The following is a 54,555-nucleotide window of genomic DNA, read 5'->3' as shown; positions in this document are numbered from 1 at the left end:
CGGCTCGGCGTCGACGCCCGGTTCGCCGACGAAAAGCGGCCCGCGATCCACCAGCCGGCGTGCTACCTCCGGGAGCTCCACCCGGCCCACGACGTCGTCGCGGGCGGTTCGCCGGACGACGCGTCGACCGGCGACGGCGAGGGGCCGCGGAAGATCTCGGGCAACGCCCAGTACCGCCGGAAGGACGCGGTCATCCAGCACGGCTCGCTCAAGTTCGACCTCGACGCCGAGCGCCACCTCGCGACGTTCGCTGACCCCGAGACGACCCCCGCGGAGTTCCGCGAGCGCGTCACGACGATAACCGAGCAGGGCCGCGGCGCCGACGGGCGGGCCGACGTGAGCCGCGAGGAAGCGGTCGAGGCCGTCGAGGAGGCGCTGCGCGAGTGGGCCGACGCCGACGAGGGCGGATGGACCGACGACGAACTGGCGCGGGCCGAGGAGCGGGCCGCGGCCAAGTACGAGCGCGACGCCTGGGTCCGGGACCGCGAGGACCCGACCGAGTAGAGCGTCGGAGTCCGACCCGGACCCAGACGACCCGGCCCGTCCGCGCTGGCCGGTCCCGGGGGCTCAGAGGCCGAACGTCTCGGGGCCGTCGCCGTCGAACTCCTCGGCGATGGCCTGGTGGATCTCGGCGATCGGGGGCTGGTCGCGGGTCGGGTCGAGCGGGTGCTCGCCGACCCACCTGTACCGGACGACGCCGTCCTCGTCGAGCAGGAAGCACGACCGGCGCGCCCGCGGCACGAGCTTGAACACCCGGTAGCGCACGCCGAACGCCGCCGCCAGGTCGAGGTCGGTGTCGGCGTACAGCGGGAACTGGAGGTCGAGGTGGTCGATGAACTTCCGGTGGGTGAACGGCCGGGACTTGCTCGCGCCCACGACCCGCACCGCGTCGCTGCTGGCGAACCAGTCGTAGTCGCGGAACGAGCACCACTCCTCGACGCAGTCGGGGCTGAAGTCGTTGGTGTAGAAGGTGAGCAGCACGGGCCCCTCGGCCAGCAGCGCCGACAGCGCGGTCTCGGACGCGGTCCCGTCCGGCCGGACCAGCGTCCCGGTGACGTCGCCGACCGTCTCGCCGACCTCGATTCCCGTCGAATCGCCCATGGCCGAACCTGGCGCGCACCCCACTTAAACTCTCCCGAGTGCGTATCGCGGCGACCCGCCCCGCGGCGCTACTCCGCCCGCGTGCGGTAGTAGCTCCGCTCGCCGTCCCCGGTGTCGACGATCCTGCGTTCGAGCGCGCCGTTGTCGACGAGCCTGTCCACGATGGCGCTCACGGTCGCGACGTCGACGATGCAGCCGATCAGGTCCTCGTCGACCGGGTAGTCGACGTTGGCCTCCGACCACCCGGTGTCCATCACCGCCTCGGCGATCTCCCGGACGTTGTACGCCTGGTGGTCGTTCTCGCGCAGGAACGTCAGGATCCGCCGCTCGATGGAGTAGCGCTCGCCGCCCCGCTCGAACGTGTCGAGGTCGATGGGCACACACCCCGTAGGTCGCCGACTCCATTAAGGGTGTGGCCCGCGAGACCACTCCACGTACGGCCGGACCGCGGTCTCCAATCGGCGGACGAGCGCGGGCGACTCCGGCCGGTCCGGTCCCGCGATACCCGCGACCGGCCCCGGTTCCGAAGCGCCTTTGACCCCTCCATCCCTGCCCGGACACATGAGAGTCGGCGCACACGAGTCCATCGCCGGCGGCGTCTACAACGCCGTCGACGAGCAGATCGAGGACGGCGGCAACTGCGGTCAGATCTTCACCCACTCCCCGCAGGTGTGGCAGGACCCGGACATCGGCGACGACGAGGCCGAGCGGTTCCGGACCCTGTCCGAGGAGAACGACGTCGGGCCGTGGGTCATCCACTCGTCGTACCTGGTGAACCTCTGCACGCCCAAGGACGACCTCCGCGAGAAGTCCATCGACAGCATGCAGAAGGAGGTCGACGCCGCGGCCAAGCTCGACGTCCCGTACGTCAACGTCCACCTCGGCGCCCACACCGGCGCGGGCGTCGACGGCGGCCTCGACAACGCCGCCAGCGCGCTGGACGAGCTCGACATCCCCGACGGCGTGACCGTGCTCGTCGAGAGCGACGCCGGGTCGGGCACCAAGCTGGGCGGCGACTTCGAGCACCTCGCGGAGGTCCTCGACCGCTCCGAGCAGGACCTCGACGTCTGCCTGGACACCGCCCACATGTTCGCGGCGGGCTACGACCTCTCCAGCGAGGAGGCGGTCCACGACACCATCGCGGAGTTCGACGACGTGGTGGGCCTGGAGCACCTGCAGTGCGTCCACCTCAACGACTCGAAGCACGAGTGCGGCACGAACAAGGACGAGCACGCCCACATCGGCGAGGGCCTCATCGGCGAGGAGGGGATGCGGGCGTTCATCAACCACCCGGAGCTCGCGGACGTTCCGCTGGTCCTGGAGACGCCCCACGAGGACGGCAAGGGCTTCGCGTGGAACATCGAGCGCGTGAAGGAACTCCGGGAGAACTGACGCGACCGGGCTTCGGATCGCGGAGTACGCTTTCTATCCGAGCGCGAACGTCACCAGCCACAGCGCGGCCATCCCGGCGACCAGCGTCGCGAGGATGTCCTCGGTCCGCCAGGCCACCGCGGCCGCGACCGCGCCGGCCAGCAGCTTGGGGTTGCCCGGCGAGAGCGCCAGCCCGCCGTCGGCGAAGGCGAGTTCCGGCACCAGCAGCGCCGAGAGCACCGCGGCCGGGACGAACCGGAGCGCGCGCTCGATCCGGGGTGGGACGTCGTCGAGCCGGCCGAACAGCGCCACGAACGACGCCCGGAGCGCGAACGTCCCGACGCCGCCCGCGAGGATGACGAGCCAGAGGGCGGTCGACCCGAGGTCGGTGCCGGCGGCCCGGGCCGCCTCCTCGGCCAGTCGCGCGGCGTCTCCGCTCATCTACGCCACCTCCTCGTCTCCGCCGGCGCCCCAGACGGACTCCGCGACCATCCCGGCCGCGATGCCGACGACCGCGGCGGTCACCAGCCCGAGGTTGTACGGCAGGCCGTTGGCCGCGATGGCCGCGGCCCCGCCGACGAGCGCCGCCGCGGCGGTCGCGCGGTCGGTGACCGCCGGCACCAGCACCGCGAGGAAGACCAGCGGGACTGCGAACTCCAGGTGCCAGCCCTCGGGGACCCGCGCGCCGAGCACGACGCCGACCACGGTGGCGGCCTGCCAGACCAGCCACAACGGGAGCGCGACCCCGAGGTAGTACCACCGCCGGCTGGTCTCGGGGTCGCGCTCGAACCGAAGTACCGAGACCGCGTACGCCTGGTCGGTGAGCAGGTACGAGAGGCCGGCCTTCCACCGGGCCGACAGCCGGGCGAAGTGGGGCGCGATGGAGGCGCTGTACATCACGTGCCGGAGGTTGACCACGAGGACGGTCGCGACGACCACCAGCGCCGGCGCGCCCCGGCCGACCAGCTCGATGGCCGCGAGCTGCGAGGCCCCGGCGAAGATGACGACCGACATGGCGACCGCCTGCGCCGCGGGGATGCCGACGCCGACCGCGGCGGCGCCCGCGACCATCCCGAACGGGACCACCCCCAGGAGGATGGGTGCGACCACGCGGACGCCGGCCGTGAAATCGCTGCGCGGTGAGCTCATAGGAACTATCGTAGAACTTCAGCGGTCTCCACTCGTCCCACGGGTCCTGTCGCTCGATTCGCCCGGACGCGCAGTGAAAATCGACGGCTTGCTACGGGAGTTCCTCTCACTGTCTCCCGGTGGTCGGTCCAGCCGTATCACGCTTGGCGTTCCGGCGAACCGGTCGCACTCGAGGGGTGGGTCTCGGCCGCCCAGACCGCCCCGCTTTTGACCCTCGCGTCCTAACGCCGACCCAGAACCAGCCGTGCGACAGTTCTCTGCCGACTACCTCCGGGACACCCGACGCGGGATGTGGGACGACCGCGAGGCGCTGACCGACCTCGACCTCGGCTCCAGGGAGCGCGTGCTCGACGTCGGCTGCGGCACGGGCGAGCTCTCGCGGGTGCTCGCCGAGGAGACGCCCGGCGAGGTCGTGGGCGTCGACGCCGACCCGGAACTGCTCGCGGTGGCCCGCGAGCAGACCGGCGTCGAGACCGTCGCGGGCGACGCGCTCCGGCTGCCCTTCCCGGACGACAGCTTCGACCTGGTGGTCTGCCAGGCGCTGCTCATCAACCTCCCGGACCCCGCCGCCGCGGTCCGGGAGTTCCGGCGGGTCTCGACCGACCTCGTGGCCGCGGTCGAACCCGACAACGCCGCCGTGGCGGTCGAGTCGACCGTCGACGCCGAGAGCGACCTCGCGGCCCGGGCGCGCCGGGCCTACCTCGACGGGGTCGAGACCGACGTGACCCTGGGCGGCGAGGGCACCCGCGAGGCGTTCGAGGAGGCCGGCCTGTCGGGCGTGTCCACCCGCCGGCACGTCCACGCCCGGACGGTCGAACCGCCGTACGGCGACCGCGACCTGCGCTCGGCCCGCCGGAAGGCCAGCGGCGAGGGGCTGGCCGACGACCGGGCGACGCTGCTGGCCGGCGGCCTCTCGGCCGCGGAGTACGACGACCTCCGGAGCGACTGGCGCGAAATGGGCCGCGACGTCGTCGAGCAGATGGGCGACGGCGAGTACCGCCGGGCCGAGGTCGTCCCCTTCTACGTGACGGTCGGGTCGGTGTGAGACTGGACTGGGTTCTTCTGTCGTTGCTGGGCTCGGACCACGCTTGCTGTGACGACATCCCCGGAAGCCCCGCCCGGTCGCGGTCGCTGCGGGACATATTCGGCACTCTCCGCACGGCCCGCGCCGAATAGTGGTCCCGGAGGCGACTGAACTGCACGCGACCGGCCGGCCCCTTCCAGTCCACCCAGTCCGTCTCTCTGCTGGGGAGCCGAAACCGGTGGAAGGGGCAATCTGCCATCGCCCGACGGAGAGCGGCGATTCCTCCGGGCTAACCTCTTTAGCGCCTGCGACCTTTCACAAGGGTATGTTCGAGAACATCCTGGTTCCGGTGGACGGCAGCGAGGGAGCCGACGCCGCCGTCGGACACGCCGCCGACATCGCCGAGCGGTTCGACGCCGCGGTCCGGGTCCTGTTCGTCGCCAACACGAAGCGCGACAGCGTGACGACCGTCGGCACCGAGGTCGTCGACGCGCTCGAGCAGAAGGGCGAGCAGATCGTCGAGCCCGTCGCGGCCGACCTCCGCGAGCGGGGCGTCGACTGCGAGACCGAGGTGGTCCAGGGCGCACCGGCGACCGCCATCGCCGACTACGCCGAATCCGAGGGGATGGACCTCGTGGTGATGCCGACCCGCGGCCGCGAGGGGCTCTCGCGGCTCCTGCTCGGCAGCGTCACCGAGAAGACCCTGCGGCTCTCGGAGGTGCCCGTGCTGACGATCCGGACCCACGAGGACGCCCGCACGTCGTTCCCCTACGAGGACGTCCTGGTGCCGACAGACGGGAGCGAGGCCGCGAGGGCGGCGGTCGACCAGGCGGTCGACCTCGCGGCCGCCCTCGACGCGACGGTGCACGCCGTCTCGGTCGTCGACGACACGTCGCTGGGCCTCGACGTGCGGTCGGTCTCGGCCAGCGAGGACCTCGAAGACCGGGCCGAGGAGGCGGTGGCCGACGTGGCCGCCCGCGCCGAGGAGGCCGGGGTCGAGTCGGTAACGGAGGAGGTCCTTCGCGGCCGGGTCCACCGCCGGATTCTGGGGTACGTCGACGACAACGACGTCGACCTGGTCGCGGTGGGGACGACCGGGCGCGGCGGCACCGACCGAGTGCTACTGGGTAGCGTCGCCGAGCGCCTCGTCCGGTCGTCGCCGGTGCCGGTGCTGACGGTGCGCCGGCAGACCTAACGGTCCGGTCGCCGTTCCGGACCGTATGGACCCGCGCATCCGAACCCACGCCGAGATTCTCGTCGACCACTGCACCGACATCGACCCGAGCGACGACGTGCTGATCCGCGCCCCGCCGGTCGCCGAGGACCTGGCGGTGGCCGTCGCCGAGGAGATCGGCGAGGTGGGAGCGAGCCCCTCCATCTCGCTCACCAGCGACCGGGCGACCCGGGCGTACCTCCGGGCCAGCGACCCCGCGGACTTCGAGACCCCCGAGCACCTGCAGGCGCTGATGGAGGCGACCGACGCGTTCGTGCTCGTCAAGGGGTCGCGCAACACCGCGGAGATGGGCGACGTCCCCTCCGAGACGCTCGCGGCCTACCAGCAGTCCCGCCAGCCCCTCCAGGAGGCCAGGATGGGCAAGCGCTGGGTCGGCACCCAGTTCCCCGCGCCGGGCGAGGCCCAGAAGGCCGAGATGTCGACCGAGGAGTACGAGGAGTTCGTCTACGACGCGGTCAACAGGGACTGGGACGCCCAGCGCGACCACCAACAGCAGATGGTCGAGATTTTCGACCCCGCCGACGAGGTCCGCGTCGTCTCGGGCGACACCACCGACCTCACGATGAGCGTCGAGGGGATGAAGACGGTCAACGACTACGGCGAGAAGAACCTCCCCGGCGGCGAGGTGTTCACCGCGCCGGTCCCCGACTCCGTGGAGGGCGAGGTGCTGTTCGACAAACCCCTCCTCCGGCACGGTCGGGAGATCCAGGACGCCTCCCTCCGGTTCGAGGAGGGCGAGGTCGTCGACCACGACGCCTCGAAGAACGCCGACCTGCTCGCGAGCATCCTCGACACCGACGAGGGAGCCCGCCGGCTCGGCGAGCTCGGCATCGGGATGAACCGCGACATCGACCGGTTCACCTACAACATGCTGTTCGACGAGAAGATGGGCGACACCGTCCACATGGCCATCGGGAAGGCCATCGAGGAGACGGTGCCGGAGGGACGGCCGCTCAACGAGAGCGCGGTCCACCTCGACATGATCGTCGACATGAGCGAGGACTCGTACATCGAAGTGGACGGTGAAGTGGTCCAGCGCGACGGGACGTTCCGGTTCGAAGACGGCTTCGAGGGCTAGTCGGGGACCAGGGTTTAAATCAGAAGCCGCGAGGAAACCCGGCCGTGACCTGAGACCCGCCGCACGGGCGGCCGAGGAGGGAGCGCCGCGAGCCCCTGTGCGAAGCTGAACGCGGCCTGTTCGCGATCTTCCCGACCTCGAGCGCCGCGACTACACCACGTCGCCGCGGACCGTGGCGCCCTCCTGGCGCTTCCGGTAGGACTCGACTGCCTGGGCCGCCTCGTCGGTCTTCGACTCGTCCATGCCGAGCATCTCCAGCGCGTCGGGCAGCGTGGGGAACGCGAGCTCGCTCTCCCGGAGCTTGCGGAGGGCCTCGTCGCTGCGCTGCCCCTCTGCCCAGAGGCAGACGCCCCGGGGGTCCAGGATCTGCTCGTAGGTCTCCCGCTCGATGGCGCCCTTGAGCCGCTGGGTCACGTTGTCCTCGAAGCTGGAGTTGCAGACCTCCAGGTGGACGGGCTCGTCCTCGGGCAGGAGGTGGGCGGCCAGGCACTTCTCGGGCGCGGCGTGGCCGCTGTCGTTGGCCCGGATGTACTCGGGGTACTGCTCGGCCCACTCCGCCCGAACGGTCCTGCCGACCCCCTCGACCCCGTGGGACTTCCGGAACCGCTCGGCGGCGTCGCCGTCGTCGCCCCGCAGCAGGATGTCCTTGGTGACGTACACGTCGAGCCGCTCGACCGGGTCGAGGCCGAGCGCGACGTCGCCGTACACCCAGACCTCGCGGACCGGGACCGGCATGGTCTCGTCCTCGACGGCGGCGAGGATGTCCTCGACGCGTTCGATCGCCTCGTCTCGGTTCATGGATTCCGGGTTGGCGTTCGGGCGGGTTAACGGTGCCGTGTTCCGAACTCGGCCGGTCGGTCCACCGCGAACCGCGTCGGCTCGAAATCACGCAGGTTGCCCGGACGCCGCAACTCCGGCGCTGGCCGTCAGTTCTCGGCCGCGACCGGCTGCTGGTCGTACTTGTCGCGGAACTCCTGGACGAGCTGGCCCATCTTGGCGTACCAGTCGTTGAGCATCCGCTGCATGTCGTCGGCCACCTCGTCGGGGTCGGTCGGCCGGTAGACGTGGTAGTAGCCGCCCTGCTCGTAGTTGACCTGCTCCTTCTGGACGAACCCCGCCTGGAGCAGCCGCTGGATGGCGCGGTACGCCGTCGAGCGCTCGCGGTCCACCCGGTCGGCCACCTCGTCGATCGTCAGCGGTTCCTCGGTCTCGACCAGGACCTGGAAGCACTCGCGGTCGAGCTCCTTCAGGCCGTGGATGCACTCCAGCAGCCCCTCGCACTCCATGTCCTTCTGGAGGTATTCAGCCATCGAGTCAGCCATTTTCTTGGCCGCGACTAGGCACTACGGCCCTAAAAGGATTTGCATAGTGTGTACAACACTGCGCCGCGGAGCCGGCTCCGCCGCCGGTCCGACGGGAGCTCAGTCGCCGGTCGCGGTCGCGGCGGTCCGGTCCGCGGTCCGGGCGCGCCAGACGCCCTGGGCGTACGCGCCGACGAACATCCCGGCGATTGCCAGCAGGATGGGGTAGTTGCCGACGCCGACGCTGGCGTAGGCCGCGCCCGGGCAGATGCCCGAGATCCCCCAGCCGACGCCGAAGACGACTCCGCCGGTGAGGACGTTGCGGTCGAACGACTTGAGCCGCCGGGCGTACGCCCGGCCGGTGAGGGGCGCCCGGTCGAGCAACCGGGTACCGACCGCGAACGCGGAGCCCGCGACGACGGAGCCGACGCCCATCACGAACAGCAGGCCGAAGTCCTCGAACTGGAGGAAGTCCAGCACGACCTCCGGCCGGGCCATGCGGCTGTAGCCGAGGCCGAAGCCGAACAGCAGCCCGCCGACCACGACGAGGGGCAGGAACAGGGGATGGCGGTCCCGCCCGTCGCCCGCTCCGTCGCTCGGATTCGCGGCGTCGGTCCGGCTCCCGGCGTCGCCCGCGGGGCCGCTCACGGCGTCACCCCCAGCGCCTGCATGATCTGGGCCGTCGCGATTGCGACCGCGAGGAACGTGGCCACGTTGACCAGCGAGGTCGGCGCGACCGACCCGACGCCGCAGATGCCGTGGCCGGAGGTGCACCCCTTGCCGACCCTGGTGCCGATGCCGACGAGGACGCCTCCGGCGAGCAGCCGCCACCACGAGACCTCGGTCGTCCACCCGAAGTCGCCGAACGCGACGGCGTAGATCGCCGCGCCGGCGACGATGCTCAGGGTGAACGCGACCCGCCAGTCGCGGGAGGCGACGTACTTCGCGCGGTTGAACCGCGGCACGTCCGAGACGTACGACAGCGTGGACTCGAGGAAGGTGCTGGCCCCCGCCGGGATCGCGGTACCGAGGTAGATGGCGGCGACGCCCAGCCCGATGAGCGCCCCGCCCGCGGCGTACCGCCAGATTCCGTGGGGGAACAGCTCCCCGAACGTCACGAGTGGTTCCATAGTGAACTCTCGGTCCTCGGGGGTTTAGTCGCTGGTCATCGCGTCGGAACTCGCCGCGCAGTTGTTCGGGCCGAGCTCCAGCTCGAACGCCTCCTGGTCGGTCCGGTCCGCCCGGCCGAGGTTGGTCGCGATGACTTCCTCGTAGTTGGCGGGCCGGGGCGGCACGTCCGAGAGCACGAGGTCGACGAACTCGTCCTCGTCCATCGTCAGCGCGTCCATCCTCTCGGTCAGGTTGCCGATGGTCTCGGTGTAAGTGCCGTCCTCGCGGGTGTCGGCGGCGTCACTGAAGTGCGCGCCGCCCACGACGATGTCGTCGTCGAGGGGCAGGACGCGCTCCTGGAGCGACTCGTAGAGCTGCCGGGCCGCGTCGGGCGCGCCCTCGTCGCCGTCTTCGAGGTCGGGCCGCGCGACGCTCTCGGCGAACAGCCCGTCGCCCGTCAGGAGGACGGCGTCGTCGACGAGGTACGAGGTCATCCCTGAGGTGTGGCCGGGCGTGAACACCGCTTCGATCTCGACGTCGCCGACCGCGAACGCGTCGCCGTCCTCGGCGGCGGTGACCGCGTCGTCGTAGGTGACCCCGCGGTCGATAGCCGCCGCCGGGAGGACGCCCTCCACACCCTCGTCGATCAGTTCGCGGACGCCGGAGACGTGGTCGGCGTGGACGTGGGTGTCGATGGCGTACGTCAGGTCCGCGCCCAGCGCCTCCGCGTCCTGCAGGTAGGTGTCGGTGAACGCCCGCAGGGGATCGACGACCGCGGCCTCGCCGTCGGAGACCACGAGGTAGCTCATGCACCCGCTGGAGGGGCGCTGGTACTGCGCGACGGTGGCGTCGGTGGCGGCGTCGATCTCCCTGTACTCGAAGACGCGGGCCCAGCCCCGCATGCCGTCTTCGAGGTGGGCGGCGTCGTAGCCGCGCTCGATCAGTTCGCCGGCGACGTACTCGCTGGACTCGCCCTTGGCGCAGACGACCGCGATCTCCCGATCGTTCGGCAACTGCTCGAAGACCTCCTCGCCCGGTTCGCCCGCGAGGAACTCGAAGTACGGGACGTTGAGCGATTCGACGCTCTCCCCGTCGATGGCCCACTCCTCGACGTCGTCGGGGACGCGCGTGTCGAGGACGAACACGTCCGCGCCGGCGTCGATGCGCTCTCTCAGCGTCTCGGGTTCGATGCTGTCGACCTCCGCGTCGGGGGTCGGGAACTCTGGTTCGCTCATCACGGGTAAACCTATCCTGACGCTCTCCCATAAGGGTTTGCATAGTATTGCGCAATACCAACAACATATAGTCGCGGCGGCTCTGACGGACTTACTTCGGGACTAGGTCAATAACCTCCAGATATCGTCCTTAAGCCGCTGTTCAGCTTGATTTCGTATGCCTGTGGCGGGCCTCGTGTCGAAAGGACTTGCTTGCTACGCCCAAGAACCAACACACTTTTCTCCTCGCACCCAATATTGCTCGATGTGCACAAGATAATCCACTGGTGTAACTATGAGTGACGCACACGACATCACCGAGACGCTCGACGTGAAGGGACAGTCCTGCCCGATGCCGGTCGTCCGGTCCAAGCAGGCGACCGACGGCCTCTCCGGGGGTGACGTGCTGGAAGTGATCGCCACCGACCCCGGGAGCGTGAGCGACATCGCAGGGTGGGCGAACACGACCGACGGTGTCGAACTTCTCGACCAGGAAGAAGCCGAGGACGGCGACGGGGCGGTCTTCAAGCACTACGTCCGCAAGACCGAGTGAGATGAGCACGGACACGCCCCGGAGTCCCGACTCGGCCGCGAGCGCGGAGGACGTCGCGGCCCTGCGGGACCGCGTCGAGGAACTGGAGGCGGAGCTGTCGGCGGTGAAGTCCGACGGTCAGAAGAAGATGACCATCATCGCCACGAAGGGCACCTTCGACATGGCGTACCCGCCGCTCATCCTCGCCAGCACCGCGGCGGCGTTCGGCTGGGACGTCGTGGTCTTCCACACGTTCTGGGGGCTCGACATCCTCCACGAGGAGAAGTCGACGGACCTCAAGCTGAGCGCGGTCGGCAACCCGAGCATACCGCTTCCCAACGCGGTCGCCGCGCTCCCCTTCATGGACGCGATGGCGACCAGGATGATGGAGCGGAAGGTCGACGAGCAGGGCACCGCGACCATCGAGGAGCTCGTCGAGCTGTCGCTGGACACCGGCGTCGACCTCCAGGCCTGCCAGATGACGACGGAGCTGATGGACTACGACGAGGACGAGATGTACGACGGCGTGACGACCGGCGTCGGCGCGGCCACCGCGCTCGAACACATGGCCGACGCCGACATCCAACTGCTCATCTAGCTCTGGTCGGGCTCTTCCTCGTCCGAACGACTCACACCGACCGCGACCAACTGCAACCGACCCCGACCGACCGCCGCGCCGCGGTATTGTACTGTTTTCACAGCGGCAATCAGGATTAAGGCCGGGGACGTCGAGAATCCCCGACGAGATGCCAGCGAAAGTGACCCCTCGACGGTTGGCCGACATGCTCGACGCCGGCGAGGAGTTCGTCCTCCTCGACACCCGCGGCGACGAGAGCTACGACTCGTGGCACGTCCGGGGCGCCGAGCAGTTCCCCTTCGGCGCCGACGAGGAGCTGACCGACGACCGGAAGGCCGAGCTCGACGCCCTGCTCGACGGCCGGGACCGGATCGTGACCATCTGCGCGAAGGGCGTCACCTCCGACCACTTCGCCGAGGAGCTGAGCGAGGCTGGGTACGACGTCGCGGTCGTCACCGGCGGAATGGAGGCCTGGAGCCAGGTGTACGACGCGGTGCCCGTGGAAACCGACGGTCCGGCCGAGATCGTGCAGGTCCAGCGCCGCGCGAAGGGGTGTCTGGGATACGTGGTCGCGGACCCCGAGACGGGCGAAGCCGGGGTCGTGGACGCCACTCGCCACGCCGCGGAGTTCCGCGCGGTGGCCGACGAGCGCGACTGGGAGATCACCCGGGTGTTCGACACCCACGTCCACGCCGACCACGTCTCGGGCGGGCGAGAGCTCGCGGCCGAACTCGGGGTTCCGTACCACCTGAGCGAGGCCGCCCGCGAGCGCGACGTGACGTACGACTTCGCGCCCCTGGGTCGCAACGAGGCGGTCGAGGTCGGCGACGTCCAGCTCAAGGCGCTGCGCGTGCCCGGCCACACGACCGAGTCGGTCAACCTGCTGGTGAACCGCGAGGCGGTCCTGACCGCAGACACCCTCCACGTGGGGTCGGTCGGCCGTACCGAGCTGGAGAGCGAGGCGCAGCGCGCCTCGGACAGTCGAGCGGCGGAGCCGCGAGACGGCGGCGACGAGGACGCCGCCGCGGGCGCCCGGATGCAGTACGAGTCGCTGCATCGAACCGTCCTCGCGGAACCCGACGACCTCGCAGTCCTGCCGGGCCACGTCGAGGTCACCAGCGACGGCGAGTTCGCTCACGGCGCGCCGGGCGAACCGGTCCGCGCGACGGTCGGCGAGGCCAGGACCACGTTCGACCTGCTCCAGCTGGCCGAGGACGAGTTCGTCGAGCGTCTGACCGCGGGCGACCAGGAGAAGCCGCCGAGCTTCGAGCGAATCATCGCGGTCAACCGCGGCGCCGAGTCGGTCGAGCAGAGCGAGGCGACCGAGATGGAGATGGGTCCGAACAACTGCTCTGCGTAACGCCGTCAAACACCCGTTCGAGTAGCTGATTCGCTGTTTCCGACGCGTCCGCTCGGCCGTCCCGTTTCCCGCCGCCAGCCCTCAATGAATTTTATGACGCTATATCGAATATGCCTCTCTGTAGATGATAATGCCCCCTTGATTGTGCATAGGAATCCCAGTTTTTCCGGGGTCATCGATGCCTCTCAACGTTCAAGACCAGGAAGATAACCCTCAATATCCAAGGTATTGTTCAATTCTGTGTGGAAAAGAGAGAAAGCAGATATAGCAGTAGTGATTCCTCTATCCAGTCGCTAACCCGACAGAAGTTGCCTAACCGCGAAGAATTCGGTTAATTTCCCGCTCGAATGCTTTCCGGAATCGATCAGCTGTTATCCGCGGCTTCGCTCGAAATTCGAGATCGATTGCACTCTGCACCATTAAATCCACTAACAACCACATGTTGTAGAGCAAGGTCGCAAACCCGAAGTGGAATAGTCGAACCACGTACTCACGCGATGTTGTCCAGGCTGCAAAATCCTTGATTTTCTCGTACGAGGTTTCAATGCCTCCTCGATCCGTGTATCGTTTAATTTTCCGTCTCGTCTCTCTCCGGTCAAGACTGATCTCATCACTCACTTCGGAATTAGTCGCAAAGGGTTGTTTAGAATCATAATCGTCGTCTGGTGGCAATACCACGATGTTTGTCTCCACCCTTGTGTTCGTCACACCCCCTTTCACTGGGCCAGACACTCCGTAGTTTTCTCTCACATATACCTGATCACCAGCTTTTTCCACAACAGATGCAGCTCTTTCCCCTTCTGGAACAGGAATCGTATACTTGATGTTGTGTTCTTCGCACGCAGCAAACACATCTGCAGCGTAGAAAGCACGGTCAGCAACGAGCTTCCTCACACTTACTGCCTCAGTAGCTTGGTCTAACAGTTCACGCATGATATGGCCTTGGCGGTAGCTTCGGTCCTTCCCAGGATACGCATCTGGCTCATGGTGATCCGGGTCCCCCACAGGGTACATCGCAACAAGGAAACTCACGTTGTCTCCAACAATACTGGCAGTCGCGAACTCATGGCAATCCTCGTACTTTTTATCGTCTGGAGCCTTCGTCAGACGCTCCATTCCCTCTAACTCACCATAAAAGCCGACGTACGTGTGGTCACATGCTATTTTAACTGGACGTTCAAACTCTATGTACGGTTTCGCACGACTTAAGCACCGCAACGCCGCTCGGTTCACCATCTTCGTGATTAACACCGGGACAAGCTCTTTGATGGCTGTAAGCAGCGTCTCACCGGTGGGTCCATCAAGATGGAACGGATCTTCTTCACTGAGTTTTGCTTCAGGGTCACATTTGTCACTGAAGATGTCTGCCCCGTCATTGGCGGCAGAATGCAGGAGACTCGTCAGTGTTTCCACCATCAGTAACTCATCCTCTTCGTAAATTGGTTCGTCAGGCCGTGGGATGTTCAGTGCTGGAAATACGACATCCCTCATCTCATCGATAACCTCTCGTGTCTTTCGACGGAGAAGACGGCGTAGTGTCCGTTCTGACGACCCCTCTGAATCCTCTGGCACTAGGTTTGCGCCTATTGGACTCCCCCGTTCAGCTGCAATGGTTTCAATCTGCCTAACACTGGTTTTCAGGACAGTATCAAGTTCTTCAAAACGATGCTTGTCAGCTCTATAGAAAGTGCTTCGATCGGGAATATCGTCCGGGTTGAATCCGAGTTCCGCTGCGATACTATCGTCACTTGTGAGCCTCTCACGAAGTTCTCGATCACCCCAATCTTCGAGTCGTTTAGCCAATATCGCCCTGAATGTCGGGACAAACGGCTTAGAAGGAGTATCCTTGTGTCGGTCATCGTGACGGTAGATATCGACGTCTAACTTCGAAACCAAGTCTAGCGCAGTTGTCTCACTCTCTATTATCTCGCTTGCCTGCTTTGCAAGGAGAGTTTTCCCTCCAGAGACGCCTGTGTCACTCATCTCCGACCCCTGACCCCGGCGCGCCCTTGGAAGCTCTCTAACTCTGAATTGGAATTTGCATTCATGGTTGGCATCAGCTTGGTTTGAATAGGTGCAATTTGCACCTATAGACTGGCGTGTGGCTTCCGGAACTTCCGCTAGTAGATAGCGTGCCTGCGGGATATTATGGACCAGGAACCAACTGAAATTGGAACTGCACTCTACTACTATTCGTAGTAAGATACAGATTCAAGGAGCATACGGTCCTGGGTAGATGTGTAGCGACCATCAGGACCCCTCCCTCAAATAGAACTACGTATCCCATGCGCGATGAACACCCGCCAGAACCCCCAGTGGAAGATGATAACGACGAAAAGAATCACCAATATGGGACAGTCGAGGAAGTACTCGCCTTCCTAACGAAGGAAAACGGTGAAATACGAACGGGAGTCATACCGATGTTCCGAGATATAGACCCCGAAGACGGCGCTAGGTACAATGAGATCGCCAAAGGTTCTCGCCCAAGCCAGAATACTATCAATACCCGTCTGAGTGAAGCAAAGGAATTGAATTTAGTTGAAAAGAGGGTGGTAGAGATGGATGATTCTTCCCACCCTCGTTACTTGTTCACTCCTCTCGGGAAGAGCATACGACGGTATATGGACGCAAATAACATGTTCTGGTTGTACCGGAAAATCGGGGATTTGCAGGAGGACCTGATTGAAAAAATGGAGAAGGTTGAACGGGATATCATCATCGCGTATGAGAAAATTGACCCACCAGAGGGTGCCCCGGAATTCAAAGACGATGAACCACCGCGTTTTTGAACCAGTACATAACTATCCTTCCAGGACTCAAATCGGAACGGAAAATGACGTAGACTTTCGGTTTTCCAATCAAAGTTTCTTGTCTGTGATGTCTTTTGAGGACACGAATGCTCGAATCACTTCCCCTAGTTCCCAAGTCCGATGAACATCACTGAGATTATGCTACAAGACCGGTAAAAAGTCGCCCCGTCGGTAACAAGCAGATGCACTCCCTGATGTCACAAACGGGTCGTACGGTTGTTTCCGATACCACGGATGCTCAGTGTTGTCGTTGGTTGTTTCAGTCGGCACTTCTTCAACCTCGGTAAAGAGAATTGCATGAGCGCCAGTCAATGAGTTGATGTCTGTTCCTTTGCCATAGAACGTCTGAGTGGTGTTAAGTCTCTTTTTCGTCGGGTCAAACAAATCGGCGAACTCCAGGTTACCGAATACCCATTTCGTATTGTGATGGACGCATCTCGTTCGTAGGAAGGGGAGATCAAACCCGCCCTTCCAGTTATCTGCATTGTAGGCCACCAGCCGATTGTACTCTTCGTCGATACGATTGAACCGGAGCTGCTGCATTGCATCCAACAACCCTTGTTCGTCATCCCTGGCTGTCACCGTAATTGAAACGCCGTTACTGATGTCCTGGAGGTGGTTTTCGAACGAATCTGTGTCAAGTGACTGCTCGTCGGTATTAACGATGAGTTCTGCATGTGCATTTGGAAACCAGAATCCCGAGACTGTGATTTCGTCGTCCCAGCCAAAGCCCGTTGTTTCTATGTCCCATGCAATATGAGTGCGATCTGAATCCCGATGCAGCATAGAAGATTGTGCGAGAGAAGACCAAATAGAGAACTGGGTGGTGTTTCCGGTAACTAAGGTTGGTCCGGCGTTCAGCATCGGCATGTCCCGTCTACCGAAACTATGCCAGAACTCCAGCGTACTATGGAGAGTGTAACTAGCAACCGTGGTGAGGTTCAGCGTTCAGACTTCCTCAAGTTTCTCTTTCCACATCTGAGCTTCCGCAACAATTTCACTAGCCAACTCGTCTGCTCGCGGAATACCGAGTTTCTCGAAGCCCACACTCAGAGGTTTAACGCTATCCTCGTCAGATATTTCCCGTAGTCCGCCATCGGTCAACTCTGACTTCACAACATCGCTTTGGTCTCGAATCTTATCCACCGTGTCCTCATCTAGACTATCAGGAAGGAAGAACACCAATCGGCCAGATTTGACCTCTTCTAACATGTTTACACGTTCCTCGGCTAAGGCTTCGTAGAGGTCTTTTTCCGTGAATTCGTCGTCATATTCGATGAGATTTTCGGCGAACTTCCCGAGTTTTGTCTCCTCTTTCGTGATTGAGAAGATGGAACTCACGTCCATCAAACCCATTAGGAGAACATTTGCTTCGAACTGTTCATCGCCGTAGTAGTCGTATATATTCTCACGGAACCATTGCTTCAACTCGTCACGGGTCGCGTTTTCGAGTCCCTCTTCGGCGACAACACTCGGTGGTAGCATCCATGTAAATGAGGAGATTGTCTCCCCACCATACGCTTGCTTCGTACGGTATCGGATGAACTTGTTCTTGTTATCCTCATTATCAGGTTGGTAGTAATCGTGGTCTTCTGGAGCTTCTTGGTCGCGGAATACGAGTAGTGCAATCTGGCTTGATGCAGTCTGGTTGTCAATGAGCTTCGCCAAGTCTACATCACGATCTTTAAGGATGCGCGTCATCCTCTGATACTCACGTAGATTCTCCTTTGCTTGATTCCGTTCCTTGTGTGCTTTACGCTCCCGATCAACCTCTTTCGACACCTCCCCGTATTTTTTATTATCGCGTTCCAGTTGCTGGGTTCGATGGTTCAAATATAGACCAGCAGTTCCAGTTACTAGAGAGAATCCACCTGCAACAACCGAAATTGTGCTAACAAATGGGACTGGGAGAAAATACGCAGCCGCGAACAGGGCTGTGGTGAAAGCTACACTGACAAGCGCAGCTTCAACCCCATGTGATCTAAGCGTATCTTCAATAGTCGCCCGAGACGGAACCATCTGTTATCATTCATTGGGTCAATCCACTTAGTCATTGTCAGTATCACTTCATTCCATGTCCCACAAGGGGAGTTGGCCAGCACTCTGAGGTTCTTATTTGAAGCTATGACTCAATATTGGAGTCACAGTGTCGATTCTTCATGGCCTGGATTATTGCCATGCTTGCCGTCCGGCGCATGTATCTTAAGGTAGGTACCTTGAGGTCTGTCTGTTGGTATAAACTCGGAACATCACCTTTGTCAGGGTGTTTCAACCGAAGAACTGCTTTCTTCCAATTTTTTGCTTCCTCCTCACTCATCTCCGTCACCTCTGTGATTCGAGGGACTGGCTTAGCCGGTCGCCCCGAACAGAGGACATTCTCACACACGAAGAAGAAGTTAGACATAGCGGTCCAGAGAGAAGCCGTCAAGGCATCATCGTACATATGTAGCCCAACCCGAATATCCATATCTTCATCCGATTCGACTGACGTTGATCTGAAATCTCGAACCATCTCATAGATGTTTTCAGGAGATTCGGATAACCTGACCTGTGAGGGGATTTCATTCATTGTGAGTATTGCGAGCGGCATACTCCCCAGGGACAAATCATCTCGAGATTCTAGCGCATTCTCTCGAACCTGGAATGTTCCCCCGATTGTTTGTCCAGGACTCTGGGAAAACGCAACTGGCTCCTCAATGCACAGGTTTACAGCCAGAATCAGGTCGAAAATGTCTGCATGATCCCTCAACGGTGGATCAAGGTTTTCCAGCAGACCATCGGTGACAATCCACCAATGGCGTTCGGGATGATTCACTTCTTTTGATACCTTCACTTTCTTCCCGTGTTCAATCACGGGCTTTCCCTGGAGCGCTTCCTTGTACTGCCACACAGGAACTTCTTCCGACTGTTTAAAATATAGTTTATCAGAGCTTGACGTAATCGTTTCAACATCCTTCGCTTTGTCTTCAACGTACGACTCAAGACCAGTGTTCATCTGACTCACTGGACGAAGAAATACCGGTATGTAATCCATAGCGAATAATTAGAATTAAAATGGTAAAAACGTACAGGTGAAGAACCTCCGTATTATGCCACCCATCGTAGAATAGGTCCGTGATGACCTTTGGACCCTATTTAATCTGTTATACTTTGGTTCGATAGGTCCGACCTCGATTTTCACCATTAGCAACGATGAGGTTGTACTGACACATCTTGCTCAAGTAATTACGAACCATCCGGTTGGTCTTTGGCTCATCTACTCGGTTTTGGTATGCATCGTAGAGGTCGCTAGGCGCGATGTCACCGTTTTCAGAAACAATCTCAAAGAGAACGCGCTGATCCTCAGTTAAGCGATCGAGCGTTTGGCGCTTAATTTCTGCTTTTGCGTGCGAGACTGTATCTTGAATCAACTCATCAGTGATTTCGGTTCCTCCATCTTGCATAGCCTGACGGGCCGCGCCTCGCAAGATTCCAATTGCTACTCGAGCATCTCCAGCGGCAGTTTCCGCTATTGTTTCCAATTGTGATGTGGTAATGGCACCCTCCTCAAGTCCCCATTGGACGCGGTCTTGTAGAATAGCGACGAGAGCGGTCGTTGAGTACGGGTCAAAGTCGATGCATGTGGCAGTCTTCAGGCGGCTGCTAACGCGGTCATCGAGTCGGGCAAATAGTTCTTCTTCGCGATTCGCTATCAATATCATCGTCAATTCGCGCATGCGGCTCAGGTCATAGAGAGTCCGGGTATCGTGGAGCTGATCTACTTCGTCAAGGATGACGATGTAAGGTGGACCGTCATAGTCGTGGAGTCTGTCAGTGAGAACATCCGTTGGAGTTGATTGGCGATGAATATCCACTGTCTTATGAACACCGTCAAGAACCTGATGGAGAATTTTAAACTTGGTCGGGGCTTCCCAGCAGTTGATGTAATTGGTGTTGAGGTCAATGACGCGTTCTCTGAGGCGTTCAAAGATGTATTTCGCAGTACAGGTCTTACCAACACCTGTTGGCCCGAAAAGGCATGTTGTTTCTCCTGATTCTCCGCGAGTGATGGGATTCAACGCGCGTGTAATGGCGTTGAGTTCGGCATCCCGGCGGACAATGTCTCCTGGAACAAATTCCGATTGTAGCACCCGGGCATCTTGAATCATGTGCGGCTATAACACGGATGGCAGTATAAGAGGAAGTGTGGCGTTTCCACTTTTCCACTTTTGGCCCAGAACAAGCAATTGTTTCGCAACTATATATTGAAATTTTGGTGTGTATTTATCTTAATCACCGTCTTTGCCATATACTTATTGACTCAGTTTATCGTACTTTTCTTTCACCATCTCGAAGTAGGCATCGTCCATTAGGCGAGGGTCCTGTACCTGATTGAAGTCGTCAAGTACGAATTCGGTTTGGTCGTGGTTGAGACCATACACGTGGAAAGCTGCGGCGTCAAGTTCAGCCTGCATTTGCCGTCGTTCGTTCAAGTCCGTCACCGGTTCAATGCCACCAAGTCGGTCGCGCATTTCCTCAAATTCTTTACCGTAGCAGTTGAGTTTGGCAGCCCGTGTCCAGATGTAGTCGAACCACTCGTCCCCTTCGGTGAGACGAGGAACCTGAGATTCGGTGAACTTGTATTCCACAATCGTAGTATCAGTTTTCGTCCGGATTAGGTAATCAAATGGAAGGCTGTTCAACAGCCCGGTGGCTACGAACAACTCCTCGGGGCTAAACAGTGGTTTATAGATCTCGCGTAATGGGTACTCTGTCAGTTCTTCCTTCGATTCTGGAGAAACAACATGTGGGCGTAAGGTGCGCAATTTACTATGACAGACAACACCAGGAGGAATTACCGCCGCGATTAATGTCCGTTCGTCAGTTGAACGGGCTATGTCACGGAAAACAATCCTGTAGTCAGTACAATCTAGTTTCACGTCCTGTTCACATAGTGGTTTTCCCCGATGTTCCTCAAGTAGATCGTTAACGAACTGCTTCTGTGAACCTGATCCGTCGAACGATTCGTAGAGATCGGTCTTGAGGTTGCGAATCTCTTTGTCTCGTATTCTCTGTTTTGCACTTTGGTCGGGGTTACCATCCTCTTCTATACTCCAAAACTCCGGCTGTTGTACACCATAGAAGCTACTGTCAAAAGTGAATTGGTAGATATTCTTGCCACCATAGACTGGATAATCCCCTGCGGATTCACTTTCCACAAACCTATCAGAATCATATGTACGGTCTAATTCACGGTGAACTTCAGCATGCCAACGTCCAGATACACTTTTACTCAACGGTGGATGTTGAAGAATACTATCTAACACATCAACCTCAGACACGTCATCGTTGGCTGTCTTAGCCGAAACCTGAGGAAAGATCTTCGCCTCCGGCGAGTACCGAGCAAGCACGTTACGCGGAATATCCACGGTGCGTTCCTCAAAATCATCAAGTATATCAAGTGATTTCTCTGCAAACGCTCCTTGGACGGACTCTGTAGTCCCTGAGTTCTTGAAAGTTAGAACACCGAATCTGTATCGAGTATCAATACCATCAAAGATACCGTTGTTCTCAAAGTGAAGGATAGACTGAATCGTGGCGTTGTTCAGTAGGTACGAGCGAATATCCTTACTCGAAGCGCCGGTGAAGATGATGTTCGGGACAACGAAGGAGACATACCCATCGCTATCAACAAGGTCGGTAACACGTTCTAGAAATAGCATTGATAATTCGTTTTCTGAGGTCGTTTTCTTTCCGTCCACGGTCGGGGTTTGAAGGACGTACTCTTCGGAGTTGTTAAAGTAGTCTGCCCGTGCCTGCATTTCACGGTTGTACTCTTCCCATCCTTTTTCAACCACAGGGTCTTCTAGTAATTCCTCCATTTTCTCATCCTTATCCTGGGGCATACGAGAGCGGAAAACCGGGTCAAAGCGAGAGAAATAGTCGTCTCTATTAGTCCGGAGAACGTCCCATGGGGGGTTTCCAACTACTGCGTCAAACCCTCCATCTGCGTAAACTTCAGCGAACTCCAGTACCCAGTTAAACGGTTCAATCGCTTTTACTTGTCCAGGAGTGATGTCATCAACGCCAGCTTCAACGAAATCTCCGTGAATGTCGTCAATCAGTTCCTCCCGGGCATTACGGAGTTTTTCAAAGGCCCGGCGTCGGTGTCTCTCGGCGGTTTCACTGTCGATGGCCTGTTCGTGTTTCTCGATCTCGTCAATAATGTCCTGATAGCGGTCGCGGACGCTATCCTCGCTGAAACTCCCAAGTGTGTATTCACCGTTGTCAGTGGTCTCAGGGAAACCCGTGTATCCAATGAGGCTGTTGCCTTCCCGCAGGTTAAAGGCGATGTTCGGAAGAGCGAGAGCATCGTCGTCGGCAAGGTCGTCTACGTTTTCTGTTTCAAGTTCCGAGATGACTGAGAGCCAACACCGGAGTTTGGCAATCTCAACCGCTGGACCCATTACGTCCACTCCGTAGATATTCTTCAAGACTGTCGTCTTCTTCAGGCGGTACTCATCAGGGTAGGATTCATTCTGAGCGTAGAGGGCTTTTCGGATGTTGACGATTTCTTCGAGAACAGAAGTAAGGAAGTGACCGCTTCCACAGGCCGGGTCCACGACTCGAAACTCGTCTACCTCGTCCAATAGTGGGCCAATTGTTCCCATGTGGCCGGGAAGCCCCTCGATGAGTTCGTAGATAGAGTCGAATCGTTCGACCTCGTGTTCTGGCCAGTCGCACTCTTCAGCCAATACGGTCTGGAAACGGTCAAGGAGGGCCGGACGGACAGTCTCTTCGGCACAGAATCGAGTAATCTCGCTCGGTGTGTAGTATGCTCCGAGTTCCTTGTTTTTGTCCGCATTGTCGCTGGTAACGTAGTTAATGGTCTTCTCGAAGACGTTGCCGAGGATACTCGGATCAAGGTCGGTCGGTGCGCCCCCAGCCGAAAAACTGTACCGCTCTAGTAGGTCGATGATAGAGAAGAGAACAGAATTCCGAACATTGAAATCTTCTTCCTCGAAGTTATCGCCGTTGATGGTCGGGCGGAACAGGCCACCGTTGAGATAGGGGATGTTCTGGAACAGGTCAATTTCCTTTACCTGTGATGGACGGTCGTCCGGCTTGTTGTTCATTACGTCATAGAAGAGCGATTGGAGGAATTCTTCGTAGAATGACCCGGTGTAAAATCCACCTTCGTAGGTTTCCTTAAGAGTCTTCAGAAGGTCAGGGTGGACGAGGGACTTGTCTTCGAGGAACTTGATGAAGACGAGGCGGTTCATCAATTCGACTGAGAAGAGCCTGGCGTTTTGCTCGGAGGCCCCATCCGGTACGACAACGCCATCCCCGACAAGAGAGCGAGCTGTTTCTTTGTCTTCGCTCACAATACCGAAGACGTATCGGATATAATCATCATAGAAGTCATCCGTAATTTCCTCCTGTTTGCGCTTGATGACTTGCCGAGCGTCACCGGCAATTGAAAGGAAATTATCGAAATGGAATGTGCGAATGAGACGAGTAACCTGCTCGTTGTCGGTTTCGATAACTTCTTCGAGTGATTCTTGATTCCCGACTTGATTCAGGAAGAGTTCAAGAAAGAGCGGCTGAAGGTCTATCTCTTCAATGACGTTGTGAGTATACGAATCGGGATCATACCGGATCAACATCCAACGAAGTCCGTCAGTAGCGATGCCGAAGTCTGATTCGAACTCTCGCCTACCGAGCCAATCTTTTACCTGTCCAGCACCGTGTTCTCTCGAATGCAGGTTCTTGTTAACCGGTTCGGCTTCAATGAGAAGTCGAGTAGAGTCGATGTTAGAATGGTTTCGGAGCGAAACGGTGTAGTCGGCGACCATAGTCTGTCCTCCTGAAAGACCGCCCGCTTCAGTCGAATACTCGTACCCCAAAGCATCAAGAATCGGTTCGATAATCGCTTGTTGTGTGAAGGGTTCCGGCTGAAGGCCATCCCGTGTCATGCTCCCCCTGAGTTTGTAAGACCCCGAATCTGATCGGAGCATCTTTTCGAGCGTATCGTCCCCCATCTGTACACGGAGGTTCGAGATAGTGGATTCTATGACGCTCAGAAGACGATGCTTTGTTTCGTCTTCGACTGTCGTTTCGAAGGCAGTTTCAACAAACTCTGGCGCAGTGCTGGATCTTGCTTCAGAAGTCATAGCAAACCACGTATAGTTCCTAACGTGAACTCAAATCACTCTGTGTTAAAATTACTGGAAAAGAATAGTTGCTTTCTGATTGAAACGGTGAAGGGAAAGATAGAATTAGAAGGAGAGTGACGTTCACTTCCAGAGAAATCTATGGAGGAAAGCGAACCTCTTATTGGAACTTTGCTGTATGAATTATGTTTCCGATAATTACAACCGGGGTCCCACAGATATCGTAACAGCCTCAACTCCCCTCATACAGAGAACAATAAAATCAGAGAATTATATTCATCCATTCTCCCATACAATATCTTATGCATCTATCCGTTCTGCCTTATTCGCAACATTCTGGATGAGTATTCACAGGTGCCGCCCCACCAGATCGAGCCCTCATGCACAAATTCTGTCCTTCGCAACTACACTGCCTCTCCGTTCGTCTCCGTCTCCTCTCACGACCCCCCTCCATCGGCCCGGAGGAGTACTGAGAGGCCTCGTATCGACGATCTCGTCGAGTCACCGAAACAGCAGGTCGAGCTGATGGGCGACGTACACCAGCTCCGCACGGTCGATCTGGTCGCGTCGCCGGTCGGCCCATTCGGTCAGCCGCCGGTCTGGCACCGCGGCCTCGGCGCGAACCGCGCGCTCGATCAGCTCGACGATGCAGCGCAGGAAGTAGCGCTCGTCGGCGGGATACGCCCCGCCGCGCGGCCGGACCACCCAGTCGGAGCCGCCGGCCGCGAGGATGCCCGTCTCCGCGCTCTCCCCCGCGGACTCAGCGTCTTCGGAGGCGAGCGCGAGCAGGCGCCGGCCGGCCTCGCTGTCGCCCGCGGCGTCGAGGTGGCGGTGGAACGCGTCGAACAGTTCCTCCTCGAACTCGGCGTCGGCGGACGGCTCGAACGCGGTCTCGCCGTCGTAGGTGATGGGACAGTACGCCAGTCCGTCGGGCGCCAGCGCGTCCCGGAACGCCGCGAGCGCGTCGGCGGGGTCCACCAGGTCGACGAAGGCGTGAGCGACCGCGAGGTCGACCGGTTCGTCGACCCCCTCGAGGAACTCGAAGGCGTCGCCGGTCCGGAACTCGACCTCGACTCGGCGACGCCCCCGCGAGCAGACGAACCGGTCGCCGGCCCGCCCGACCGCGTAGCCGAGCGCGGCGCCGCGCGCGGGCAGGCGCTCGCGCGCGGCCGCGACGTTTCGTTCCTCGACGTCGACCGCGGTGTAGCGCACGCGGTCGGGGAGCCACGGCCGGTCGAGCAGCCGGGCGACCGCCGACCCGGTGCCCGCGCCCACCTCCACCGCTCGCAGTCGGTCGCGGTCCCGGAGCTCGTCGGCGAGCCGGGCCTCGACGCGCCGGTTCAGCGCCCGGTCGTCGACGCTCCGCTTCGCCGAGAGGTACCGCGGGAAGTTCACCGTCGGGCCTCCTCCCGGGGCCGGTCGGTCTGCGGCTTCGACTCCCGTTTCTCGGCGACTGCTTCGAGGAAGCGCCGGGCCGATGCCATCGACTCGTCCCAGCCCGGGTGGCGCTCGAAGCGGCGGCGCGCGGCCAGGCTCATCTCGCGCAGGCGGTCGCGGTCCGACAGGACGGTCTCGACCGCCTCTGTCACCGCCGCGGCGTCGTCCGGCGCGACGAGGAACCCGTCCTCGCCGTGGGTGACGAGTTCGGGCGCGCCGCCGGCGGTCGGCGCGAGCGCGGGGAGGCCGAACCCCATCCCCTCCAGGTAGACGACGCCGTAGCCCTCGAACCGCGAGGGGACCGCGAGCAGGTGACTCTCCGCGAGTCGGTCGGCGAGGGCGTCGTCGGGCAGTCGTCCCTCGAATCGGACGCTGTCGGCGATGCCCAGGTTGCGGGCCTGCTGTCGGGTCTCTCGGGCGTATCCGGGGTCCGCGGACTCGCTGCCGATCACGGAGAGTCGCCAGTCGCCCGGGACGCGGGCGAGGCCGTCGAGCAGCACGTCGAGGCCCTTCCGCGGGACCACGTTGCCGACGAAGCAGATGGTGAGGGGTTCGCGCTCGGCCCGCGCCGCGATGGCGTCCGCGTCGATCCCGGGGTCGAACCGGTCGCCGGCGGGCCGTGCGACCGTCGACGGGCGCGGCCCCGCGAGTCGCTCGGCGTCGCCTCGGGTCGACTCGCTGGCGTAGATCGCGGCGTCGACGCTCCGGAGGTAGCGCCGCTCGACCGCCCGATAGACCGGTCGCTGCCACGCCGGCCACCGCTCGCTGCTCCGGAGGTGGTGGACGACCGCGACGACCGGCGCGTCGACCGCGGCGTTGTGGCCGACCAGCGACGGGTGGCAGAGCTCGTCCTCGACCAGCAGGTCGAACCCCCGGAGGCGCCGGCGAATCCGCGGGTCGAGGCTGTCGGCGAGCGCGCGGGGGTAGTCGCGCCGGGGCAGCGAGACGACCGACACCCGGTGGCCCGCGTCTCGGAGGGCGGCCGCGAGCCTCCGGTCGTAGAGGAAGCCGCCGCTTGTGGTCCCGAGGTCGCCGTAGACCGCCAGGCCGACGCGCACGGCGGCCGGTCAGACCTCCCGCCGGTGGGACGCCCGCGCCACGTCGTCCTCCCGGAGTTCGACCGTCAGCGACTCGACCTCGGGGGCGTCCAGCCCGTCCCAGAACCGCCGGCCGAAGATGCGCGCAAAGTGTTCGAGGCTCGGATTCAGCCCCTCGAACGCCGGCAGGTCGTTGAGCGTCGCGTCCCGGTAGCGCCCGACCGTGGCGTCGAGGCGCTCCTCGACGGCGTCGATGTCCGCGAGGTAGCCGTACTCGTTCAGCTCCGCCCCTTCCAGTCGGACCTCCGCCGCGTAGCGGTGGGAGTGGAGGTCGCCCTCGGGACCGGGGTCCGGGACCGTCAGGAAGTGCTGGGCCACGAAGCTGCGCCGGACCGTGACGGTGTACATGTCACTGTCGGCACGACCGCCACCGGCTTGAAAGCCGGGGCCGGACTCCGGGAGCTCCGGGGCGGAGCAGGGAGCGGGCGGCCGAGACGGGGTTCGCGACGGAGACGGCGAGACCGCGGCGGGTCGGCGCTCAGTACCGGAAGGTCACGCCGAGCGCCTCCCCGGGATGCTCGTCAAGCAGCGCGTACGCCTCCCCGGCGTCTTCGACGTCGAACTCGTGGGTCACGAACCGCTCGGGGCCGAGCTCCCGGAGGCGGTCCCACGCCACCGCCAGCCGCCGGTCCTTCGACCACCGGCCGCGGAGCGCCGGGTCGACCGTGCTGACCTGGCTGCTCTCGACGCTGATCCGGCTCCGGTGGAACCGCCCGCCGAGCTCCAGCTCCGCGGGCTTGGTCCCGTACCACGACCCGACCAGGACCCGGCCGTCGTAGCCGGTCGCCGCGACCGCGTCGTCCAGCGCCTCCGGGTCGCCCGACAGCTCGTAGGTCAGGTCCGCGCCGCCGAACTCGTCGCCGAGCCGCTCCCGGAGCCGGTCGCCGACGTCGCTCGCGGCGCGGTCGGCCCCGTCCGGGGCGAGGCTGGCGTCGGCGCCCAGGTCCAGCGACCGCTCGCGCCGGGCCGCGTGGCAGTCGACCGTCACCAGGTCGGCCAGCGGGCAGTCGGCGAGCAGCGCGGTGGTCAGCAGGCCGACCACGCCCTGGCCGAAGACGGCCGCGCGCTCGCCGAGCCGCGGCGCGCCGTCCTGAACGAGGTTCACCGCGGTCTCGACGTTCGGCAGGAAGGTCGCCGCCGCGGCCGAGCAGTCGTCCGGGACGGGCACCGCGTCGTCGACCGGCGCACAGAACCGGCTCTCGTGGGGGTTGAACGCGAGCACCCGGCGGTCCGTCCACGCCGGATCGACGCCCGGCCCGGTCGCGGTCACCCGGCCGACGACCGCGTAGCCGTACCGGAGCGGGAACTCGAACTCCTCGGCGAGTGCGTCGATCGTCGCGTCGGCGGCCATCCCGGTCGGCACCTCGCCGCGGTAGACCAGCAGCTCGGTGCCGGGACTGACCGCCGAGCGCTCGGCCCGGACCCGGACCTCCCCCTCGCCGGGCTCCCCGACCTCGCGGTCGCGCACCTCGACCTCGCCGTCCCCCGTGAAGTAGAGCGCCCGTGCTGGCATAGTGGGTCACGACGGCGCCGAACCGTCCGAGCGGGCTACGGCGGGCCGGCTTATCGTTCTTTGGCCCGGCGCGGGTCCGCGCGGTCCGGGTCGTCCCCGAGCAGCGACCGAACTGCCCCGCAGACCCGCTGGGCCAGCGGTCCCAGCACGCGGTTCGCGCCGACGCCGAGGTAGGCCCGGGGCCGCGAGAACTCGCGGTCGTCCGACCGCGCCCGGAGCGCCAGCGCCACCGCGCGGTGGTTGCCGTCGGCCAGGTACCGCGGGACGCAGCCCTCCCGGGTCGAGATTACCAGCGGTCCCCCGGGCATCTCGTCGACGAAGTCGATCACCGTCTCGACGTCCACGCCGGTCTCGGCCGCCAGCGCGTCGGGGTCCCACCGGACGATCCGGTCGGCCGCGCCCCGAACGGTCCCGTCGGGCGAGAGCGCGCGCCACCGCAGGTCCGGCGGCCCCTCGACCACCTCCAGCGACTCGACCGCCTCGCGATCGAGGGTCGTCTCGCGCCACCGCACCGGCGCGTCCCGCCAGACGAACGCGGCCGCGCCCGGCTTGCGGTCCAGCAGCTCGTCGAGCGCCTCCCGCTCGGACAGCGAGTCGATCGGGAACCACTCGGCGTCGGGCTTGCTCCGCTCGACCCGCAGCCACTCGCGGAGCACCTCGGCCTGGGGTACGCGGCGCATCGGTGGCGATACGTCCCGCAGCCAGTCAACTCCCCGGTCCGTCGGACGCCCGGTCCTCCCCGAGCAGGTCCCGGATGTCGTCCTCGCCGAGGAGGTCGACGAGGCTCCCGCCGCGCTCCCACTCCCGGCGCTCCTCGTCGGTCAGCCAGTTCGACGGTTCGGTGCCCTCGGCCTCCATCGCGGTCTCGAGCCGGTCGTCGAGGTCCTCGGGGTCGTACCCACCCACTGGCATGAGTTCGCATACGCGGCGGCCCGACTTATTCCCCGGGGCCGCGGGTCCGCGAGGCGACGGGCGGCCGCGGGGTACGGGACCGCCGTCCGCGGACGCCCGACAGACGATGAGTGCGGAGTCTCGTCCAGCGCCCGTTTGCCCGGACTGTCCTGAATGGCGTCGTCGTCGCCTCACGCCCCCGTCCGCACATATAAAATAAATTTGTCATAAGTAACCCGCCCGCCGTTCCGCTACCGATCGAATAGCTACCGTATTTCTTACCGGATGGGAATTTGATATAGCGTTCATCCATTCATGGGTTCGAGGCGAAACCGACAAACGCCCGGAACCCCACCTCACGAGCGATGGACTGCGACAAGTGCGACCAGGAGGCGGTGATGCACGCCGCCTACTCGGGGCTGCATCTCTGCGAGGACCACTTCCTCGCGTCGGTGGACAAGCGGGTCCGGCGGCGCATCCGGGAGGACGGCCTCGTGCCGGACGACGCCACGCCCGAGGATCCCCAGACGTGGGTCGTCGGCCTCTCGGGCGGGAAGGACAGCGTGGTCCTCACCGACATCCTCCATCGGACCTTCGAGCGGGACCCCCGGATCGAACTGGTCGCGCTCACCATCCACGAGGGCATCGAGGGGTACCGCGACGAGAGCGTCGACGCCTGCGTGGAGCTGACCGAGGAGCTGGGCGTCCGCCACGAACTGGTCACCTACGAGGAGGAGTTCGACGTGCGCATGGACGACGTCGTGGAGAAAGACCCCGAGAACATGGCCGCCTGCGCGTACTGCGGGGTGTTCCGGCGCGACCTGCTGGAGTCGTACGCCGAGGAGTTCGGCGCCGACAAGCTGCTGACCGGCCACAACCTCGACGACGAGGCCGAGACCGCGCTGATGAACTTCCTGGAGGGCGACGTCGCCCAGATCGCCAAGCACTTCGACGCGAGTCTGGGCGGGTTCGACGAACGGGGTAAACAGGACGACTTCGTGCCCCGCGCCAAGCCCCTCCGGGACGTCCCCGAGAAGGAGGTCGCCCTCTACGCCCACCTGAAGGGCCTGCCGGCCCACATCACCGAGTGCCCCCACGCCAGCGAGGCCTACCGCGGGGAGATCCAGCGGCTCCTCCACCAGCTCGAGGAGAACCACCCGGGCACCCGCCACTCCATCATGTCGGGCTACGAGGAGCTGGCGTCGCTGGCGGTGAGCGAGTTCGGCGCCCGCGAGGAGGGCGACACCGAACTCGGCGAGTGCGAGCGCTGCGGGTCCTCGACCACCAGGGACGTCTGCCGGAAGTGCTCGCTGCTCGACGCGATCCACGCGGCCTGATTCTCCCGGTTCGGTGCCCGGCGACCCCGACGGACCGTTCTCTACTCGACGAAGCTGCGTCTCCGGGCCTGGAGCTGTGCTGCGGAAAAAGGCGAAACGACGAGTCGACCGAACGTCGAAACCTGATGGTCCGTCAGCGGATCACGTCGAGACCGTTGTTCTGCTCGACCGGGTCCTGACCGCCGTCGCTCTGGGCGCCCCACGACTCGCCGGACTCGGAGGAGCCGCGGGTCTCGCCGACGCCGAGGTCGTCGACGTTCTGGCTGGCGTCGAACGACTGGGCGTCGACGTCCCGCATCTGCTCGCGGGACTTGTCGGCCTGCTTCTGGGTGCTCGGGCCGAGGACCTGGGCGCTCTGGACCCCGGTCATGATGGCCATGACCCGGACCTTGCCCTTGTAGTTGTCCTGGATGCGCGCGCCCCAGATGACGTTCGCGCTGGCCTCGAGGCGCTCGGTGATGTTGCTGGCGATGGACTCGGCCTCCTTGAGCGTGAGGTCCGGACCGCCCGTGATGTGGACCAGACCGCCCGACGCGCCCCGGTAGTCCACGTCGAGCAGCGGGTGGTTCATCGCGTCGCGGACGACCTCCTCGGTCTTGTTCTTGTCCTGTGTCTCGCCGACCAGCATCACCGCGACTCCGCCCTGGTTCATGATAGAGGTCATGTCGGCGTAGTCGAGGTTGATGAGCGAGGGCTGGGTGATCGTCTCTGAGATGCCCTTGACCGTCTCGGCGATGATCTGGTCCATCACCGAGAACGCCTTGCCGATGGGCAGGTTCGGGACGTAGTCCAGCAGCCGGTTGTTGTCGAGCACGATGATGGAGTCGGCCTCGTTGCGGAGCTTCTCGAGCCCCTCCTCGGCCTTCACCGTGCGCGCGCGCTCGACGTTGAACGGCGTCGAGACCATCCCGACGACGATCGCACCCTGCTCCTTGGCGATTTTCGAGACGACCGGCGCCGCGCCGGTGCCCGTGCCGCCGCCCATGCCTGCGGTGACGAACACGAGGTCCGCGTCGCCCAGTACCTCCTTGATGGTGCCCTGGGCCATCTCGGTCGCGCGCTCGCCCATCGAGGGGTCGCCCCCCGCGCCGAGCCCGTTGGTCAGGGACTTGCCGACCAGGATCTTCGTGTCGGCCTCGATCATCTTGAGGTGCTGCTTGTCGGTGTTGATGGCGACGGTGTCTGCGCCCTCGACGCCGATGTTGTAGAGCCGGTTGACGGTGTTGTTGCCCGCCCCGCCGCAGCCGACGATGACGATCCGGGGATCGCCGAACTCGTCGCCCTCGGTCGTGGCGTCCATCTCGCGGCTCTCCTGCTCGGCGTTCTCCAGCGCGTCCTGAACGATATCCTGCATCGTTTACACCTTGGCCCACGACCGCTTGTTCGTCGTCTGCTCGGTCGTGTCCTCCTGCTCGTTCAACATATCTCGAACGGCCGCCCGGATCGCCTCGCTCCGGTTCGGGAACTCGCCCGTCTCGACCATCTGTTCGACCTCTTCTATCTGCTGCTTCGGAATGCGGAGTGTCACACGCTCCATGTTTCTGTAATTTCCCCTGTTGTTAGTAAGACGGCGCGCGACTTCCCGCGCGTCCTGTCTTACGCCGTGTGAGCCCGTGACGCGGGTTCTCCGCCGCGGTTCGGGCCACCGTGTAAGACGGCCGTCTTACGCGAACGTACCCACATAGTCAAAACTTAAATAGTTAACGCCCGGCGTAAAACGTTGTCTTACGACCGGTCGAGCACGTCGGCCGCGGGCGTCCGGCGGCCGCAGCTCGGGCAGAAGCCCCAGTCCGAGCGCACTTCGTCGCCGCACTCGCAGAAGACGCGCCGGGCGGCCTTCTCCCCGCAGTTGGGGCAGTAGACGTGGTCGTCGGACAGCGACTCGCCGCACTGCCCGCAGGCGTTCTCCGTCTCGATCGGCGCGTCCCGGCCGTCGGCGTCGCCGCCGCGGTCCGTCGCGGGGGCGTCCGACGCGTCGGACGACGCGTGAACGTGTCTGTCTGCGGACGCGTCGGCGGCACGAGTCGCACCGTCGGTCTCGAGCGTCACGTTGACGTTTACGTCGCGACCGCGCTCCTCGACGCGGTCGCGCTCGCACCGGCGGGCCTCCCACGCGGCGAGGCGGTCGGCGACGAGTTCGTCCACGCGCCGGGCGAGGACGTCGTCGAGGCTGCCGGCGCTCCGGCGCTCGGCCCGACCGGCGTCCGGGGCGTCCGGCGCGGCGTCGCGCCGTCGCGCCGCCCGGTCGGGGTCTGCGAGGTCGCCGCGCTCGCGGTCCGGAACGCGAGTCGCGTCAGCCCCGGCGTCGGACTCGTCGAGGTACGCGCGCAGCGCCTCCCGCATGATCTCGCTCTTGGAGGCGTCGCGGCCCTCGATGCGCTCGACCAGTTCCTCGTCCGCGCGGAAGGTTATCTTACTCATGTGCCAGTTCGTCCCACACTATGACGACCATCCTATTTCAATCTTCCCAAACATGTCTGACGGCCGTGCGACGCCGGGAGACGAGCCGCCTTCCGGCGGTTCTCGTGGCTCACTGTCGACGGTGGTCCCCTGGCTGCTATGTCCGCTCGTCTGGAATGTACCGTCCGCGGAGTGGACTGGGGTCCTGCCCGAGCCGGGACATGACCGCGACCGGTGAACTGTCCAACCGGCCTTCGCGGCCCGCCCGCGCACTTCTGTCCTCCGGTCTGCGGGCGGCCGGTCGATGTTTACACACGTAGCAGGGGGTCCACCGTAACGAACGTAGTAGGGTACGGTTCGGCTGTTCCCTCCGGCGTCGTTCGGTCCTCGCTATCGGCCCGCATTCGAGCGAATTCTGGTCGGCCCAGACAGGCTCGGCGCCGGTGGTCGCCACCGGTGAATAATAACCCTTAAGTCCGGCAGGGCTCCTACGTGAAACTGCGTGCCCGCCCTTAGCTCAGACTGGTAGAGCAGTCGACTGTAGATCGACTTGTCCCCCGTTCAAATCGGGGAGGGCGGACTTCTCCTGCGGTCGATTCGCGTTCGAGCGACCGCGACGGGTTCTCGGCGTTTACACCCACCCGCCCAGCGAGTCGACCGGGTAGTTCGATGAACTCTCCGCGTAGGTTCCGGCGGGACCGACAACAGTCAGATGGTTCTGGCTTCGCACTCTCTCGGTCCCGCGCTCGTCCCCCGGAGGGGATGGGTACGGAGGCTGTCGGACCGGACGTAGACCGCCTGCGTCAACTCCGTGGTGGGTCTGGACCGTCGGAAGGGATGTGCGACGGTCGACTTCACGTTACGGAATGGAGGTTCTCGAAGCGGCTGTCCACCGGCTGTGTCGGGAATGCGTCTCGAGGCGGGAAACTGCTATGGAAACGGTCTTTTACTGGAGTGAGCAGTAATCCGGGTATGGATACTTACGAGCTGGACGAGATCGACAAAGGCATCCTCTACTATCTCCAGCAAGATGCCCGAAACAGCACCAGTACCGACATGGCCGAACAGTTAGACATTGCCGCAAGTACGGTGCGGAATCGCCTCACTCGTATGCAGGATGAAGGCGTTATCAAACGCTACATCCCGCAACTCGACTACGAGAAGGCCGGGTATCCGCTTCGGGTCCTGTTTACCTGCACCGCATCGGGTGCCCCCGAGAATATCTGCCACGACGTTCTCGAACAGGAAGGCGTCGTCGCCGTCCGCGAGCTGCTCGCCGGTCAGGAGAACCTCCACATCGAGGTCGTCGGAACAGATACTCAACAATTGACTGACACGGCGGAACGCCTCCGCAATATGGGACTCGAGATCGTACGGTCGGACGTGCTGAAGGAACAGGTCCAACAGCCCTTCAACGACTTCGGAACGTCCATCGTTGACGGCGATGATCAGGAGTGATCAGAAGTAACTCGTCGCGTTCAGTTCTGCTGGAGTAGTACCCCAAGGAAAAACGGTACAGCAGATATATCTGATACGAGGGACAGAAAAGGTGAATTCCCCTTGATTTTTTGCTTTGGTGTTCTAACCTACTGCCAGATGTCCGAGTTTGATGCACGCACCCTTACCGAGCGAATCGTCTCGAAGGTGTCCCACCGGAAGGACGTGGACCCGGTGGAACTGCAACCTCCCCTCGACGAGGTCGTTGATTTGGATGCCTTGGATGCCCTCTTTGCCTCCCGTAACGGTGGAACGCCTCGTGACGCCGATGGACTCGTTGCGTTCACCTACGAGGGGTATCGGATTCGGGTCGAGAGCGGTGAGAGAATCGATATCGACGAAGTGGATGGTGGGGAATGACTGGGTACTCGTTCGACTGCACCTTCTGTGATACCGTCATCGAGAACGATGTCGCTGATGCGGTGAAGGACGACGCACGGACTCACCTCGCAGACCATCGGACCGAACTCGAAGACGTGTTCGCTCTGGCGTTCGGCGGGACCGACTGTCACAACGACTGTGGGTACGCGTTCCCGGTCGGTGTCGACGAAGTTACGGGGTTCGATTGCCCGGAGTGCGGTCACGACAACTTCCCGCCGTTCGTACAGCAGTACATCTACTGGCGAATCGAGGCTCAGTAGGCCATTCTCAGGGAAGTCGAGGGGTCCAAACGCGGACTTCCCCCTGGTCCTCGTTGGGCCCTCTGGAGGGAGAAGCAGACGAGATCTGGGATTCGGATATCTCGCCACCGAGCTCGCCCCGGCTCAGGCGCGATTCAGTCTCTTGCCCGGATTTCGCCCGCGAGACGCGCCTGTGCGAGAATCACTTCCGCGTGGCCCTCCTGCGTCGACACTTCGCCCCCGACTAACTGTCGGCGTCGCCGACCAGCGACGGCGGGCACTCGTGGTTCCCGACCCGGTACTTCGCGTACTTGATGCCGCAGCGCGGGCACTGCACCGTCACCCGGTTCGTGTACCAGATGCCGCCGAAGAGCAGACCGACCAGGTAGAGGAAGTTGAGGAACAGGACGGTCAGGTAGACGGTCGCGAAGTCGTTCGCCATTCGTTCCCGAGCACCCCGTCGGTTCAGCGTAGGCGACCGCGCTTGTTAGTTCTTCCCGACCGCGTCAGTCCGCTTCGGCCTGCATCTTTCTCTGCGTCCGGGTCCGTTCCGACGGAATCCATCGCGCCCCGATTCGGACCTCGTCTCCCGAGCGACGCCGGGTCCGCGGAGTTCGGCGGCTCAGGGGTCGGGGTCCTGGACCTCGACGATCCTGGCGTTGTCGACGTACTCCTCCTCGCCGCCCTTCCGGATCTGGACGGTCACGCCCGGCAGGTCCTCGTGGGTCTGCTCCCGGGGCACCGAGACGGCCGTCACCTCCTCCAGCGTCATCGAGCGCCGCAGCAGCGTCTCGCCGTCCTCGGTCACGCGCTCCCACTCCTCGGCGTCGAGGTCGTCGGTGCCGAAGTAGTCGTCGGCGTCGCGGTCCGGGTCCACGTCGCCGCCCGACCTGACCGCGTCGTCGGCGTCGTCGTGCTGGTACTGTTCGAGGTTGACGAGCATGCGCTCCGGCTACCACGCACGTGGTAATAATTGGCACGGCCCCGCGGTCCGACTCGCTCGACAGCGAGAACCCCGACAACGAGGGGGTCCGATCGACAGCCGCGGATCCGCGGATCGCTCCGTCAGTCGCCGGCCCGGGCGTCCAGCCACTCGGCGCCCGCGTAGTAGAGACCGCCGAGCGAGACGCCCCAGACGAGGTGGCTCGCCAGCGCCGTCGCGCCGAGGTTCGGAACCGGCGCCGGAATCCCGACGAGCCGGAGCCAGACGGGCATGACGACGCCCGCGGCGACCGCCCAGAGGAACGCTCCCCACGCCGCTCCCGCGAGGACGTGGCCGCCCGCCCCGTCGACCCGGCTCCCCGGTCCGACGGTGAGCAGGCCCGCGAACACCATCCCGAACACGACGCTGTGGAACTCGTGGGTCGTCCACCCGACGACCGGGTGGGCGACGCCGTACAGCGCCCCGATGACGGGGATGACGCTCGCGATCGCCTGGCTGAACGCGCCCATCGCGACGCCGGCGACGAGCGCGGCGCCGACCGCCACCGAGAGCCGCGAGGTCGCGACGCCGTACGTCCGGCCCGTCGACGGGGCGGCGGTCGGGAGCGCCGGCTCGCTCGCGCGGACCAGCGACACCGCGACGGTCGTTCCCGCGTCCGAGACGCTGGTCGAGACGGCGCCCCGGAACCGCTCGACGAGCAGTCGGACGACGTTGAGACCGAACCCGCTCGCCGGATCGTCGTGCTCGGCGACCGCGCCGTCCTCCAGGATCGACCGCTCCCGGTCGGGCAGTCCGGGTCCGTCGTCGGTCACCCGGACCACGGCGTTCCGGCCGGCTGTGTCGACGCTCACCGCCACCCGGGGCGTCTCGGCGTCGTTGTGCTCGACCGCGTTGTCCAGCAGGTGCTCGAAGAGCCGCTCCAGTTGCGAGTTGGCCCACACCGGCACCGGTCCGGCGACCCCGTGGAGGACGTACTCGGCGTCCGGGTGGCGTTCCCGGACCGATTCGACGCTGCGTTCGAGGCGCTCGACCAGGTCGACCGCGACCAGTTCGGACTCCGCCGACCGCGCCGACTCGGTCAGGTGCTGCACGTCCTCGATGGTGTCGACGATGTGGTCCGAGCGCCGCCGGATGACCTCGACCGGTCGGTCGTCGCCGTCGGCGCGGCCGTCCCTGTCGGCGACGACGTCGGCGTACCCCGAGATGGCGGTGACCGAGTTGAGCACCTCGTGACGTAGGATGCGGTTCAGCGTCACGAGCCGGTTGGCCTGCCACCGGAGCTCGCCGCGCTGGCGCTCGTTCCGGGCGGCGTACACGCCGGTCAGCGTCCCGCCGACGGCCCCACCGATGAGGAAGTTCGAGAGGTACGCCTCCGAGAGGGTCGCCCCGACGCCGCCGACCCCGTCGGGGTTCGATCCGAGCAGCGTGAGCGCGACGAGGACCGACATCGCCCCGGTCCCGACCAGACACCAGATCGCGGTGCGCCGGACGAAGGCCGGGTCGAACGGGCCGACGACCAGCGCCACGCCGAACGTCGCCAGGAGGAGGCCGAGCACCAGCGGGAGCAGGCCCGCGAGGTAGAACGCCGTCGGCTCCTCGTAGGCGGCCAGCGTCACGGTGAACCTGGTGAGGAGGAACCCGATACCGGCGACGGTGAGGCCGCCCAGGGTGACGCTTCGCGGGAACGACGCCGACGGAACGTTCATGGTAGCAGTTCGCACGTTTCTCGACTATTATATAAGTATCCGGGTATCGCTTCGGGTCTCTCCGGAAGTCGACCCCGCCGAGACACCCGAAGGCGGTCCGAAGCGCCGGTCGGACGTCGTGCGAGTCCGCCGATTCGCCCTACACGCCCCAGATGACCGCGATACCGAGCGTCGTCACCACCGTCAGCAGCAACTGGAGCGGCGCGCCCACGCGCACGTAGTCGGTGAAGCGGTAGCCGCCCGGACTGTACACCATCAGGTTGGTCTGGTAGCCCATCGGCGTCATGAACGCCGTGGAGGCCGCGAACGTGACCGCAAGCGAGAACGCGAAGGCGCTCGCGCCCACCTCGCCCGCGGTGCCGACCGCGACGGGCAGCACCAGCGCGACGCTGGCGACCGGCGTGACGAGGTTGGCCAGCAGTCCGGTCAGGAGGTAGAACAGCGCCAGCGTCGCTATCGCGGGCAGGGCCGCCGAGGCCGCGGTCACGTGGGCCGCGAGCAGCCCGGCGGCCCCGGTCCGCTCCATCGCGAGGCCGAGCGGGATGACCCCCGCCAGCAGGAAGACGACCTCCCAGTTCACCGCGTCGTAGGCGTCGGCCGGCCGGACGACGTCGCCGACCACCATCGCCACCACGCCGCCGAGCGCGGCGATGGAGATAGGTAGCAGGTCGGCGGCCGCGACCGCGATGACGCCGACGACGATGCCCACCGCGAGCGCGGCCCGCCCGCGGTCGATGGGCTCGGGTTCGACGTCCGGTCCGCCGCCGACCGCCTCGGTGACCAGCAGGTCGCCCGACTCCTGGAGGTGGTCGAGCCCGACCTGGGTCGCGTGAACCAGCAGGCCGTCGCCCTCCGCGAGCACCGCCTCGGCGACGTCCTCGACGACCAGGGTCTCCCCGCGCCGGACCGCCAGCACCGTCGCGTCGTACCGCTCGCCCAGCTTCGTCTCGCCGACCGCCAGTCCGACGAGTCCGGAGCCCGCCGGGACGATGACCTCCGCGAGCGTGTCCCGGCCCTCGCCGAGCGCGAGCTCCTCCTCGGTGACCTCGGCCCGCGGGAGCCGCCGGAGGTCGCACGCCTCGACGAACGCCCCGACCGCCTCCTCGTCGGCCCGGACGGTCAGCACGTCGCCGGCCTCGACCGTCCGGTCGGTCCTGGAGGCCACGAGCGTCTCCTCGCCCCGGACGATCTGGAGTATCTTGCAGTCCTCGGTGCGGGCCTCGGCGACCGTCCGGCCCACGAGCGGCGACGACGGCCGGACGTACACCCGGGCGAGCCGGCCGCGGAGCCCGAACTCCTCGGTCAGGTCGTGGGGCGCGATCCGGGCGGGCAGCAGCCACTGGCCCACCGTCAGCAGGTACAGCGTCCCGACGACCAGCACCACGACGCCCAGCGGGGTGAACTGGAACATCGAGAACGGCGCGCCCGCCACCCCGAGGTCGGCCGCGAGCGAGCTCGCCACGAGGTTGGTCGCGGTGCCGACCAGCGTCAGCGTCCCGCCGAGCATCGCGGCGTACGACAGCGGGATCAGCAGCTTCGACGGCGAGGCGTGGGTCCGGTCGGCCAGGTCCGTCACCATCGGGATGAACAGCGCGACCACCGGCGTGTTGTTGACCACGCCGGCCAGCGGGCCCGTGATGCCGACCGTGGCGGCCAGCAGCCGGTTCCTGTCGCCGCGGGCGAACCCGGCGACCGCGACCTCGAGGCGCTCGACCACCCCGGTCTCCTCGACCCCGGCGCTCAGGATGTACATCGCGACGATGGTGACGGTCGCGGGGCTGGCGAACCCCGAGATCGCGTCCTCGGGCGAGACGCGGGTGAACCCCCGCAGCACCACCAGCGAGACCAGCACCGCCAGCGCGGTCGTGTCCGACGGGATGGCCTCGGTGACGAACAGCGCCACCGCGACCGCCGCGATGCCGAAGACCACGAGCACGTCGGCGGTCGGCGCCGGAGAGCCCTGCAGCATCGTCAGGAGTATCGGAGAACGGTCACGTCAGCGTTGCGGTGGCGTCGCTCCCTCGGGACGGCCCGCCGGTGAAGACCCGCGGTTTTTTTGCGCGAGCGCCGTGGTCGGAAGACGATGCCCGAACTGACCACGTCGCTGGCCGCCGTCGCCGCCGTCGTCTCGTTGCTCGCGCTGAGCGCCTTCTTCTCCAGCAGCGAGACCGCCATCTTCTCGCTCCCCGCCGGATGGCCGGCCGAGCGCGCGGCCGCCGGCGACCGTCGGGCCGTCCACCTCGACGCGCTGCGCGAGGACCCCCACCGGTTGCTGGTGACGCTCCTGGTCGGGAACAACCTCGTGAACGTCGCGCTCTCGAGCGTCGTCACGGTCCTGCTCGTGGACGCGCTCCCGCCGGGAGTGGCCGTGACCGCCGCGACGGTCGTCGTCACCTCGGTCGTGCTCGTGTTCGGCGAGATCGTGCCGAAGTCGTACGGGCTCGGTAACAACGAGGCGTGGGCGCTCAGGGTGGCCCGCCCGGTAACGCTGGTCGGACGCCTCCTCCGCCCGCTCGTGTCGCTGTTCGACGCCGTCACCCGCAGCGCGAGTCGCCGCCTCGGCGGCGACGCCGACATCGAGGAGCCGTACCTCGACGACTGAGCGCGGAACCGCGTCACCCTCTCGCGAGACCGAACCGCTCGGGCTCCGGCCGGCCCAGCACGTCGGTCAGCACCTCGTAGAGGTCCCGGAGGTCCGGGTGTCCGCCGCCCGACCCGGCCCGGTCGGCGACCCACCGGTACCGGACCGCGCGGTCGTCGTCCACGACGAAGCAGGCCCGGCGCGCCCGGGGCGCGACCCCGAACGCCCGGTAGGTCACGCCGTAGGACCGGGCTATCGAGAGGTCGCGGTCCGAGCAGAACGGGTAGGTCACGCCGAGGTAGTCGACGAACTCCCGGTTGGTCCGGGGCCTCGCGCGGTTGACCCCGACCACCCGGACCCGGTCGTCGGCCGCGAACCAGTCGTACTTGCCGACCGCGCGGCGCTCGGCGAACGTCTCCAGGTCGAAGTCGGTCGGCTGGAACACCAGCAGGACCGCGCCGTCCGCGACCAGCGACGACAGCGACGCCTCGGTCACCGACCCGTCGGGTGCCGCCAGCGGTGCGGTGAACTCGGGGGCTCGCGAGCCGACTTCGGGACCGTCGGAGTCGCCCATCGTTCGCTGTCACTCACGATGTCGGCATAAAGGTACGTCAGACGGCGGGTGGACGCGGCGGCCGCGGCACGGTACGAGGCCGGTCGCGCGGTCGGAGCGAGCCGGACGGGCGGTCCGGCCCTTTTATGGCACCCTGCCGAGAACGCGCCTGGCATGGTGACGTCACTGGTCGGCGACGCGCTGGTCCTCGTGGCGCTGATCGGTTTCTACGGGGGGCTGGCGCGAGACCTCGGCGCGACCACCGAGTTCCTGGCCCCGCGGCTCGGCCTCGGGCTCTCGCTGGCCGCCTACGTCGCGGGCGGGGTCGGCGCGCTGCTGGCGCTGGCGACGGTCGCGGTCGAGGTGGCCGGCGCCGGGTCCGGCGCCGCCGGCGAGGCCGCCGCGGCGGTCGGCCTGAGCCTGCTGTTCGCGGTCGTCTTCGGACTGTTCTTCCGGTTCGGTACCGCGGTGTACGCGATCCTGCTCCGGGTGGGGCTCGGACTGAACCGGAACTGACGGAGTCGAGTCGGACGCTCCGAGGCCGGACGGATCGAGCGCCGACGCCGGACGAATCGGGCGCCCCCACGCCGGACGGATCGGACGCCCCACGCCGGACGAATCGGACGTCCCGACGCCGAATCACCTGACGGGTCGCCGGCACGTCAATACTTAACCGCCCGGGTTGCGTGGTTCGGCCCATGCCGACGCGCGTACCCGACGCCGAGTTCCGGGACCGACTCGCCGCCGTCCGCGACCGCATCGCCGAGGCCGGCGCGGACGCGGGGGTCTGGTTCGGCGCGACCAGCATCGAGTACCTGACCGGGTTCGACCACATCCAGACCGAGCGACCGGTGGTCCTGGCGGTGACCCCCGACCGGGTCGCCGTCACCGTCCCGCGCCTGGAAGTCGAGCGCGTGGAGGCCAATCCGCGCATCGACGACGTCCGCCACTACTTCGACTACCCCGCCGGGAAGCCCGTCGAGACCGCCGCCCGGATGCTGTCGGACCTCGGCGCCGAGTCGGTCGCGGCCGACGCCGACGGCGCGCCGGGCGTGATGGGCTACGAGGGGCCGCCGCTCTCGAACTTCGTCGACGTCGAGACCCAGGCCTGGGTCGACCGGATGCGGTGGGCCAAGTCCGACACCGAGGTCGACCTCGTCCGGGAGTCCGCCCGGTGGGCCAACCTCGCCCACCGCTACCTCGCCGACTACACCGAGGTCGGCGAGCACCCCGCGACCGTGAGCCAGCGGGCCTCGCTGGAGGCGTCCCGGGCGATGCTCGACGCGCTGGGCGACGAGTACGTCCCGCGCACCCGGGGCGACGGCCCCGCGACCGCGGGGTTCATCACCGGCGAGCAGACCGCCCTGCCCCACGGCCACACCGCCAACCGCCGCCTGCGGGAGGGCGACGTGCTGGTCACGGGCGCGACCGCCAACGTCGACGGCTACTTCTCGGAGCTCGAGCGCACGATGTTCCTGGGCGAGCCCACCGACGAGCAGGCCCACTACTTCGAGCTGATGCTGGAGGCCCAGACCGTCGCCATCGACGCCCTGGGGCCGGGCGTCGAGCTGGCCTACGTCGACGAGCAGGTGTGGGACTTCTTCGCCGAGCAGGGCGTCGCCGACCTCGCCCGCCACCACGTCGGCCACAACATCGGGCTCGGCGCCCACGAACCCCCGTACATCGACCGCGGGTGGACCGACCACTGCGAGGCGCGAGACGGCCGCGAGGCGGGCGACGCCGAGATGGAGCCCGGCCACGTCTACACCATCGAACCCGGCATCTACACCGACGAGTACGGCTACCGCCACTCGGACACCGTGGCTGTCACCGAGGACGGTACCGAGATGCTGACCTACTACCCGCGGGACCTCGAATCGAACGTCATCCGGGCGGACTGACCCCCTCGACTCCGGTGCGACCCGGCCGCCCGTGACCCGGCCGCCCCGCGACCCGGCCGACCGCCGACCCGTCTCCGACCGATTCAAGTCAGCTTGCACTAATACTGACGTAGTGGCAGTATCGTTCGACCTCTTCGGCACGCTGGTCGCGGCCGACCGCCCGGCCGACCCCGCGGAGGCGGTGGCCGCGGCGCTCCGCGAGCGCGGCGTCCCGGTGCCCGACGACTGGGCCGACGCCTACCGGGAGGTCCACATCGACGCCCCCGAGGGCGCCGAGGTGCCGCTGCCGGCCCACGTCAGCGCCGCCCTCGCCAGCAGAGGCGTCGACGCGCCGGGCAACGCGGCCCGCCGGTCGGTCGTCGCGGCCTTCGACCCGGACGTGGAGACACGAGAGGGCGCGGTCGAGGCGGTCCGGGCCGCGAGCGAGCGCGGCCCCGTCGCCGTCCTCTCGAACTGCGCGGTGCCCCAGCTCGCCCGGACGGCGCTGATCCGCTCGGACCTCGACCGCGACGCCTTCGACGCCGTCGTCACCAGCGCCGCCTGCGGGTGGCGAAAGCCCGACGCGCGGGCGTTCGAGACCTGCGCCGACCGGCTCGGGGTGTCGGTCGCCGACCTCGTCCACGTCGGCGACGACCCGCGGACCGACGGCGGCATCGCGGACTGCGGCGGCGAGGCGGTGCTGCTCGACGACGTTCCCCTGACCGACTTCCCCGCGTGGCTGGAGGGTCGGCGATGACGCCGCCGGCGGTCCCCCTGATCGGCGACCTCCCGCCGGGGTCGACGGCCGCGGCTGCAATCGCACTTGCACTCGCGCTCGACGCCGCGGTCGCCGAACCTCCGCAGGAGCTCCACCCGGTCGCGTGGCTCGGGTCGCTGGTCGCCCGCGCCGACCGGGAGTGGTCTCGACCCAGGCTCGCGGGCGCCGCGGTCGCCGCGGTGGTCCCGCTGCTGGCGGCCGCGGCGGTCGGGCTCGCGGTGGCAGTCGCCGCCCGGGTCCACCCCCTCGCCGGCCTCATCGCGGCCGGACTCGTCGTCTTCGCGACGACCAGCCTCCGGATGCTCGTCTCGACCGCCGCCGAGGTGGTCGCCGCGACCGAGGCCGACCTGCCGACCGCCCGCGAGCGCCTGCGGTCGCTGGCGGGCCGGGACGCCGCCGCCCTCTCGGCCGGCGAGGTCCGGAGCGCCGCGGTCGAGAGCGCGGCCGAGAACCTCGCCGACGGCGCGGTGGCCGCGCTGCTGGCGTTCGCCCTCGTCGCGCCCGTCTCGCTCCCGCTGGGCGCCGGGGCCGCCGCGTGGGTCAAGGCGGTCAACACCCTCGACTCGATGCTGGGCTACCCCGGCAAGCCCCGCGGGACGGCCAGCGCCCGCCTCGACGACGCCGTGATGTGGGTTCCCGCGCGGGCGAGCGCGGTCCTGCTCGCGCTCGCCGCGCTCGCCCGCGGGCGAGGCCGGTTCGCCGGTCGCTCGCTCGCCGACCCGTCCGGCTCCGGGTCCGCCGCCTCCGGCGGGCGCCGCCCCGTCGCGTCGCTGTCGGCGGGCCGGCGGTGGGCCGACGCGCCGCCCTCGCCGAACTCCGGGTGGCCGATGGCCACGCTGGCGGCGGTCCTCGACGCCCGCCTGGAGAAGCCCGGCGTCTACGTCCTCAACCCCGAGGCAGCGCTGCCGTCGGTCGAGACCGCCCGGGCCGGCGTCCGGGTGGTCGCGCTCGCCGGCGTGCTGGCGTTCGCTCTCGCCGCCGGGCTCGCGCTGCTGGTCGGCTGGGTCGCGCCGACGGCCGCGTCGGCGCTCGGACTCCCGGCGCTCACTCTACCGGCACCGCCGGTCCCCGCGGAGGTGGTCGCGTGGTACTGACCGCGACGAAGGGGGCGCTGGGCTTCCTGACCCGGCTCCCGACCGGCCGGAGCGAGGCGGCCTGGACCGCCTTCAGCGAGACCCCGGCGGCGTTCCCGCTGGCCGGGTGGGTCGTGGGCGCGCTGGCCGCCACACCGCTGGCCGCGGCCGCGCTCGTCCCGATACCGTCTCCGACCGCCGCGTTCGGCTACCTGCTGGCGCTCTACGCGGTCACGGGGGTCAACCACGCCGACGGGGTGGCCGACCTCGGCGACGCTGCGGTGGTCCACGGCGACCCCGAGGACCGACGGGCGGTGCTGAAGGATACCGAGGTCGGCGTCGGCGCCGCGCTGGCGCTCGGCCTCGTCCTGGTCGGGCTCGCGCTGGCCGCGCTGTCGCTCGCGGGACTGCCCCTCTCCGCCGCCGTCACCATCGCCGTCGCCGCGGAGGTCGGCGCCAAGGCGGGGATGGCCGCGCTGGCCTGCCTGGGCGACCCAGCCTTCGAGGGTCTGGGCTCGGCGTTCACCGACAACGACCCGGCCGCACTGGTCGCGCCGGTGCTGGTCGCGGCGCCGGTCGCCCTCCTCGGGCCGGCGGCGGTCGCCGCGCTCGCCGCGGCGGTCGGGGTCGCGCTCGCGCTGCTGTCGTGGGCCGAGACCCGACTCGGCGGCGTCAACGGCGACGTCTTCGGCGCGACGAACGAGCTCGCCCGGCTCGCGGGCCTCCACCTGGGGGTGGTCGCGTGGACGCTCTGGTGATGTGCGGCGGCCGGGGCACCCGCCTCGACAGCGACCGCGAGAAGCCGCTGTTCGAGGTCGGCGGCCGACCGATGCTCGCCAGGGTCGCCGACGCGCTCGCCGGGAGCGACGTCGAGACCGTCCACGCAGTCGTCTCGCCGCACGCGCCCGAGACCCGGGAGTTCGCCGACGAGTGCGACTCGCTCGCCGTCGTCGAGACGCCGGGCGAGGGCTACGTCGACGACCTCCGGACGGCTCTCGACGCGGTCGAGACCCCCGTCCTCACGGTCGCGGCCGACCTGCCGCTGCTCGACGTCGACGCCGCGAACGCGGTCCTCGGCGCCTACGAGGCGCGGCGGGCTTCGGGCGCCGAGACCGCCGCCCCGCCCTCCATGACCGTCTGCGTCCCGGCCGCGCTCAAGCGCGCGCTTGGGGCGAGCCTCGACACCGCTTTCGACCCCGACGGCGGCGACGGCCGGGCGCTCGCGCCGACCGGCGTCAACGTCGTCGCGGACACCGACACCGAAACCATGTACGAGACCTACGACGCGCGACTCGCAGTGAACGTGAACCGACTGTCGGACGCCCGCCTCGCGGAGGAGTTGCTGTGAGGCTGGTGCTGTTCGCCGGGACCACCCGGACCGCCGAGATCGACGGCATCAGCGCCGCGGGCGCCGACCCCGACCTGATGGCCCACACGCCGAGCGCCGACGCCGAGATCCTCGAGTACGGCCGGCCGGTCCGGGCGCCCGTCGTCCCGGTCAGCCCCTCGGGCTGCCCGACGCCCGCGGTCGCGACCCGCGCGGTCCGGGAGTGCGCCGACTTCGCGACGACCGTCGTGGACGCCGGCCTGGCCGAACCCACCGCCGCGCCGACCGTCACCGTGGGCGCCCAACCCGGCGACGACATCCGGGAGTCCGACCCGGTGCCGACCGCGCCGGGGGCGTTCGCCGCGGCCCGGGAGTTCGGCCGCCGGATTCCGGACGACGAAGTGCTGGTCGCCGAGACGATTCCCGGCGGCACCACCACCGCGCTGGGCGTCCTGACCGCGCTCGGCGAGGAGCGGGGCGTCTCGTCGTCGCTCCCGGACAACCCAGTCGAGCGCAAGCGCGAGGCGGTCGCCGACGCGCTGGCGGCGAGCGGCCTCGACCCGGGCGACGCGGCCGGCGACCCCCGGCTCGCAGTTCGGCGGGTCGGCGACCCCGTACTGGCGAGCGCCGCGGGGTTCGTCGTCGGCGCCGCCGAGTCGGACACCACTGTCACCCTGGCCGGGGGAACCCAACTCGTGGCGGTCGCGGCGCTCGCGCGCCACGCCGACTGCGAGGCGCCCCTGGAACTGGCCACGACCTCGTTCGTCGCCGACGACCCCGCGGTCGACCTCCGGGGCGCGGCGGTCGACTTCGACCTCGACGTGACGGTCACCGACCCCGGCTTCGACGGCGCCGACCACCCCGCGATGGCCCGGTACGCCGCCGGTGAGGCCAAGGAGGGCGTCGGCATGGGCGGCGCGCTCGCGCTCGCCGACCGCGAGGGAGTCGAGATGGCCCGGGTCCGCGACCGCATCCGGGCGGTGTACGACGACCTGCTCGACTCGGGGGCGGGCGACGCGACGGACTCCGGAGGCGCGGACGGAACCCGGCCCGGAGGTGCGGATGGACCCAGGTAGCGTCCGGGAGGCCGGCCGCGTCCCCCACGGCGGGACCGACGACCCCGACCTGCTGGAGTTCAGCGCCAACACCAACCCGCGGACGCCGCCGGACGTCGAGGCGGTCTACGCCGACGCGCTCGACGCGGCCCGGTCGTACCCGAACGACGACTACCCCGAGTTCCGGGCCGCGGCGGCCGACTTCGTCGACTGCGACTCCGCGGACGTGGTCCCGACGCCGGGCGGCCTCGCGGCGCTCCGGCTGGCGTTCGCCGTCCGGGTCTCGCCCGGCGACTCGGTGCTGGTCCCGTGCCCGAGCTTCGGCGAGTACGCCCGCGAGGTCCGGCTCCAGGGCGGCGAGCCCGAGTTCGTCGCCCACGACGACCTGCTCGACGCCGACCCCGCTGAACACGCCGCGGCCGTGGTCTGCAACCCGAACAACCCGACCGGCGACGCCTACGACCCCGACGCCATCGCCGCGTTCGCGGTCCGATGCCGGGAGGCGGACTGCCTCCTCGTCGCCGACGAGGCGTTCCTGGGGTTCACCGACCGGCCCTCGCTCGCCGGCGCCGAGGGCGTCGCGGTCGCGCGCTCGCTCACCAAGCTGTTCGGCCTCCCGGGCCTCCGTGCCGGCTTCGCGGTCGCGACCGGCGACCTCGGTGACGACCTCGCGACCGCCCGGCGCGCCTGGAGCCTCGGGACGCCCGCGGCCCGGGTCGGCGCGCACTGCCTGCGCCAGTCGGAGTTCGTCGCCGAGACCCGCGAACGGGTCCGCGAGGAGCGGGCCCGGCTGGTCGACGCGCTCTCCGACGAGTTCGAGGTCTACGCCCCCGACGGACCGCCCCTCTCGTCCGCCGCGGCGCCATTCGTCCTGCTCGACACCGGCGAGCGCGACCCGGGAGTCGTCGTCCGGGCCGCCCGCGACCGCGGCGTGGCCATCCGGGACGCCACGACCTTCAGAGGGCTCGACTCCCACGTCCGGGTCGCGGTCCGCGGTCCAGAGGAGAACGACCGGCTGCTGGAGGTGCTGGCCGATGTCTGATGGGACTGCGGTGCCGGAGGTGACCGGCGTTTATGTCTGATGAAGCAGCCGACTCGGTGTTCGAGACCGAGGTCCGCGACGGCGTCCTCCGGGTCCGACGCGAGGGCGCGATCTGGCTGTCGACCGGGTGGGCCGGCGGCCGCCGGGAGGCCGACGCGGCCTACAACGTCTCGGTGCCCGAGGGGTTCGACCGGACCGACCTCGACGCCTACCTCGCGGAACGACTGGAGACCGCCGGGTTCGACGACTCCGGCCCGGCACTGTTGACCGGCGTTGACCTCCGGCACGCCCGCGGCGCGCGGCTCGGCCCGGTCGCGGCGGTGGCGACCGCCGGCCTCTCGAACCCGGCGGCGCTCCCGGTGAACCCGGACGCGGAGCGCCGCGACGGAGCGACCGCACTGCGCGGGTCCGACGCCGACTCGCCGCCAGACCCAGGCACCGTCAACCTGATCGTCGCGACCGACCGGGCGCTCGACGGCGGCGCGCTGGCCAACCTGCTCGCGGTGGCGGTCGAGGCCAAGACCGCCACCCTGCTTGCCGAGACCGGTTTTCCGGGCACGACCAGCGACGCCGCGGTGGCGGGCTGCGACCCGGCGGGCGAGCCGGCCGCCTTCTCGGGCAGCGCCACCGAGGTCGGGGCCTGCGCCCGGGCCTGCGTCCGGGAGGCCGTGACCGCCGGCCTCGACTCGCGGTACGGCGGGACCGACGAGGAAATTCCCGAGTCGGTCGCGGACGCCGACCACGGCGCCGTGACCGACCGGCGCGCGGCGGTGTTCGAGCCGTGACCGGGGCGTCAGCGTCCGCTACTGAAAACCGATGACCCGGACCGTCCTCGTCGCCGGCACCGCGAGCCACGTCGGCAAGAGCACGGTCGCGGCGGGCCTCTGCCGCCTGCTCGCGCGCCGCGGCGTCTCGGTCGCGCCCTACAAGGCCCAGAACATGAGCAACAACGCCCGGGCGGTCGCCAGCCCCGACGGCGGCTGGGGCGAGATCGGCGTCTCCCAGTACGTCCAGGCCGAGGCGGCCGGCGTCGTCCCCACCACCGACCACAACCCGGTCCTGCTCAAGCCGCGGGGCGACGGCGAGAGCCAGCTCGTCGTCGACGGCGAGGCGGTCGGTCACCTCTCGGCCGGGTCGTACTACCAGGACCACTGGGAGCGCGCGCGAGCCGCCGCCGTCAGGGCTCACGAGCGACTCGCGGCCGAGCACGACGTCGTCGTCGCCGAGGGCGCGGGCTCGATCGCCGAACTCAACCTCCGGGACCGCGACCTCGCCAACGTCGAGACCGCCCGGTTCGCCGACGCCGACGTGCTGTTGGTCGCCGACATCGAGCGCGGCGGGATGTTCGCCAGCGTCTACGGCACGCTCGAACTGCTGCCCGACGACCTCCGCGACCGGGTCGTCGGCGTCGCCGTCACCAAGTTCCGGGGCGACCGCGACCTGCTCGACCCCGGCCTGGACGAACTCGCATCGCGGACCGGCGTCCCGGTCCTGGGCGTGCTCCCGCACGACGACCCCGGCCTGCCCGCCGAGGACAGCGTCTCGCTGCCGGCGCCCGGCGAGTCGGCGGTCAGGGGCGCCGACGACGGCGTCTCCGACGACGCGGCCGTCACCGTCGCGGTGCCCCGGCTCCCCCGCATCTCGAACTTCACCGACCTCGAACCCCTGGCCCGCGAGCCCGGCGTCCGCGTGGCGTTCCGCCCGCCCGACGCCGGACTCGGCGACGCCGACGCGGCGGTCCTGCCGGGCACGAAGAACACGGTCGACGACCTGCTGGCGCTCCGCGAGGCCGGGTTCGGCGAGCGCCTGGCCGCGTTCGACGGCCCGGTGGTCGGCCTCTGCGGGGGCTACCAACTGCTCGGCGAGCGCATCACGAACGCCGACGTCGAGGGGACCGGCGACCGCGAGGAGGTCGCCGGCTTCGGCCTGCTCCCGGTCGAGACCCGGTTCTCGCCGGACAAGCGGGTCGAGCCCGCCGAGCGCGAGCTGACCGGGGTCGGCCCGCTCTCCGGCGCGACGGGCACCGTCTCGGGCTACGAGATCCACATGGGCGAGACCGACCCGGTCGAACCCGTCGACCGACCCTTTCCCGGCAGGGGCGCCGCGACCGACCGCGTGCTGGGGACCTACCTCCACGGGCTCTTCGAGAACGACGTCGCCCGCGACGGGTTCCTCGACGCCGTCTTCGCGTCGGCCGGCGTCGCGCGGCCGAGCCGCGAGTCGGAGCGGGCCGACCCCTACGACGCCGCCGCGGACCTGGTGGCCGACCACCTCGACCTCGCCGACCTGCTGCCCGGGGAGTGAACTCGGGCCACGGCGACGCGACCGCCCCCGACCCGAATACTGACTGTCGCCGAGTTCCAAGCCCGATCGTGTCCCTCCTCGATTCCCGGCGCGCGCAGTCCGTCGCCGCCCTGTCCGCGGTTGCGCTCGTCGCAGTCCTCGCCGTTCTCGTCGGTACGCTCCGTCGCGCGGTTGCCCGCGCGCGAGACGTGCCCCTCAGCCCCCTAACCGCCGGTCGGCGCGTCGGCCCGAACTACCCCGAGCGCCGGGGCATCGTCGCCGACGGCGCGGTGGCTGGCGAGATGGACGACATGTCCGCGTACGCCGGCCCCGACTTCGACCCCGGCGCGGTCGCCCCCGCGGTCCGGGACTTCTACGAGCGCACGGCCGACTACCGCCTGGCCTACGAAGTGCGGTGGCACCGCCCGTTCCGCCTGGGCGCGGCGCTCGCGAGCGGGCCGACGAGCCGCGTCGAGCAGCTGAACCTCCCCGGTCCCCGCGAGGCGGCCGCCCGCGCCGGGCCGGACGCCCGGGAACTCGGGAGCCGGTTCGCGCGCGTCGACCCGGCGGCCGACCCCCGGCCGGGCGCCCGGGCCTGGGTCCGGACGAACGCCGCGGGCGAGGCCGTGTTCGTGGCTATCTACGCCCACCACGAGCGCGACGGGACCCGGTACGTCAACATCGCGGTGCCGCTACCCGGCGCGAACCTGAGCACGGTGCTCCGGCCCGAGAACTCGGACGACGATAGGGGCGGCGTCGAACTCACGACCCTGGGCGGCCCCGCCGACGGCGACGAGGGGCTGTACCTGGCGACGCCGCTGGGGAACGTCGCGCTCCCGCTCGACCAGCGGTTCCGGGTCCGGCCGGCGGAGGGTGACGCGAGCGATCTCGGCGACGACGCGCCGTCCCGCGCGACCGGCGAGGACGCCGCCGTCGTCGCCAGCCACGAGATGTGGGTGTTCGGCCGGCGGTTCCTCACGATACGGTACGTCGGTAGCCGGCGGTCCGCAGAGTAGGTCGGAACAGCGGAGCAACCGTTCGCCCGGCAGCGTGACCGAACGCGGGTCGACCGGCGGACCGCGAGTCCTACGGTAGTCCCAGCAGGCCGGTGAGCGCGCCGTACGCGCCGGCCCAGGTGAGCGAGTGGACCGCGGCCGCGGTCAGGAGGTTGTCGGTTCGCTGGTAGACGAGGGCGAACACCAGTCCCTGCGCGAAGATGTGGAACGCGTAGGTTGCCATCAGTTCAGGGCCGGCACCGAGGACCCAGACCTGATGGGAGAGCGCGAAGCAGCCGGCTCCGAGCGCGACCTCCCCGGCCGGCGAGTAGGCCTCCCGGAGCCGGGTCTGGACGAGCCCGCGGTAGAACTGTTCCTCCAGTATCGCCGGGACGAGGTAGAGCGCGACGAACACGGCCGGCCAGAGGAGCGGCCACGACCCGAGGCCGACGTCGCGGGGCACGGGGTTGCTGAGGGGGTCGAGCGAGAGGCCGACCGCCGACAGCACCAGTTTCTCGAACCGGGTCATCGCCCGGATTCCGACGAGACCGATAAGAGTCCAACTCGCGTCCCGGAGCGTCGGCCGGCGGAACCGGGCGTACTCGGCCCAACTCCGCGTGGCGAGCAGGTACCCGCCGGCGAAGAGCCCGAACGCCCACTGGATGGTCCGATTTCGGAACACGTACGCGACGTCCGAGAGCGGTTCTCCGAAGAGACCGGTGATGAGCGGCCTGAGCGTGAGGAACAGCACGAAGCACGCGATGCTCCCGCCGACGGTCAGTCCGAGGGCACTGACGAGCGCCCGCGGTCGCGTCCCTCGCTGCAAGCGCGCTGGCAACCCCGGCAGTGAGTCTCTGAGTGCAGACATCGTCGCCCGGGGCTACCGAAGCAACCTCCGTAAGGCCGGAGGACCGTTCACGACTGTTTCCAGCCGTGTACGGGCGTATACCGTGCTATTCGGGTCCGGGTGTACGCACGTCTGTCTCCTGGGGTACGCCCGTATACCTCGGTCCGCCGCGGGCCGACCGGGTCAACTCCTGGTGCACGAGGGGACGCCGGACGCGGGACTCTCAATACGTGTCGTAGGAGTGATATGGTGGTCGAAAGATTGTCCCGACATGACTGACGAACCGGCGTCGCTGCTGACCCGGACCCAGCGCGAGCGTATCCGGAGCGACTTCGCCGAGGTGGGTCAGGCTAAGCAGCGACGCGACCGCCAGAAGATCCGGGCGCGCGTCGCGGCCGGCCTCGCCGACTTCGAACTGCTCGCCGGCTACCCCGACCGGGAGTTCGAACTGGCGTTCGAGGACGTCGACGACGAGCGCCTCGTCGAGATCCTGGCCGACGCCACGCTCACCGTCGAGCGCATCCGGGAGCTCCGGGCGATCGACCGCGACGACGTCGCCGCGGCCGCGGACGACCGTCGGACCGACCTGGCAGGCGACTCGACCGAGAGCCTCGAAGGGGCTGACCTCCGGACGTTGGCGGAGCGGCGGCGCGAGGCCGAGGCCGCCGTCGCCGACCGGTTCCGGCCGAGTCGGTGGGAGCGACGCTCGGACGCGCTCCTGAAACTCGGACTTCTGTTTCTGGTCCCGGCGAGCATCCTTGCGGTCGTCGCTCCGGAGGTGGCCGACGGCCTCGCCGGCGGGATTCCGGGTGTCGTCGGAGCGGTGTCGCTGGTCGCCGGCCTCGCCATCGTCGGTGTTCGCGGGGTCAAACACGACCTCGTCCCGACGCTCTGTCGGTTCACTGCGAACCCGAGGGGGTTCGTCCGCGACCTGTGGAATCAGCTATGAGTCGCTCCGAGGTCGGCTACACGTCGGGGGTCTCCATGATGCGGGGGACGCCCGCCGCGGTGATGGTCTCGCCGACGACGTAGGAGGCGGCGTCGCTGGCGAGGAACTGCGCGATGTCGGCGATCTCCTCGGAGGTGCCGATGCGGCGCTCGACCTCCGCGCGGTCGATGTTGTCGGCGCTGACGCCCATCTGGCTCTCGACGCCCGGCGTGGCGACGAACCCCGGCGCGATGCAGTTGACCCGGACGCCGTCGCCGGCCCACTCGAACGCCAGCGTCGAGGTGAGGTTGATGACGCCGGCCTTGGCCGCGCCGTAGTGGCTCATGTGGGGCGAGCCCTTCTGGCCCGCGACGCTGGCGAGGTTGATGACCGCGCCGCCGCCGTCCTCGCGCATGCGCTCGCCGGCGACCTGGGTGCAGTGGAAGGTGCCGTGGAGGTTGATGTCCACGATGGTCTCCCAGCCGTTCTCGCTGATGTCCGCGAACGGCGCCATGAAGCTCGCGCCGGCGTTGTTGACCAGCACGTCGACGCCGCCGAACTCCTCGACGGTGGCGTCGACAAGCGCCTCGACCGCGGCGCGGTCGGTCACGTCGCACTCCACGGCGAGCGCGCTCCCCTCGCGGTCGCTGTCCGCGATGCCCTCGGCGACCGGTTCGACGTTCTCCTGCTCGCGCGAGCAGACCACGACGTCCGCGCCGTCCTCGGCGAACCGCTCGGCGATGGCCCGGCCGATGCCGCTCGACGCGCCCGTCACGATGGCGGTCCGCCCGTCGACGCTGAACTGCTCGGTCGTCACGCGAACCCCTCCGCGGTCGGTCGCTGCGGAACGTTGGTTACCATTGTTAACTACGACGCCGAATACTCGCCCGCCGTTAATAAATGTGGGCGAGGTATTGCAATCGTTATCTTCATTTAGAATGGCAGTCATTATCACTCATGGACGAGTCCGCGTTCACCGAGGCCGCGCGGTCGGGCAACGTCGCGCGCCTCCACGACGAGACGGCCGAGCGCCACGCCGACGACCTGGCGCTGGAGATGCGGGGGACCGAGCTCACCCACGCGGAACTGCGAGACCGGTCGGCCCGGTTCGCCGGCGGGCTCGCCGACCTCGGGGCCGGCGTCGGCGATCGGGTGCTGCTGTACCTGCCGAACTGTCCGGAGTACGTCGTCGCCGCGCTCGGGACGCTGAAGGCGGGCGCCGTGGCGTCGCCGATGAACCCCCAGTACAAGGCCAGGGAGATCGGCCACCAGCTCGCGGACACCGGGGCGTCGGTCGTCGTCACCCACGCCGCGCTCCGGGAGCACCTGACCGAGGCGCTCCGGGAGAGCGACCTGGAGCCGGCGGTCGTCACGGCGGGCCCCGCCGACGACCTCCCCGAGGAAGACGCGGCGTTCGCGGACGTCGACGGTGAACCAGTTACGGTCGACCGGGAGAGCGACGATGTCGCGCTCCAACCGTACACCAGCGGGACGACCGGCGAACCGAAGGGCGTGCTGCTCACCCACCGGAACCTCCGGGCCCAGGCGTTTTCGGGGTTTGAGCTGGTCGACGTCGACCCCGGCGAGGACCGGAGCCTGGCGGTCCTGCCGCTGTACCACATCACCGGCTTCGTCCACTCGACGTGGCAGACGCTGATCCGGGGCGGCGCGGTCTACCTCCGCAACCCCGCCGAGTGGGACGCCGAGGACGCCATGCGGACCATCGAGGAGGAGGGCATCACCGGGTTCATCGGCGTC

General features: G+C 66.6%; 58 protein-coding genes and 1 tRNA gene (2 of these 59 running past the window's edge). 28 read left to right on the top strand and 31 right to left on the bottom strand.

Annotated elements, in window-relative coordinates:
* Positions 1–504 carry the 3' portion of a lipoate--protein ligase family protein gene (locus ACQUQF_RS16360; RefSeq protein WP_435180165.1) on the top strand. Its footprint begins 366 nt before the window's first position, so 504 of the gene's 870 nt are visible here — the last part of the coding sequence; the start codon falls outside the window, past its left edge; it ends in the stop codon at positions 502–504.
* A gap of 63 nt (positions 505–567) precedes the next feature.
* On the opposite strand, the gene ACQUQF_RS16355 is transcribed toward ACQUQF_RS16360, so the two are convergent.
* Positions 568–1,101 carry a redoxin domain-containing protein gene (locus ACQUQF_RS16355; protein ID WP_435180164.1) on the bottom strand — a complete coding sequence of 178 codons (534 nt, stop codon included), beginning with the start codon at positions 1,099–1,101 and terminating at the stop codon, positions 568–570.
* Positions 1,102–1,169: 68 nt separating this feature from the next.
* A complete protein-coding gene (locus ACQUQF_RS16350; protein WP_435180163.1) occupies positions 1,170–1,481 on the bottom strand; it encodes a hypothetical protein in 312 nt (103 codons plus the stop codon).
* Between the two features lie 181 nt (positions 1,482–1,662).
* On the opposite strand from ACQUQF_RS16350, the gene ACQUQF_RS16345 reads away from it, so the two are divergent.
* Entirely contained in the window at positions 1,663–2,493 is an 831-nt protein-coding gene (locus ACQUQF_RS16345; protein WP_435180162.1) for a deoxyribonuclease IV, read from the top strand.
* Positions 2,494–2,526: 33 nt separating this feature from the next.
* Here the strand turns inward: ACQUQF_RS16345 and ACQUQF_RS16340 are convergent, their stop codons facing one another.
* Positions 2,527–2,913 carry an AzlD domain-containing protein gene (locus tag ACQUQF_RS16340; protein WP_435180161.1) on the bottom strand — a complete coding sequence of 129 codons (387 nt, stop codon included), beginning with the start codon at positions 2,911–2,913 and terminating at the stop codon, positions 2,527–2,529.
* Positions 2,914–3,621, bottom strand: a complete 708-nt coding sequence (locus tag ACQUQF_RS16335; protein WP_435180160.1) for an AzlC family ABC transporter permease — start codon at positions 3,619–3,621, stop codon at positions 2,914–2,916.
* Between the two features lie 244 nt (positions 3,622–3,865).
* Here ACQUQF_RS16335 and ACQUQF_RS16330 point away from each other — a divergent pair, with 244 nt between their 5' ends.
* From ACQUQF_RS16330 to ACQUQF_RS16320, 3 genes are all read left to right on the top strand, one after another.
* The gene (locus ACQUQF_RS16330; protein ID WP_435180159.1) at positions 3,866–4,666 is read left to right on the top strand and encodes a class I SAM-dependent methyltransferase; all 801 of its coding nucleotides are present in this window, start codon (positions 3,866–3,868) and stop codon (positions 4,664–4,666) included.
* A 304-nt stretch (positions 4,667–4,970) separates the two neighbouring features.
* Entirely contained in the window at positions 4,971–5,840 is an 870-nt protein-coding gene (locus tag ACQUQF_RS16325; protein ID WP_435180158.1) for a universal stress protein, read from the top strand.
* A gap of 25 nt (positions 5,841–5,865) precedes the next feature.
* Entirely contained in the window at positions 5,866–6,957 is a 1,092-nt protein-coding gene (locus ACQUQF_RS16320) for an aminopeptidase (RefSeq protein WP_435180157.1), read from the top strand.
* A gap of 150 nt (positions 6,958–7,107) precedes the next feature.
* Here the strand turns inward: ACQUQF_RS16320 and ACQUQF_RS16315 are convergent, their stop codons facing one another.
* From ACQUQF_RS16315 to ACQUQF_RS16295, 5 genes are all read right to left on the bottom strand, one after another.
* Positions 7,108–7,755: a DUF7095 family protein gene (locus ACQUQF_RS16315; protein WP_435180156.1), complete on the bottom strand. Its 648-nt coding sequence runs from the start codon at positions 7,753–7,755 to the stop codon at positions 7,108–7,110.
* 128 nt (positions 7,756–7,883) lie between these two features.
* The gene (locus tag ACQUQF_RS16310; RefSeq protein ID WP_435180155.1) at positions 7,884–8,279 is read right to left on the bottom strand and encodes a helix-turn-helix domain-containing protein; all 396 of its coding nucleotides are present in this window, start codon (positions 8,277–8,279) and stop codon (positions 7,884–7,886) included.
* Between the two features lie 99 nt (positions 8,280–8,378).
* Positions 8,379–8,819 (bottom strand): DUF6691 family protein, encoded by a 441-nt coding sequence (locus ACQUQF_RS16305; protein ID WP_435180409.1) that lies wholly within the window; start codon positions 8,817–8,819, stop codon positions 8,379–8,381.
* An 83-nt stretch (positions 8,820–8,902) separates the two neighbouring features.
* Positions 8,903–9,388 (bottom strand): YeeE/YedE family protein, encoded by a 486-nt coding sequence (locus ACQUQF_RS16300; RefSeq protein WP_435180154.1) that lies wholly within the window; start codon positions 9,386–9,388, stop codon positions 8,903–8,905.
* Positions 9,389–9,412: 24 nt separating this feature from the next.
* Positions 9,413–10,603 carry an MBL fold metallo-hydrolase gene (locus ACQUQF_RS16295; RefSeq protein ID WP_435180153.1) on the bottom strand — a complete coding sequence of 397 codons (1,191 nt, stop codon included), beginning with the start codon at positions 10,601–10,603 and terminating at the stop codon, positions 9,413–9,415.
* Between the two features lie 274 nt (positions 10,604–10,877).
* Here ACQUQF_RS16295 and ACQUQF_RS16290 point away from each other — a divergent pair, with 274 nt between their 5' ends.
* The 3 genes from ACQUQF_RS16290 (at position 10,878) to ACQUQF_RS16280 (ending at position 13,051) form a co-directional block, all read left to right on the top strand.
* Positions 10,878–11,135, top strand: coding sequence for a sulfurtransferase TusA family protein (locus tag ACQUQF_RS16290; RefSeq protein ID WP_435180152.1), 258 nt, complete (start codon positions 10,878–10,880; stop codon positions 11,133–11,135).
* A gap of 1 nt (position 11,136) precedes the next feature.
* On the top strand, positions 11,137–11,712 hold the full coding sequence (locus ACQUQF_RS16285) for a DsrE/DsrF/DrsH-like family protein (RefSeq protein ID WP_435180151.1): 576 nt from the start codon (positions 11,137–11,139) through the stop codon (positions 11,710–11,712).
* A gap of 148 nt (positions 11,713–11,860) precedes the next feature.
* Positions 11,861–13,051 carry an MBL fold metallo-hydrolase gene (locus tag ACQUQF_RS16280; protein ID WP_435180150.1) on the top strand — a complete coding sequence of 397 codons (1,191 nt, stop codon included), beginning with the start codon at positions 11,861–11,863 and terminating at the stop codon, positions 13,049–13,051.
* A 312-nt stretch (positions 13,052–13,363) separates the two neighbouring features.
* Here ACQUQF_RS16280 and ACQUQF_RS16275 read toward each other — a convergent pair whose 3' ends face one another.
* Positions 13,364–15,034: a transposase gene (locus ACQUQF_RS16275; RefSeq protein ID WP_435180149.1), complete on the bottom strand. Its 1,671-nt coding sequence runs from the start codon at positions 15,032–15,034 to the stop codon at positions 13,364–13,366.
* A 302-nt stretch (positions 15,035–15,336) separates the two neighbouring features.
* Between ACQUQF_RS16275 and ACQUQF_RS16270 the strand changes: the two genes are divergently transcribed.
* Positions 15,337–15,840 carry a hypothetical protein gene (locus ACQUQF_RS16270; RefSeq protein ID WP_435180148.1) on the top strand — a complete coding sequence of 168 codons (504 nt, stop codon included), beginning with the start codon at positions 15,337–15,339 and terminating at the stop codon, positions 15,838–15,840.
* A gap of 162 nt (positions 15,841–16,002) precedes the next feature.
* On the opposite strand, the gene ACQUQF_RS16265 is transcribed toward ACQUQF_RS16270, so the two are convergent.
* From ACQUQF_RS16265 to ACQUQF_RS16215, 11 genes are all read right to left on the bottom strand, one after another.
* Positions 16,003–16,731 (bottom strand): hypothetical protein, encoded by a 729-nt coding sequence (locus tag ACQUQF_RS16265; RefSeq protein ID WP_435180147.1) that lies wholly within the window; start codon positions 16,729–16,731, stop codon positions 16,003–16,005.
* 78 nt (positions 16,732–16,809) lie between these two features.
* The gene (locus tag ACQUQF_RS16260; protein ID WP_435180146.1) at positions 16,810–17,880 is read right to left on the bottom strand and encodes a hypothetical protein; all 1,071 of its coding nucleotides are present in this window, start codon (positions 17,878–17,880) and stop codon (positions 16,810–16,812) included.
* A 103-nt stretch (positions 17,881–17,983) separates the two neighbouring features.
* A complete protein-coding gene (locus tag ACQUQF_RS16255) occupies positions 17,984–18,895 on the bottom strand; it encodes a hypothetical protein (RefSeq protein ID WP_435180145.1) in 912 nt (303 codons plus the stop codon).
* 109 nt (positions 18,896–19,004) lie between these two features.
* On the bottom strand, positions 19,005–20,009 hold the full coding sequence (locus tag ACQUQF_RS16250; protein ID WP_435180144.1) for a Cdc6/Cdc18 family protein: 1,005 nt from the start codon (positions 20,007–20,009) through the stop codon (positions 19,005–19,007).
* A 144-nt stretch (positions 20,010–20,153) separates the two neighbouring features.
* Positions 20,154–24,014: an Eco57I restriction-modification methylase domain-containing protein gene (locus ACQUQF_RS16245; protein ID WP_435180143.1), complete on the bottom strand. Its 3,861-nt coding sequence runs from the start codon at positions 24,012–24,014 to the stop codon at positions 20,154–20,156.
* A gap of 501 nt (positions 24,015–24,515) precedes the next feature.
* Entirely contained in the window at positions 24,516–25,409 is an 894-nt protein-coding gene (locus tag ACQUQF_RS16240) for a class I SAM-dependent methyltransferase (RefSeq protein WP_435180142.1), read from the bottom strand.
* Positions 25,406–26,509 carry a glycosyltransferase family 4 protein gene (locus ACQUQF_RS16235; RefSeq protein WP_435180141.1) on the bottom strand — a complete coding sequence of 368 codons (1,104 nt, stop codon included), beginning with the start codon at positions 26,507–26,509 and terminating at the stop codon, positions 25,406–25,408. The genes ACQUQF_RS16240 and ACQUQF_RS16235 overlap by 4 nt, the downstream gene beginning before the upstream one ends.
* Before the next feature lie 9 nt (positions 26,510–26,518).
* Positions 26,519–26,896 carry a 6-pyruvoyl trahydropterin synthase family protein gene (locus tag ACQUQF_RS16230; RefSeq protein WP_435180140.1) on the bottom strand — a complete coding sequence of 126 codons (378 nt, stop codon included), beginning with the start codon at positions 26,894–26,896 and terminating at the stop codon, positions 26,519–26,521.
* A gap of 130 nt (positions 26,897–27,026) precedes the next feature.
* Positions 27,027–28,061, bottom strand: coding sequence for a zinc-dependent alcohol dehydrogenase (locus tag ACQUQF_RS16225; protein WP_435180139.1), 1,035 nt, complete (start codon positions 28,059–28,061; stop codon positions 27,027–27,029).
* Positions 28,062–28,111: 50 nt separating this feature from the next.
* Complete coding sequence (locus ACQUQF_RS16220; RefSeq protein WP_435180138.1) at positions 28,112–28,741, bottom strand: hypothetical protein; 630 nt, start codon at positions 28,739–28,741, stop codon at positions 28,112–28,114.
* A 25-nt stretch (positions 28,742–28,766) separates the two neighbouring features.
* A complete protein-coding gene (locus ACQUQF_RS16215; RefSeq protein WP_435180137.1) occupies positions 28,767–28,973 on the bottom strand; it encodes a hypothetical protein in 207 nt (68 codons plus the stop codon).
* Between the two features lie 344 nt (positions 28,974–29,317).
* Between ACQUQF_RS16215 and ncsA the strand changes: the two genes are divergently transcribed.
* Positions 29,318–30,289 carry a tRNA 2-thiolation protein NcsA gene (ncsA, locus tag ACQUQF_RS16210; protein ID WP_435180136.1) on the top strand — a complete coding sequence of 324 codons (972 nt, stop codon included), beginning with the start codon at positions 29,318–29,320 and terminating at the stop codon, positions 30,287–30,289.
* 133 nt (positions 30,290–30,422) lie between these two features.
* On the opposite strand, the gene ftsZ is transcribed toward ncsA, so the two are convergent.
* The 3 genes from ftsZ to ACQUQF_RS16195 form a co-directional block, all read right to left on the bottom strand.
* Positions 30,423–31,643 (bottom strand): cell division protein FtsZ, encoded by a 1,221-nt coding sequence (gene ftsZ / locus ACQUQF_RS16205; RefSeq protein ID WP_435180135.1) that lies wholly within the window; start codon positions 31,641–31,643, stop codon positions 30,423–30,425.
* A gap of 3 nt (positions 31,644–31,646) precedes the next feature.
* A complete protein-coding gene (locus ACQUQF_RS16200) occupies positions 31,647–31,826 on the bottom strand; it encodes a ribbon-helix-helix domain-containing protein (protein WP_253513262.1) in 180 nt (59 codons plus the stop codon).
* A gap of 188 nt (positions 31,827–32,014) precedes the next feature.
* Positions 32,015–32,710, bottom strand: a complete 696-nt coding sequence (locus tag ACQUQF_RS16195; RefSeq protein WP_435180134.1) for a double zinc ribbon domain-containing protein — start codon at positions 32,708–32,710, stop codon at positions 32,015–32,017.
* Between the two features lie 485 nt (positions 32,711–33,195).
* Here ACQUQF_RS16195 and ACQUQF_RS16190 point away from each other — a divergent pair.
* The 4 genes from ACQUQF_RS16190 to ACQUQF_RS16175 all read left to right on the top strand — a co-directional run bounded on the left by ACQUQF_RS16190 (position 33,196) and on the right by ACQUQF_RS16175 (position 34,827).
* Positions 33,196–33,269 (top strand) — tRNA-Tyr (locus ACQUQF_RS16190).
* 392 nt (positions 33,270–33,661) lie between these two features.
* Entirely contained in the window at positions 33,662–34,147 is a 486-nt protein-coding gene (locus ACQUQF_RS16185; protein WP_435180133.1) for an Lrp/AsnC family transcriptional regulator, read from the top strand.
* A gap of 138 nt (positions 34,148–34,285) precedes the next feature.
* Positions 34,286–34,546, top strand: a complete 261-nt coding sequence (locus ACQUQF_RS16180) for a HalOD1 output domain-containing protein (protein ID WP_435180132.1) — start codon at positions 34,286–34,288, stop codon at positions 34,544–34,546.
* Positions 34,543–34,827: a hypothetical protein gene (locus tag ACQUQF_RS16175; protein WP_435180131.1), complete on the top strand. Its 285-nt coding sequence runs from the start codon at positions 34,543–34,545 to the stop codon at positions 34,825–34,827. Before ACQUQF_RS16180 ends, ACQUQF_RS16175 begins: the two co-directional genes overlap by 4 nt.
* A gap of 223 nt (positions 34,828–35,050) precedes the next feature.
* Here the strand turns inward: ACQUQF_RS16175 and ACQUQF_RS16170 are convergent, their stop codons facing one another.
* The 4 genes from ACQUQF_RS16170 to ACQUQF_RS16155 form a co-directional block, all read right to left on the bottom strand.
* Entirely contained in the window at positions 35,051–35,248 is a 198-nt protein-coding gene (locus tag ACQUQF_RS16170) for a hypothetical protein (protein ID WP_435180130.1), read from the bottom strand.
* Between the two features lie 180 nt (positions 35,249–35,428).
* Positions 35,429–35,749 (bottom strand): hypothetical protein, encoded by a 321-nt coding sequence (locus tag ACQUQF_RS16165; protein ID WP_435180129.1) that lies wholly within the window; start codon positions 35,747–35,749, stop codon positions 35,429–35,431.
* 122 nt (positions 35,750–35,871) lie between these two features.
* Positions 35,872–37,455 (bottom strand): ATP-binding protein, encoded by a 1,584-nt coding sequence (locus ACQUQF_RS16160; RefSeq protein ID WP_435180128.1) that lies wholly within the window; start codon positions 37,453–37,455, stop codon positions 35,872–35,874.
* 139 nt (positions 37,456–37,594) lie between these two features.
* Positions 37,595–39,424, bottom strand: coding sequence for an SLC13 family permease (locus ACQUQF_RS16155; RefSeq protein WP_435180127.1), 1,830 nt, complete (start codon positions 39,422–39,424; stop codon positions 37,595–37,597).
* A 114-nt stretch (positions 39,425–39,538) separates the two neighbouring features.
* Here ACQUQF_RS16155 and ACQUQF_RS16150 point away from each other — a divergent pair, with 114 nt between their 5' ends.
* Entirely contained in the window at positions 39,539–40,057 is a 519-nt protein-coding gene (locus ACQUQF_RS16150; RefSeq protein ID WP_435180126.1) for a CNNM domain-containing protein, read from the top strand.
* 13 nt (positions 40,058–40,070) lie between these two features.
* Here the strand turns inward: ACQUQF_RS16150 and ACQUQF_RS16145 are convergent, their stop codons facing one another.
* Positions 40,071–40,610, bottom strand: a complete 540-nt coding sequence (locus ACQUQF_RS16145) for a redoxin domain-containing protein (RefSeq protein ID WP_435180125.1) — start codon at positions 40,608–40,610, stop codon at positions 40,071–40,073.
* Positions 40,611–40,763: 153 nt separating this feature from the next.
* Between ACQUQF_RS16145 and ACQUQF_RS16140 the strand changes: the two genes are divergently transcribed.
* The 11 genes from ACQUQF_RS16140 to ACQUQF_RS16090 all read left to right on the top strand — a co-directional run bounded on the left by ACQUQF_RS16140 (position 40,764) and on the right by ACQUQF_RS16090 (position 51,043).
* Positions 40,764–41,105 carry a hypothetical protein gene (locus ACQUQF_RS16140; protein WP_435180124.1) on the top strand — a complete coding sequence of 114 codons (342 nt, stop codon included), beginning with the start codon at positions 40,764–40,766 and terminating at the stop codon, positions 41,103–41,105.
* 182 nt (positions 41,106–41,287) lie between these two features.
* Complete coding sequence (locus ACQUQF_RS16135) at positions 41,288–42,490, top strand: M24 family metallopeptidase (protein WP_435180123.1); 1,203 nt, start codon at positions 41,288–41,290, stop codon at positions 42,488–42,490.
* 112 nt (positions 42,491–42,602) lie between these two features.
* Entirely contained in the window at positions 42,603–43,226 is a 624-nt protein-coding gene (locus ACQUQF_RS16130) for an HAD family hydrolase (RefSeq protein ID WP_435180122.1), read from the top strand.
* Positions 43,223–44,341: a CobD/CbiB family cobalamin biosynthesis protein gene (locus ACQUQF_RS16125; RefSeq protein WP_435180408.1), complete on the top strand. Its 1,119-nt coding sequence runs from the start codon at positions 43,223–43,225 to the stop codon at positions 44,339–44,341. Before ACQUQF_RS16130 ends, ACQUQF_RS16125 begins: the two co-directional genes overlap by 4 nt.
* The gene (gene cobS, locus ACQUQF_RS16120) at positions 44,332–45,078 is read left to right on the top strand and encodes an adenosylcobinamide-GDP ribazoletransferase (RefSeq protein ID WP_435180121.1); all 747 of its coding nucleotides are present in this window, start codon (positions 44,332–44,334) and stop codon (positions 45,076–45,078) included. The genes ACQUQF_RS16125 and cobS overlap by 10 nt, the downstream gene beginning before the upstream one ends.
* Positions 45,078–45,668, top strand: coding sequence for an NTP transferase domain-containing protein (locus tag ACQUQF_RS16115; RefSeq protein WP_435180406.1), 591 nt, complete (start codon positions 45,078–45,080; stop codon positions 45,666–45,668). Before cobS ends, ACQUQF_RS16115 begins: the two co-directional genes overlap by 1 nt.
* On the top strand, positions 45,665–46,723 hold the full coding sequence (locus ACQUQF_RS16110; RefSeq protein WP_435180120.1) for a nicotinate-nucleotide--dimethylbenzimidazole phosphoribosyltransferase: 1,059 nt from the start codon (positions 45,665–45,667) through the stop codon (positions 46,721–46,723). Before ACQUQF_RS16115 ends, ACQUQF_RS16110 begins: the two co-directional genes overlap by 4 nt.
* Positions 46,710–47,744, top strand: a complete 1,035-nt coding sequence (locus ACQUQF_RS16105) for an aminotransferase class I/II-fold pyridoxal phosphate-dependent enzyme (RefSeq protein WP_435180119.1) — start codon at positions 46,710–46,712, stop codon at positions 47,742–47,744. The genes ACQUQF_RS16110 and ACQUQF_RS16105 overlap by 14 nt, the downstream gene beginning before the upstream one ends.
* A gap of 32 nt (positions 47,745–47,776) precedes the next feature.
* Positions 47,777–48,529: an adenosylcobinamide amidohydrolase gene (locus ACQUQF_RS16100; RefSeq protein WP_435180118.1), complete on the top strand. Its 753-nt coding sequence runs from the start codon at positions 47,777–47,779 to the stop codon at positions 48,527–48,529.
* A 31-nt stretch (positions 48,530–48,560) separates the two neighbouring features.
* Entirely contained in the window at positions 48,561–50,048 is a 1,488-nt protein-coding gene (locus tag ACQUQF_RS16095) for a cobyric acid synthase (RefSeq protein ID WP_435180117.1), read from the top strand.
* A 188-nt stretch (positions 50,049–50,236) separates the two neighbouring features.
* Complete coding sequence (locus tag ACQUQF_RS16090) at positions 50,237–51,043, top strand: hypothetical protein (protein ID WP_435180116.1); 807 nt, start codon at positions 50,237–50,239, stop codon at positions 51,041–51,043.
* A gap of 70 nt (positions 51,044–51,113) precedes the next feature.
* Here the strand turns inward: ACQUQF_RS16090 and ACQUQF_RS16085 are convergent, their stop codons facing one another.
* Positions 51,114–51,848 (bottom strand): CPBP family intramembrane glutamic endopeptidase, encoded by a 735-nt coding sequence (locus ACQUQF_RS16085; RefSeq protein ID WP_435180115.1) that lies wholly within the window; start codon positions 51,846–51,848, stop codon positions 51,114–51,116.
* A gap of 292 nt (positions 51,849–52,140) precedes the next feature.
* Here ACQUQF_RS16085 and ACQUQF_RS16080 point away from each other — a divergent pair, with 292 nt between their 5' ends.
* Positions 52,141–52,818 carry an ABC transporter permease gene (locus tag ACQUQF_RS16080; RefSeq protein WP_435180114.1) on the top strand — a complete coding sequence of 226 codons (678 nt, stop codon included), beginning with the start codon at positions 52,141–52,143 and terminating at the stop codon, positions 52,816–52,818.
* Between the two features lie 16 nt (positions 52,819–52,834).
* On the opposite strand, the gene ACQUQF_RS16075 is transcribed toward ACQUQF_RS16080, so the two are convergent.
* A complete protein-coding gene (locus ACQUQF_RS16075) occupies positions 52,835–53,614 on the bottom strand; it encodes an SDR family NAD(P)-dependent oxidoreductase (RefSeq protein ID WP_435180113.1) in 780 nt (259 codons plus the stop codon).
* Between the two features lie 140 nt (positions 53,615–53,754).
* Here ACQUQF_RS16075 and ACQUQF_RS16070 point away from each other — a divergent pair, with 140 nt between their 5' ends.
* Positions 53,755–54,555, top strand: the 5' portion of a protein-coding gene (locus tag ACQUQF_RS16070; RefSeq protein WP_435180112.1) for a class I adenylate-forming enzyme family protein. It continues 765 nt past the right edge of the window; 801 of the gene's 1,566 nt are visible here — the first part of the coding sequence; its start codon is at positions 53,755–53,757; its stop codon lies off the right edge, out of view.

This window comes from Halorussus sp. AFM4, from assembly GCF_051194995.1.
GTDB lineage: Archaea > Halobacteriota > Halobacteria > Halobacteriales > Haladaptataceae > Halorussus.
The sequence above is the reverse complement of the archived record's forward strand: the minus strand, read 5'-3'. Positions and strand labels throughout refer to the sequence as shown.

Excerpts from the sequence above, each read along its gene's own strand:
- ACQUQF_RS16340 (WP_435180161.1), bottom strand. The coding sequence starts at position 2,913 with ATGAGCGGAGACGCCGCGCGACTGGCCGAGGAGGCGGCCCGGGCCGCC.
- ACQUQF_RS16315 (WP_435180156.1), bottom strand. The coding sequence starts at position 7,755 with ATGAACCGAGACGAGGCGATCGAACGCGTCGAGGACATCCTCGCCGCC.
- ACQUQF_RS16225 (WP_435180139.1), bottom strand. The coding sequence starts at position 28,061 with ATGCCAGCACGGGCGCTCTACTTCACGGGGGACGGCGAGGTCGAGGTG.
- ACQUQF_RS16275 (WP_435180149.1), bottom strand. The coding sequence starts at position 15,034 with ATGAGTGACACAGGCGTCTCTGGAGGGAAAACTCTCCTTGCAAAGCAG.
- ACQUQF_RS16105 (WP_435180119.1), top strand. The coding sequence starts at position 46,710 with ATGGACCCAGGTAGCGTCCGGGAGGCCGGCCGCGTCCCCCACGGCGGG.
- ACQUQF_RS16260 (WP_435180146.1), bottom strand. The coding sequence starts at position 17,880 with ATGGTTCCGTCTCGGGCGACTATTGAAGATACGCTTAGATCACATGGG.
- ncsA (WP_435180136.1), top strand. The coding sequence starts at position 29,318 with ATGGACTGCGACAAGTGCGACCAGGAGGCGGTGATGCACGCCGCCTAC.
- ACQUQF_RS16320 (WP_435180157.1), top strand. The coding sequence starts at position 5,866 with ATGGACCCGCGCATCCGAACCCACGCCGAGATTCTCGTCGACCACTGC.
- ACQUQF_RS16145 (WP_435180125.1), bottom strand. The coding sequence starts at position 40,610 with ATGGGCGACTCCGACGGTCCCGAAGTCGGCTCGCGAGCCCCCGAGTTC.
- ACQUQF_RS16220 (WP_435180138.1), bottom strand. The coding sequence starts at position 28,741 with ATGCGCCGCGTACCCCAGGCCGAGGTGCTCCGCGAGTGGCTGCGGGTC.
- ACQUQF_RS16175 (WP_435180131.1), top strand. The coding sequence starts at position 34,543 with ATGACTGGGTACTCGTTCGACTGCACCTTCTGTGATACCGTCATCGAG.
- ACQUQF_RS16250 (WP_435180144.1), bottom strand. The coding sequence starts at position 20,009 with ATGATTCAAGATGCCCGGGTGCTACAATCGGAATTTGTTCCAGGAGAC.
- ACQUQF_RS16265 (WP_435180147.1), bottom strand. The coding sequence starts at position 16,731 with ATGCCGATGCTGAACGCCGGACCAACCTTAGTTACCGGAAACACCACC.
- ACQUQF_RS16165 (WP_435180129.1), bottom strand. The coding sequence starts at position 35,749 with ATGCTCGTCAACCTCGAACAGTACCAGCACGACGACGCCGACGACGCG.
- ACQUQF_RS16300 (WP_435180154.1), bottom strand. The coding sequence starts at position 9,388 with ATGGAACCACTCGTGACGTTCGGGGAGCTGTTCCCCCACGGAATCTGG.
- ACQUQF_RS16335 (WP_435180160.1), bottom strand. The coding sequence starts at position 3,621 with ATGAGCTCACCGCGCAGCGATTTCACGGCCGGCGTCCGCGTGGTCGCA.
- ACQUQF_RS16080 (WP_435180114.1), top strand. The coding sequence starts at position 52,141 with ATGACTGACGAACCGGCGTCGCTGCTGACCCGGACCCAGCGCGAGCGT.
- ACQUQF_RS16325 (WP_435180158.1), top strand. The coding sequence starts at position 4,971 with ATGTTCGAGAACATCCTGGTTCCGGTGGACGGCAGCGAGGGAGCCGAC.
- ACQUQF_RS16195 (WP_435180134.1), bottom strand. The coding sequence starts at position 32,710 with ATGAGTAAGATAACCTTCCGCGCGGACGAGGAACTGGTCGAGCGCATC.
- ACQUQF_RS16185 (WP_435180133.1), top strand. The coding sequence starts at position 33,662 with ATGGATACTTACGAGCTGGACGAGATCGACAAAGGCATCCTCTACTAT.
- ACQUQF_RS16245 (WP_435180143.1), bottom strand. The coding sequence starts at position 24,014 with ATGACTTCTGAAGCAAGATCCAGCACTGCGCCAGAGTTTGTTGAAACT.
- ACQUQF_RS16135 (WP_435180123.1), top strand. The coding sequence starts at position 41,288 with ATGCCGACGCGCGTACCCGACGCCGAGTTCCGGGACCGACTCGCCGCC.
- ACQUQF_RS16155 (WP_435180127.1), bottom strand. The coding sequence starts at position 39,424 with ATGCTGCAGGGCTCTCCGGCGCCGACCGCCGACGTGCTCGTGGTCTTC.
- ACQUQF_RS16140 (WP_435180124.1), top strand. The coding sequence starts at position 40,764 with ATGGTGACGTCACTGGTCGGCGACGCGCTGGTCCTCGTGGCGCTGATC.
- ACQUQF_RS16115 (WP_435180406.1), top strand. The coding sequence starts at position 45,078 with ATGTGCGGCGGCCGGGGCACCCGCCTCGACAGCGACCGCGAGAAGCCG.
- ACQUQF_RS16255 (WP_435180145.1), bottom strand. The coding sequence starts at position 18,895 with ATGGATTACATACCGGTATTTCTTCGTCCAGTGAGTCAGATGAACACT.
- ACQUQF_RS16200 (WP_253513262.1), bottom strand. The coding sequence starts at position 31,826 with ATGGAGCGTGTGACACTCCGCATTCCGAAGCAGCAGATAGAAGAGGTC.
- ACQUQF_RS16280 (WP_435180150.1), top strand. The coding sequence starts at position 11,861 with ATGCCAGCGAAAGTGACCCCTCGACGGTTGGCCGACATGCTCGACGCC.
- ACQUQF_RS16160 (WP_435180128.1), bottom strand. The coding sequence starts at position 37,455 with ATGAACGTTCCGTCGGCGTCGTTCCCGCGAAGCGTCACCCTGGGCGGC.
- ACQUQF_RS16215 (WP_435180137.1), bottom strand. The coding sequence starts at position 28,973 with ATGCCAGTGGGTGGGTACGACCCCGAGGACCTCGACGACCGGCTCGAG.
- ACQUQF_RS16170 (WP_435180130.1), bottom strand. The coding sequence starts at position 35,248 with ATGGCGAACGACTTCGCGACCGTCTACCTGACCGTCCTGTTCCTCAAC.
- ACQUQF_RS16125 (WP_435180408.1), top strand. The coding sequence starts at position 43,223 with ATGACGCCGCCGGCGGTCCCCCTGATCGGCGACCTCCCGCCGGGGTCG.
- ftsZ (WP_435180135.1), bottom strand. The coding sequence starts at position 31,643 with ATGCAGGATATCGTTCAGGACGCGCTGGAGAACGCCGAGCAGGAGAGC.
- ACQUQF_RS16100 (WP_435180118.1), top strand. The coding sequence starts at position 47,777 with ATGTCTGATGAAGCAGCCGACTCGGTGTTCGAGACCGAGGTCCGCGAC.
- ACQUQF_RS16230 (WP_435180140.1), bottom strand. The coding sequence starts at position 26,896 with ATGTACACCGTCACGGTCCGGCGCAGCTTCGTGGCCCAGCACTTCCTG.
- ACQUQF_RS16310 (WP_435180155.1), bottom strand. The coding sequence starts at position 8,279 with ATGGCTGACTCGATGGCTGAATACCTCCAGAAGGACATGGAGTGCGAG.
- ACQUQF_RS16290 (WP_435180152.1), top strand. The coding sequence starts at position 10,878 with ATGAGTGACGCACACGACATCACCGAGACGCTCGACGTGAAGGGACAG.
- ACQUQF_RS16285 (WP_435180151.1), top strand. The coding sequence starts at position 11,137 with ATGAGCACGGACACGCCCCGGAGTCCCGACTCGGCCGCGAGCGCGGAG.
- ACQUQF_RS16355 (WP_435180164.1), bottom strand. The coding sequence starts at position 1,101 with ATGGGCGATTCGACGGGAATCGAGGTCGGCGAGACGGTCGGCGACGTC.
- ACQUQF_RS16270 (WP_435180148.1), top strand. The coding sequence starts at position 15,337 with ATGCGCGATGAACACCCGCCAGAACCCCCAGTGGAAGATGATAACGAC.
- ACQUQF_RS16095 (WP_435180117.1), top strand. The coding sequence starts at position 48,561 with ATGACCCGGACCGTCCTCGTCGCCGGCACCGCGAGCCACGTCGGCAAG.
- ACQUQF_RS16180 (WP_435180132.1), top strand. The coding sequence starts at position 34,286 with ATGTCCGAGTTTGATGCACGCACCCTTACCGAGCGAATCGTCTCGAAG.
- ACQUQF_RS16295 (WP_435180153.1), bottom strand. The coding sequence starts at position 10,603 with ATGAGCGAACCAGAGTTCCCGACCCCCGACGCGGAGGTCGACAGCATC.
- ACQUQF_RS16345 (WP_435180162.1), top strand. The coding sequence starts at position 1,663 with ATGAGAGTCGGCGCACACGAGTCCATCGCCGGCGGCGTCTACAACGCC.
- ACQUQF_RS16150 (WP_435180126.1), top strand. The coding sequence starts at position 39,539 with ATGCCCGAACTGACCACGTCGCTGGCCGCCGTCGCCGCCGTCGTCTCG.